Source organism: Terribacillus sp. 7520-G (assembly GCF_002271665.1).
Taxonomy (GTDB): domain Bacteria; phylum Bacillota; class Bacilli; order Bacillales; family Amphibacillaceae; genus Terribacillus.
In genome coordinates, this window is record NZ_NQFP01000010.1 from 56427 (window position 1) to 112588 (window position 56162).

53 protein-coding genes (1 of these 53 only partly in view) are annotated in these 56162 nt (G+C 46.0%); 15 read left to right on the top strand and 38 right to left on the bottom strand.

Annotation, left to right across the window (positions count from 1 at the left end; translation table 11 throughout):
• Both CHH53_RS04445 and CHH53_RS04450 read right to left on the bottom strand, forming a co-directional pair.
• Nucleotides 1-264 carry the 5' portion of a DnaJ family domain-containing protein gene (locus CHH53_RS04445; protein WP_095214919.1) on the bottom strand. It extends 108 nt beyond the left edge of the window, so the window shows 264 of its 372 coding nt (coding positions 1-264); its start codon is at nucleotides 262-264; its stop codon lies beyond the left edge, outside the window.
• A 71-nt stretch (nucleotides 265-335) separates the two neighbouring features.
• Nucleotides 336-1181 (bottom strand): CAP domain-containing protein, encoded by an 846-nt coding sequence (locus CHH53_RS04450; RefSeq protein ID WP_095214920.1) that lies wholly within the window; start codon nucleotides 1179-1181, stop codon nucleotides 336-338.
• A gap of 501 nt (nucleotides 1182-1682) precedes the next feature.
• Between CHH53_RS04450 and mreBH the strand changes: the two genes are divergently transcribed.
• Complete coding sequence (gene mreBH, locus CHH53_RS04455; RefSeq protein ID WP_095214921.1) at nucleotides 1683-2690, top strand: rod-share determining protein MreBH; 1008 nt, start codon at nucleotides 1683-1685, stop codon at nucleotides 2688-2690.
• Nucleotides 2691-2784: 94 nt separating this feature from the next.
• Here the strand turns inward: mreBH and CHH53_RS17875 are convergent, their stop codons facing one another.
• The 3 genes from CHH53_RS17875 to CHH53_RS04470 form a co-directional block, all read right to left on the bottom strand.
• Nucleotides 2785-2997, bottom strand: a complete 213-nt coding sequence (locus tag CHH53_RS17875) for a hypothetical protein (RefSeq protein ID WP_340082360.1) — start codon at nucleotides 2995-2997, stop codon at nucleotides 2785-2787.
• Between the two features lie 135 nt (nucleotides 2998-3132).
• Nucleotides 3133-3765 carry a uracil-DNA glycosylase gene (locus CHH53_RS04465; protein ID WP_095214922.1) on the bottom strand — a complete coding sequence of 211 codons (633 nt, stop codon included), beginning with the start codon at nucleotides 3763-3765 and terminating at the stop codon, nucleotides 3133-3135.
• Nucleotide 3766: 1 nt separating this feature from the next.
• A complete protein-coding gene (locus CHH53_RS04470) occupies nucleotides 3767-3985 on the bottom strand; it encodes a YdbC family protein (RefSeq protein WP_095214923.1) in 219 nt (72 codons plus the stop codon).
• A gap of 84 nt (nucleotides 3986-4069) precedes the next feature.
• Here CHH53_RS04470 and CHH53_RS04475 point away from each other — a divergent pair, with 84 nt between their 5' ends.
• The gene (locus tag CHH53_RS04475; protein ID WP_095214924.1) at nucleotides 4070-4306 is read left to right on the top strand and encodes a DUF2164 family protein; all 237 of its coding nucleotides are present in this window, start codon (nucleotides 4070-4072) and stop codon (nucleotides 4304-4306) included.
• Between the two features lie 12 nt (nucleotides 4307-4318).
• On the opposite strand, the gene chbG is transcribed toward CHH53_RS04475, so the two are convergent.
• Both chbG and CHH53_RS17285 read right to left on the bottom strand, forming a co-directional pair.
• A complete protein-coding gene (chbG, locus tag CHH53_RS04480; RefSeq protein ID WP_095214925.1) occupies nucleotides 4319-5047 on the bottom strand; it encodes a chitin disaccharide deacetylase in 729 nt (242 codons plus the stop codon).
• A gap of 212 nt (nucleotides 5048-5259) precedes the next feature.
• On the bottom strand, nucleotides 5260-5610 hold the full coding sequence (locus CHH53_RS17285; RefSeq protein ID WP_158221481.1) for an IDEAL domain-containing protein: 351 nt from the start codon (nucleotides 5608-5610) through the stop codon (nucleotides 5260-5262).
• Nucleotides 5611-5896: 286 nt separating this feature from the next.
• On the opposite strand from CHH53_RS17285, the gene corA reads away from it, so the two are divergent.
• Nucleotides 5897-6853, top strand: coding sequence for a magnesium/cobalt transporter CorA (gene corA / locus CHH53_RS04490; RefSeq protein WP_095214927.1), 957 nt, complete (start codon nucleotides 5897-5899; stop codon nucleotides 6851-6853).
• A gap of 32 nt (nucleotides 6854-6885) precedes the next feature.
• Here corA and CHH53_RS04495 read toward each other — a convergent pair whose 3' ends face one another.
• From CHH53_RS04495 to CHH53_RS04530, 8 genes are all read right to left on the bottom strand, one after another.
• The gene (locus CHH53_RS04495; RefSeq protein WP_095214928.1) at nucleotides 6886-7197 is read right to left on the bottom strand and encodes a carboxymuconolactone decarboxylase family protein; all 312 of its coding nucleotides are present in this window, start codon (nucleotides 7195-7197) and stop codon (nucleotides 6886-6888) included.
• 133 nt (nucleotides 7198-7330) lie between these two features.
• Nucleotides 7331-7867: a Rossmann-fold NAD(P)-binding domain-containing protein gene (locus CHH53_RS04500; RefSeq protein ID WP_095214929.1), complete on the bottom strand. Its 537-nt coding sequence runs from the start codon at nucleotides 7865-7867 to the stop codon at nucleotides 7331-7333.
• Between the two features lie 52 nt (nucleotides 7868-7919).
• The gene (locus tag CHH53_RS04505; protein WP_095214930.1) at nucleotides 7920-9575 is read right to left on the bottom strand and encodes an SLC13 family permease; all 1656 of its coding nucleotides are present in this window, start codon (nucleotides 9573-9575) and stop codon (nucleotides 7920-7922) included.
• A gap of 140 nt (nucleotides 9576-9715) precedes the next feature.
• A complete protein-coding gene (locus CHH53_RS04510; protein ID WP_095214931.1) occupies nucleotides 9716-10969 on the bottom strand; it encodes a metal-dependent hydrolase family protein in 1254 nt (417 codons plus the stop codon).
• Nucleotides 10970-10980: 11 nt separating this feature from the next.
• Nucleotides 10981-12159, bottom strand: a complete 1179-nt coding sequence (locus CHH53_RS04515) for a hypothetical protein (protein ID WP_095214932.1) — start codon at nucleotides 12157-12159, stop codon at nucleotides 10981-10983.
• Between the two features lie 12 nt (nucleotides 12160-12171).
• Nucleotides 12172-13353, bottom strand: coding sequence for a M20 metallopeptidase family protein (locus CHH53_RS04520; protein WP_095214933.1), 1182 nt, complete (start codon nucleotides 13351-13353; stop codon nucleotides 12172-12174).
• Between the two features lie 257 nt (nucleotides 13354-13610).
• On the bottom strand, nucleotides 13611-14783 hold the full coding sequence (locus tag CHH53_RS04525) for a M20 metallopeptidase family protein (protein WP_095214934.1): 1173 nt from the start codon (nucleotides 14781-14783) through the stop codon (nucleotides 13611-13613).
• Between the two features lie 211 nt (nucleotides 14784-14994).
• Complete coding sequence (locus CHH53_RS04530) at nucleotides 14995-15897, bottom strand: RluA family pseudouridine synthase (RefSeq protein ID WP_095214935.1); 903 nt, start codon at nucleotides 15895-15897, stop codon at nucleotides 14995-14997.
• A 180-nt stretch (nucleotides 15898-16077) separates the two neighbouring features.
• Between CHH53_RS04530 and CHH53_RS04535 the strand changes: the two genes are divergently transcribed.
• From CHH53_RS04535 to CHH53_RS04555, 5 genes are all read left to right on the top strand, one after another.
• A complete protein-coding gene (locus tag CHH53_RS04535; protein ID WP_095214936.1) occupies nucleotides 16078-17028 on the top strand; it encodes a LysR family transcriptional regulator in 951 nt (316 codons plus the stop codon).
• A gap of 220 nt (nucleotides 17029-17248) precedes the next feature.
• On the top strand, nucleotides 17249-18463 hold the full coding sequence (locus tag CHH53_RS04540; RefSeq protein WP_095214937.1) for a hypothetical protein: 1215 nt from the start codon (nucleotides 17249-17251) through the stop codon (nucleotides 18461-18463).
• An 18-nt stretch (nucleotides 18464-18481) separates the two neighbouring features.
• Nucleotides 18482-19834 carry a M20/M25/M40 family metallo-hydrolase gene (locus CHH53_RS04545; RefSeq protein ID WP_095214938.1) on the top strand — a complete coding sequence of 451 codons (1353 nt, stop codon included), beginning with the start codon at nucleotides 18482-18484 and terminating at the stop codon, nucleotides 19832-19834.
• A gap of 142 nt (nucleotides 19835-19976) precedes the next feature.
• Nucleotides 19977-21869 (top strand): rhamnogalacturonan lyase, encoded by a 1893-nt coding sequence (locus tag CHH53_RS04550; RefSeq protein WP_198946022.1) that lies wholly within the window; start codon nucleotides 19977-19979, stop codon nucleotides 21867-21869.
• Nucleotides 21870-21959: 90 nt separating this feature from the next.
• Nucleotides 21960-22454 carry a cupin domain-containing protein gene (locus CHH53_RS04555; protein WP_095214939.1) on the top strand — a complete coding sequence of 165 codons (495 nt, stop codon included), beginning with the start codon at nucleotides 21960-21962 and terminating at the stop codon, nucleotides 22452-22454.
• 41 nt (nucleotides 22455-22495) lie between these two features.
• On the opposite strand, the gene CHH53_RS04560 is transcribed toward CHH53_RS04555, so the two are convergent.
• From CHH53_RS04560 to CHH53_RS04580, 5 genes are all read right to left on the bottom strand, one after another.
• Nucleotides 22496-23956, bottom strand: a complete 1461-nt coding sequence (locus CHH53_RS04560; protein ID WP_095214940.1) for an aldehyde dehydrogenase family protein — start codon at nucleotides 23954-23956, stop codon at nucleotides 22496-22498.
• Between the two features lie 14 nt (nucleotides 23957-23970).
• A complete protein-coding gene (locus CHH53_RS17825; RefSeq protein ID WP_369819859.1) occupies nucleotides 23971-24837 on the bottom strand; it encodes a methyl-accepting chemotaxis protein in 867 nt (288 codons plus the stop codon).
• 282 nt (nucleotides 24838-25119) lie between these two features.
• Nucleotides 25120-25317, bottom strand: a complete 198-nt coding sequence (locus tag CHH53_RS04570; RefSeq protein WP_158221482.1) for a hypothetical protein — start codon at nucleotides 25315-25317, stop codon at nucleotides 25120-25122.
• Nucleotides 25318-25329: 12 nt separating this feature from the next.
• Complete coding sequence (locus CHH53_RS04575) at nucleotides 25330-25854, bottom strand: GNAT family N-acetyltransferase (RefSeq protein ID WP_095214942.1); 525 nt, start codon at nucleotides 25852-25854, stop codon at nucleotides 25330-25332.
• A 379-nt stretch (nucleotides 25855-26233) separates the two neighbouring features.
• Nucleotides 26234-26416, bottom strand: coding sequence for a hypothetical protein (locus CHH53_RS04580; protein ID WP_095214943.1), 183 nt, complete (start codon nucleotides 26414-26416; stop codon nucleotides 26234-26236).
• 137 nt (nucleotides 26417-26553) lie between these two features.
• Between CHH53_RS04580 and pabB the strand changes: the two genes are divergently transcribed.
• Nucleotides 26554-28287, top strand: coding sequence for an aminodeoxychorismate synthase component I (gene pabB / locus CHH53_RS04585; RefSeq protein WP_095214944.1), 1734 nt, complete (start codon nucleotides 26554-26556; stop codon nucleotides 28285-28287).
• Here pabB and CHH53_RS04590 read toward each other — a convergent pair.
• The 11 genes from CHH53_RS04590 to CHH53_RS04640 all read right to left on the bottom strand — a co-directional run bounded on the left by CHH53_RS04590 (nucleotide 28284) and on the right by CHH53_RS04640 (nucleotide 39522).
• Entirely contained in the window at nucleotides 28284-29030 is a 747-nt protein-coding gene (locus CHH53_RS04590) for a class I SAM-dependent methyltransferase (RefSeq protein WP_095214945.1), read from the bottom strand. The two genes, pabB and CHH53_RS04590, sit on opposite strands and share 4 nt — an antisense overlap.
• Nucleotides 29031-29177: 147 nt before the next feature.
• Entirely contained in the window at nucleotides 29178-29591 is a 414-nt protein-coding gene (locus CHH53_RS04595; RefSeq protein WP_158221483.1) for a helix-turn-helix domain-containing protein, read from the bottom strand.
• Nucleotides 29592-29675: 84 nt separating this feature from the next.
• The gene (locus tag CHH53_RS04600; RefSeq protein ID WP_095214947.1) at nucleotides 29676-30110 is read right to left on the bottom strand and encodes an NUDIX domain-containing protein; all 435 of its coding nucleotides are present in this window, start codon (nucleotides 30108-30110) and stop codon (nucleotides 29676-29678) included.
• A gap of 68 nt (nucleotides 30111-30178) precedes the next feature.
• Complete coding sequence (locus tag CHH53_RS04605) at nucleotides 30179-33310, bottom strand: alpha-mannosidase (protein WP_095214948.1); 3132 nt, start codon at nucleotides 33308-33310, stop codon at nucleotides 30179-30181.
• A gap of 12 nt (nucleotides 33311-33322) precedes the next feature.
• The gene (locus CHH53_RS04610; RefSeq protein WP_095214949.1) at nucleotides 33323-34147 is read right to left on the bottom strand and encodes a carbohydrate ABC transporter permease; all 825 of its coding nucleotides are present in this window, start codon (nucleotides 34145-34147) and stop codon (nucleotides 33323-33325) included.
• 16 nt (nucleotides 34148-34163) lie between these two features.
• The gene (locus CHH53_RS04615; RefSeq protein WP_095214950.1) at nucleotides 34164-35021 is read right to left on the bottom strand and encodes a carbohydrate ABC transporter permease; all 858 of its coding nucleotides are present in this window, start codon (nucleotides 35019-35021) and stop codon (nucleotides 34164-34166) included.
• 112 nt (nucleotides 35022-35133) lie between these two features.
• On the bottom strand, nucleotides 35134-36498 hold the full coding sequence (locus CHH53_RS04620; protein ID WP_095214951.1) for an extracellular solute-binding protein: 1365 nt from the start codon (nucleotides 36496-36498) through the stop codon (nucleotides 35134-35136).
• Between the two features lie 453 nt (nucleotides 36499-36951).
• Complete coding sequence (locus tag CHH53_RS04625; protein WP_095214952.1) at nucleotides 36952-37626, bottom strand: type 1 glutamine amidotransferase; 675 nt, start codon at nucleotides 37624-37626, stop codon at nucleotides 36952-36954.
• A 6-nt stretch (nucleotides 37627-37632) separates the two neighbouring features.
• Complete coding sequence (locus CHH53_RS04630) at nucleotides 37633-38082, bottom strand: GNAT family N-acetyltransferase (protein ID WP_095214953.1); 450 nt, start codon at nucleotides 38080-38082, stop codon at nucleotides 37633-37635.
• Between the two features lie 20 nt (nucleotides 38083-38102).
• Nucleotides 38103-38696: a YdeI/OmpD-associated family protein gene (locus tag CHH53_RS04635; protein ID WP_095214954.1), complete on the bottom strand. Its 594-nt coding sequence runs from the start codon at nucleotides 38694-38696 to the stop codon at nucleotides 38103-38105.
• A gap of 70 nt (nucleotides 38697-38766) precedes the next feature.
• Complete coding sequence (locus CHH53_RS04640; protein ID WP_369819860.1) at nucleotides 38767-39522, bottom strand: AAA family ATPase; 756 nt, start codon at nucleotides 39520-39522, stop codon at nucleotides 38767-38769.
• A gap of 44 nt (nucleotides 39523-39566) precedes the next feature.
• Between CHH53_RS04640 and CHH53_RS04645 the strand changes: the two genes are divergently transcribed.
• Nucleotides 39567-39968: a hypothetical protein gene (locus tag CHH53_RS04645; RefSeq protein WP_095214955.1), complete on the top strand. Its 402-nt coding sequence runs from the start codon at nucleotides 39567-39569 to the stop codon at nucleotides 39966-39968.
• Nucleotides 39969-40107: 139 nt separating this feature from the next.
• Entirely contained in the window at nucleotides 40108-40878 is a 771-nt protein-coding gene (locus CHH53_RS04650) for a class I SAM-dependent methyltransferase (protein ID WP_095214956.1), read from the top strand.
• 37 nt (nucleotides 40879-40915) lie between these two features.
• Here the strand turns inward: CHH53_RS04650 and CHH53_RS04655 are convergent, their stop codons facing one another.
• Together CHH53_RS04655 and CHH53_RS04660 are read right to left on the bottom strand one after the other, a co-directional pair.
• Nucleotides 40916-41551, bottom strand: a complete 636-nt coding sequence (locus tag CHH53_RS04655; protein ID WP_233134841.1) for an ABC transporter permease — start codon at nucleotides 41549-41551, stop codon at nucleotides 40916-40918.
• 236 nt (nucleotides 41552-41787) lie between these two features.
• Entirely contained in the window at nucleotides 41788-42342 is a 555-nt protein-coding gene (locus tag CHH53_RS04660) for a TetR/AcrR family transcriptional regulator (RefSeq protein WP_095214957.1), read from the bottom strand.
• A 400-nt stretch (nucleotides 42343-42742) separates the two neighbouring features.
• On the opposite strand from CHH53_RS04660, the gene CHH53_RS04665 reads away from it, so the two are divergent.
• Nucleotides 42743-44251 (top strand): glycine betaine uptake BCCT transporter, encoded by a 1509-nt coding sequence (locus tag CHH53_RS04665; RefSeq protein WP_095214958.1) that lies wholly within the window; start codon nucleotides 42743-42745, stop codon nucleotides 44249-44251.
• Nucleotides 44252-44359: 108 nt separating this feature from the next.
• Here CHH53_RS04665 and bglA read toward each other — a convergent pair whose 3' ends face one another.
• Complete coding sequence (bglA, locus tag CHH53_RS04670) at nucleotides 44360-45799, bottom strand: 6-phospho-beta-glucosidase BglA (RefSeq protein WP_095214959.1); 1440 nt, start codon at nucleotides 45797-45799, stop codon at nucleotides 44360-44362.
• A gap of 12 nt (nucleotides 45800-45811) precedes the next feature.
• Entirely contained in the window at nucleotides 45812-47713 is a 1902-nt protein-coding gene (locus tag CHH53_RS04675; RefSeq protein ID WP_095214960.1) for a beta-glucoside-specific PTS transporter subunit IIABC, read from the bottom strand.
• Between the two features lie 166 nt (nucleotides 47714-47879).
• Here CHH53_RS04675 and CHH53_RS04680 point away from each other — a divergent pair, with 166 nt between their 5' ends.
• Entirely contained in the window at nucleotides 47880-48587 is a 708-nt protein-coding gene (locus CHH53_RS04680) for a GntR family transcriptional regulator (RefSeq protein ID WP_095214961.1), read from the top strand.
• A gap of 189 nt (nucleotides 48588-48776) precedes the next feature.
• Here the strand turns inward: CHH53_RS04680 and fumC are convergent, their stop codons facing one another.
• A complete protein-coding gene (gene fumC, locus CHH53_RS04685) occupies nucleotides 48777-50165 on the bottom strand; it encodes a class II fumarate hydratase (protein ID WP_095214962.1) in 1389 nt (462 codons plus the stop codon).
• A gap of 124 nt (nucleotides 50166-50289) precedes the next feature.
• Between fumC and CHH53_RS04690 the strand changes: the two genes are divergently transcribed.
• Nucleotides 50290-51165: a LysR family transcriptional regulator gene (locus tag CHH53_RS04690; RefSeq protein ID WP_095214963.1), complete on the top strand. Its 876-nt coding sequence runs from the start codon at nucleotides 50290-50292 to the stop codon at nucleotides 51163-51165.
• Nucleotides 51166-51212: 47 nt separating this feature from the next.
• Here the strand turns inward: CHH53_RS04690 and CHH53_RS04695 are convergent, their stop codons facing one another.
• A complete protein-coding gene (locus tag CHH53_RS04695; RefSeq protein ID WP_143594464.1) occupies nucleotides 51213-52325 on the bottom strand; it encodes a hypothetical protein in 1113 nt (370 codons plus the stop codon).
• A 197-nt stretch (nucleotides 52326-52522) separates the two neighbouring features.
• On the bottom strand, nucleotides 52523-53773 hold the full coding sequence (sstT, locus tag CHH53_RS04700) for a serine/threonine transporter SstT (RefSeq protein WP_095214965.1): 1251 nt from the start codon (nucleotides 53771-53773) through the stop codon (nucleotides 52523-52525).
• Nucleotides 53774-54156: 383 nt separating this feature from the next.
• Between sstT and CHH53_RS04705 the strand changes: the two genes are divergently transcribed.
• Complete coding sequence (locus CHH53_RS04705) at nucleotides 54157-56124, top strand: methyl-accepting chemotaxis protein (protein ID WP_095214966.1); 1968 nt, start codon at nucleotides 54157-54159, stop codon at nucleotides 56122-56124.
• Nucleotides 56125-56162 lie beyond the last annotated feature (38 nt).

The window sequence follows — 56162 nt, forward strand, 5'->3', positions numbered from 1 at the left end:
CCGTTTCCGATAAGCCGCCCGCTCTGAATCATCCGTACAAACACGCAGTAAATCACGTAAGGCCACAATCTCTTTTTGCAGCTCCATTTCGGGCGGGACATAGCCGGCATTCTTCAGGATCTTATAGCTCATCCGCATATCCTCTGGTACGCCGGATAAATCCTCCAGTTCCAGAGGTTTCCCTGCACCGGGAAGGTTGCGGAATTCTCCACTTTCTTCCGCCTTCTTGATCCGTTCTTCGGCAAGCAGCGAAATCAGATCCATACAATCCCTCCCAAAAATCAAAAAAGCAACCGATTCCGCATCGGTTGCTTTTCATTATACAATAATCTGAATTATTTACCAATGAATTGCTGTGTCCAATAGTTACCGTTTTCCACGTACCCTACACCGATGTTTGTATAATCAGGGTTAAGGATGTTTTCACGGTGACCTTGGCTGTTCATCCAAGCTTCCACAACTTCTTCCGGAGTCTTTTGACCTTGGGCGATGTTTTCACCTGCAGTCTGATAGGAGATACCGAAAGATTTCATCATGTCGAATGGAGAACCGTAAGTCGGGCTGTTGTGGTCGAAGTAACCATTGTCAGCCATGTCCTGGGATTTAGCGCGTGCTACTTTGCTTAGCTCAGCATCTGCTTTCAATGGCTTGAGACCAGCTTTTTCACGCTCTTGGTTAGTCAAGTCCACTACTTGCTGTTCAAATGCGCTCAGCCCTTCTGCAGCTTGCTTGTCTTCTGTCTGCTTGCTGTCAGAAGCAGTTTCTTGTTTTTGTGCTGGAGCTTGTGCTTTTTGTTCAGTTGCTTGCTCTTCAGCTTTTTCTTCTTTTTGCGGAGCAGCTTTTTGCTCTTCTTTATTAGAAGCAGGTGCTTTTGCTTCCTCCTGCTTAGGTTGAGCTTGTACAGGAGTCTGTGCTGTTTCTTGTTGTGCTGGCTGTTGAACATTGTATTTCGCTAGCAAGCTATCAACATCGATGTGAATGTTATAAGCTGATAGATAATCATTCACCCATTTATTCAAATCTTCGATAGAAGAGAAAGATCCGCTTTTCACTACATGTGCTACGTGCACTTGAACTTCTTCTTTAGTTGGCTGTGCCGGTGCAGCGTTTGCTGTGCCTGCCAAAGCGCCTCCTGCCAGGATAGCTGTGGATAGTGTTGTTACTAATACTTTCTTGAACATGATGTTGCTCCTTTCGGGATGTATGTGTTTTCTTGATGCAGCAACATCATAGCATGCGTTTTTATGTAATATTGCAGCCTGGATTTTCCAATTGGCTCTCCTTCCCGAAGTCTCATGCTAAAAGTCGGTTCCTATGCGAAATCGCACCCGCTCATCTTGCTTTGAAACTAGCAATAAACAGCCACCCTGCTATATATTGGATGAAAATCAGGATTGACACCTTTTTTCCTTCCTAGTTTTTGTAACAATCCCTCATTATTTGTAATCTATCTGTAAATTGACTTTGCGTTTGTCTCTTCATATAATACTATCTTCCTAAACTTATTAGTTTAATCTGCCAAATTAGGATAAAGGTATCTCTTTAACACCTCTATACCAGGTGATAGAATGAACTATGTCGAAATTAGGAGCTTTTCGGCTCTTTGACGCATCCACCCCCATAAAGTAAATATCGGGGGAGAATGAATATAGTAGAAATATGTCATCATTGGAGGAAATATAATGTTTGCTAATCCTGAAATCGGAATAGACCTTGGCACTGCAAATATACTTGTGTATACAAAACAAAAAGGAATCGTATTGAATGAACCTTCCGTCGTAGCGATCGATTTGGAAACAAAAAATGTTGTGGCGGTTGGAGCCGAGGCAAAGGAAATGGTCGGTAAGACTCCCCAGAATATCGTACCGATCCGTCCATTGAAAGATGGCGTAATCGCTGACTATGACGTAACAGCTCAATTATTGAAAGAAATTCTGAAAAAAGTAAGCAAGGTGATGGGCGCTTCCCTTCGCAAGCCTACCATTGTTGTCTGCACACCGTCCGGCAGTACTTCCGTTGAAAGACGCGCCATACATAACGCAGTCAAATCCTATGGTGCCAAAAATGTTCATTTGATTGAAGAACCGATTGCCGCAGCTATTGGAGCGGACCTTCCTGTTGATGAGCCAGTGGCCAATGTGATCGTCGATATCGGCGGCGGTACAAGCGAAGTTGGCATCATCTCTTTCGGCGGCGTGGTATCCTGCCGTTCCGTGCGTATCGGCGGGGATTCCATGGATGAAGAAATTGTCCAATATATCCGCAAGCACTACAACATCTTGATCGGGGAAAGAACTGCAGAACAAATCAAGATGGAGATCGGTCATGCTTTGATCGAGCACGACGAGCTGATGATGGATGTCCGCGGCCGCGATATGGTAACTGGACTGCCTAAAACTGTCGGGATTTCCTCTAAGGAAGTACAGGTGGCACTGAAGGAATCATTGGAACAGATCCTGGAGACAATCCGCATGACATTGGAAGATTGCCCGCCGGAACTAAGCGGGGATATCGTTGACCATGGTGTCATCTTGACTGGAGGAGGAGCATTGCTCAAAGGCATGCAGCAGTGGCTTGCTTCTGAAATTTCCGTACCCGTGCACCTGGCTCCGAACCCATTGGAATCCGTTGCAATCGGTACAGGCCGTGCCTTGCAAATGATTACAAAACTGCAAAAAGCAGCAAAATAAAAACAGGCGTATCAGTCAGCTGATACGCCTGTTTTTTTTTATGGAAGGACAGCTTGAAAATGGAGAATTTTATCGCTTAAGCTGCTGTTTCTGATCATTGGAGCCAGACTGTACCAATCCAATGCCGATTCCGGCCGGGTCGTCCAAATAAGCAAGATAGAAAGAACCAGAACGACAATTGCCCTTCTGCTTTGGCCGCTTGGATAGCTTTATCCAAATCCTCCAATTCAATCTGAATTCTGGTTCCATGCGGAAAATCATGCGGTCCCTTACGGATGCCGCCATCGATTCCTCCATCCGTCTTCACCTCATGATAGCCCCAATTCGGCGTCCCGATCTTCCAGCGAAAACATTGGCGTAGAAACTTGCTGCTTTGTCAGGGTCTTGACTATTCAGCTCAAATCCAAGACTTTGCCACGGATGTTCTCCATGCTCCCTCTCCTTATCTATGCAAAAGCTCGCGAATCTTATATGCATGCTCCTCGATCACCGGCCGCAATCCTGGATTATAAAACACAGATGCAGGATGATATGTCGGGAATATACGATATATTTTCTCCGAAAAAATGAAGGAATCCTCCCCCAAGCTTTTTAATTGCTGAATGGGTTGTTCTACTAGCTTTCCGGCAGCTTCCGTTATTTTCTCTTTCGAACCGGTTACCCTTTCCCAGCCTATTTTCCCTAATGTCACAAGGATATCCGGCTCTGCATGAGCAATTTCATAATCGAGCACGGGCGCATGCGCAAGTATCTCGGCCTTAGTCGGTGTCCGATTATATTTCTTGGTGACCGTCTTTCCGCGGATCTGCTTTGTCTTATATTGATAAGGTCTGCTTCTGACTGAGCTGGAGATGAATACTTCTGACCTGTTGACCCCTGCCCGTTCCAAAAATAAATCAAGCTCCTTGCCAGCTCGCCCGCTGAATGGGACCAAATTATGTATTTCTGTCTCACCCGGAGCTTCCCCAACAAAGAAAAGGACAGGGTGCTTCGGCCCTCTTCCAGGCAAGAAACCCTCACAAGGATAGGGAGCCATCCTTTCTTTGGCTAGCCGAACCAATTCTTCCGGCAGCATGTCAATCAAGCCTCTGCAGCAGATCGCGCAATTCACTGACTTCTTCAGCTGACAAAGTGATTCCTTTCCCCATCTTTTCGTGATCCGGGGCCCAGTCCCTGATATCATACTTCGGCTCACGGCCATTCCAGCTAATCAGATTCAGCTCCTTCCGCCATCCCTTCGGAGATACAGATAATACCCCTATTTCCTTGACTATTTCATAAGATAATTCAGCCATACATACTCCCACCTTTTCCCTTTTCTAAAGTCTAGCAGAATTATTTGTTATAATGAAACGAAATATGCAATGGAGGGAAAACAGATGCAACAGCCGATTGAATTGAATGAAAGCCAGCGCAGCGAAATGATCCGTTCCTTGCAACATTATTTTGAGCAAGAAAAAGACGAGCAGCTAGGCGACCTGGCCGCAGGTCTGCTGCTCGAATTCATCGTCAGGGAACTGGGTCCCGTTTTTTATAATGCCGGAATCGAAGCATCCTATCAGTTTATGAATGAGAAGATGGAGGATTTATTCGGCTTACAGGTGAGGGAGCGTTGAGTGCTCCTCAGGCTAGCTCAAATCCGAAAATGTTGCCAGTTCTACTTCCTTACTTTGCTTAATCCACTCAACAGTTCTGGCGGATGTCAGCAGCTCCACTTCATCAAGACGCGGATAGCTATAGGAGGAACCTGTATAGATAGCTTTATCCAGATATCCAGGGTGACTCATTACTTCCAGCGTATTGGCATCATTGAAGATAGACAGCAGGGAGTCTTCATTAGCCAAAGCTTTCTCCAAAGAAAGTTCGAACTTCTCCGTAGAAATTTGTCCATTCGGGAGATCCATATTATGCCGTACTGGCAGGTTATATTTTTTTGCAAGCCATAAGAACACTTGATCAATATCTTTAAAAGTATTGATATGGTGATGACTATCCAGATGTGTAGGATTTAACCCGAATGACAGGAACCGCTTAATCTGCACTTCCCACTCAGCTGCCACTTCCTCTGGATCTATTGTATAGGAGCCCTGGTAGAATGCTTGATTCCGGAATGATCCATCACTATCGACAATGGTCTTATGCGTTGATATTAGCGGCTTTCCGCATGTCAGTACTAAATGGATACCGACACCCAACTCCTTTTGTTCAAGAGCTATTTCAGCTGCATGTTCAGCTCCTGGCATATTGACCATCAGCGTAGCCGATGTCAACACACCCTTTTTAAAGCAATCCAAGATTCCATAGTTTACAGCTCTTGAATAACCGAAGTCATCCGCATTTATAATCAGTTTTTTCATCTTCTTCCCTCCTATGTATGAGCAATATCAAGATATAGCATTACTTCTCCACATAAGAACCATTTCCCTCCCGCCATTCTTTAGCCGTCGTCGCAAAAAACAATGTTACTCACAGCATATCTGACATTTCTCCAAACCCTCCCACCATCCCTTTCCAATCATGACAATCTCGTCATTTAAAAATAAAAGACCGAGCGTTTCGCTCGGTCTTGTCAATTTGGGATATAGGCTGTATTGGACGCTGATTCCGATTCGTCCAGTTCCTTCAATTCTTCTGTCAGCTGCAAGAACCAGTCCTTGTCACCGGAAATAAGGGATAAATCGATCAGGTTCAAAATATGTGCCCTGCTCGGCTCTGCACTTGGCGGGAAATACTTGATTTTGCTCTGGAAAGTTTCGATCGTTTTGCCGATCGTATTTTTATGATCACTTTCTGTAACGTATACTTTCACCGTATTCAGTTTTGCATTCACCGCTTCCACGAAGCCGGTGAATAATTCATCATTTATCGAATGTCCTGTTACCCAGTCACCAACAGTTACAAAGCTTTGATAATCAGACATATCGTTGTCCTCCTTCAGCTTAACCGGCTGGCTAAGCAATGGTGATTGTTGTAGGTTGTTGAATACTATAAAAGATTCAATCCAAAAGCGCAATACTTTTGCATATAAAGTTTTAAAATATTCAGACAAATACTTCTTCAGCACTTTCACAGCAGTTACAAATATTGGCTGTCTATTCATTTTATACCCCGTGGCCCTTTTCTTTAATCCAAATTCCTGCAGCTGCCATTTTCTCTCTGTCTGCGAATACGTTATAATGTGGCTATATATTGCAGGAGGTTGTACCATGATACGCAGCATAGCGATGACACGTGACAAGAAAATACGAAAAGATCTGCCGTATCGTGAATTGAATGATCCGGATATAGAATGGTACTGGGTTGATTTCAGCGTACCGACAAAGTCTGAATCGGATAAACTTGGCGAGGTATTTCAATTTCATCCATTGGCAATCGAGGACTGCTTTCATTTCCTTCAGCGGCCGAAGCTTGATGAATATGATGGGTATCACTTCCTCGTCCTCCATGAACTGAATCATGAAACCTTTGTCTCGGATGAGTTGGACATTTTCTTGTCCGATCGCTATGTCGTCACTTTCCATCTGGAAGAATCGATGGCGGCAGATCATGTCTGGGAACAGGTTTCCAAAGAAGATCCATCTGCTCATTCCCCTTCCAATATTGTCTATCGATTGATTGATAAGCTTGTGGATGATTACTTCCCACCTCTTTATAAGATGGAGGATCGATTGAACGAAATCGAAGATGAGGAAAGTCATAAATCACCGCAGACTCTCATTAATGAAGTCTTTGATATTCGCAGCGATTTGCTCAGGGCACGCCGGACGATTGCACCTATGCGGGATTTGATTTATCGGTTGCTCAGCTTGCAGAAATTCGATTTCGTACAGGAGCAAAAAGCTTATTTCAATGATATTTATGATCATCTGCTGAAGCTTACGGAAATTGTCGACTCCAATCGGGAGCTGACATCGGATATGCGGGATAGTTACGAGTCCATCAACTCCAATCGAATGAATGCCATCATGATGACCTTGACTATCGTCTCGACCATTTTCATTCCGCTCACTTTCATCGCCGGCGTATATGGGATGAATTTCACGCATATGCCAGAGCTTGACTGGAAATATGGGTATCTCGCAGTGATTCTATTGATGGCTGCCATTGCATTGGGGATGCTATGGCGCTTTAAACGAAAAGGCTGGTTCAATATATTCAAATAAGAAAATGCGTGCAGAAAATCTGCACGCATTCCTTATTGGTCGTCCACTACTTCTTTTAACAGCGACATAGCTTTCAGCGAAGGAGGGAACCCATTCAATAATGCACAATGTTGGATTGTCTCCATTATCTCTTGGACCGAGATGCCGGATAGGAGAGCCACTTCGAATTGCTGCCGAAGTGCACGCTCATCTCCATTCGTAACGAAAACGGCGATGGTGAGCAATGCCCTTAACCTACCGTTCAGTCCGGTATATCCCTTCTCCCCACTGTCTGCAGCAAGGTTCTCTTCTTCCTTCATCAGCTTGGCCACCAACGCCCAACCTTGATCTTTCGCTTCCTTCATCGACGACCCTCCGCATAATCCTTCCGCAAAACTAGATCTATTTTCCTAGTTCTGCATTTTTATTATCGGTTGAATCCATCACTTATGAACCGTTTGGAAGAAAAAAATCAATTTGGGAAGTGCAGCATCAAAATCACGGCCTGGCACTCCATGGCTGGACAGTTCCGACGATATAGCGGGGCTGCCGCTGTTTGACTGCTTCCCTGACACCAGCTGCTATTTCCTGATTGGTTAGCCATCTGGAATTTTCTCCTCTTATCCGAAAACCAAGGATGACTTCATGATAATCGATATTCTCGGCAACTGCAGGAATATAGTTATGCTTGGAATCATGCGCTCCGCTTCCTTTTATATGGAAAAATGATATATGCTTCTGATGTTCTCCATAAAGATCGCACATGGCTTGTGTCGCTTCATTGCCGCTATTATGAATCCAGCCGATAATGATATCAGGACTCGGTATTTTTTTCAGCTCGTTTTGGAAACTTGCCGGCTGAAGATAATCCGCTTGTATCGTATGCAGATGCTCTGGATGGGCAGCTTGCCTGGATAATCGCAGGAGGCTCTCACTCGTTCGGGCAACCACAGTCACCTCATGGCCCTCCTCGTTCCAGTCGAGGACAGCTGCCTGCAGCATGCCCGTTCCCCCGATAACCAAATAATGCGTCATATTATCTCCTTTCGAGAGCCAAAAGCCTGCCCTTGGCAAACTCTGAACCCATTCATTTCCAAGACTCAGGATACACATTCAGGTCGAGTCCCCATAATGGTCCAACCAATGCAAAGACACCCAATATGAGAAGGATGAGGGTGAAGATATTCAGAATAAAACCTGTCTTCACCATTTCGGCAATCGTTATTTTTCCAGATGCGAATATGATAGCGTTCGGCGGTGTTCCCACTGGCAGCATGAAAGCACAGTTGGCTGCCATCGCTGCAGGCACCATGATCGCATAAGGATGAACATCCAAAGCCAAAGCCAATGATGCCATCACCGGCAGAATCATCGTGGCGGTTGCTGTATTGGATGTAATTTCTGTCAAGAACAATACCAATGTCGTCGAAATGATGATGATCAGGAAAATATTCAAGCCTTCCAAGACTGTGAGCTGATCGCCGATCCATTGAGAAAGTCCGGAACTAGTGAAGCCTGCTGCAATCGCAAGACCTCCGCCGAATAACAGCAGCACCCCCCATGGCAACTCTTTCGAAACGTCCCAATCGAGGATTCTTTGTCCTTTTTTATTTATACTAGGAATCAAGAATAATAACACCCCTGCCAACACCGCAATGAATGTATCGCTGATACCAGGTATGGCGATGATCTCCAGCACGGCATCCGCTTCCCAAAGGAATGTGCGGCTTACCCACATAAAAGCGGCAAAAGTGAATACAGCAAGCACTGCTTTTTCCTCGAAGGACATCTTACCAAGATCCCTTTTTTGTTTGAGGATCAGATCCTTTCCTCCTGGCAGCTCCTTCATTTTCACGCGGAAGACAACCTTGGTGAGGTAAATCCATGACGAAAACAAAAGAACGACTACAATCGGTACCGCAATCAGCATCCAGCCGCCAAAGGAGATTTCCACTCCGAACAAACTGCTTGCCATTGCCGCCAGGATGATGTTCGGAGGTGTTCCGATCAGTGTCCCCAAACCGCCGATCGTCCCCGCATAACCGATTGCGAAGACAAGTGATTTTTCGAATTTCCGATTATCCTCTCCGATTTCCTGTTTGCTTGCTTTGGCTGCTTGAGCGGCTTGATAAATGATTGCGCTGCCAATAGGAAGCATCATCATGACAGCTGCCGTGTTGGAGACCCACATCGAAAGGAAACCGGTCGCAATCATAAAACCAAGCACAATACGAGATGTACTCGTACCGACAACACTGATGATATTCAGTGCGATACGTTTATGCAGATTCCATTTCTCCATTGCCATTGCAATCAGGAAGCCTCCAAGGAAGAGGAACACGATTGGATCCCCATAGCTTGAGGCAGCGGTATCCCCATCCAGTCCTTGGGTAACGGGCAAAAGGATGAGCGGCAGCAAGGAAGTCGCTGGTATCGGAATTGCTTCCGTGATCCACCATGTCGCGACCCACAATGTAGTAGCCAATACCATGCGCCCTTCATAGCTTAAACCTTCGGGGTAATAAAACAAAATGACAGTGAGAAACAAGAGAGGACCTAAAAACAATCCTATCAACTGAGGACGCTTATACGTTCGAGGTGCTTTGTTCGCAGGGCCAGATTGTTCAGAGATTTGATTTCGCTCCGTATTTTTTGAAGTTGGTACGGCAAATGACAGTAATCGTTTTGTCTTGTCATGCGCATGCCATAAACCATTCCATACCGATGAGATACTGGATTTCATCCCGTCGCCTCCTTTGGTTAAGCGCTTACAAAACGCTGTAAGCAGATAAAGATAATTACATGATAAGCCTATTCGACCACAGGTCGTCCTGTCAAATGTTTGTACAAAAAAACAGCAGGCATTTGCCCGCTGTCATGTTGTCAGCTTGGAATTCGAGTCTCGACGGAAAGGTACTTCTTCAACTCCCCGCCTTGGATGACTGTATGAATATTATCCGCATTCGCAAGCGAAGCAATGTTTTCCAACGGATTATCCTTCACGATAATCAAGTCTGCCAATTTCCCTTCGGCTATCGTACCGATCCTCTCTTCCCAGCCCAAGCATTCCGCAGCGACCTTGGTGGATGCCAAAATGGACTCCATCGGACTCATGCCGATATCGCACATCAGCTCCAGTTCACGAAGATTCGTACCATGAGCCATCACTCCTGCATCAGTACCCATTGCAATTTTGACACCTGCTTCATATGCTTTCGCCACACTCCGCTGATGGATTTCCATGACTTCTTTTGCTTTATCGACCGCATAAGCAGGCATGCTTTCATTTGCTTCACTTGCTTCGACGACACTGACAGGAGCAAGCAATGTCGGGACGAGGTATGTCCCATGCTCGAGCATCAGCTCGATTGCTTCATCATCGAGGAAAATGCCATGCTCGATGGAGTGGATACCAGCCCGTACTGCTTGTTTCACTCCTTCAGCTCCCTGTGCATGTGCCATCACTTTCCGTCCTTTTCGGTAGGCAGCTTCTTCTACGATGATACGCAGCTCCTCCATGGAGAATTGCGTGAATTCCGGATGGTCGGTCGGACTCATGACACCGCCTGTCGCATGCACTTTAATGATATCGGCACCTGCCCGCAGCATTTCCCGAACCTTTTGCCGAACCTGCTCCGGTCCATCACAAATACCTGATGGAAAGCCAGGATAAGCTTTATTGGTCAGATCCATATCGGACACCATCCAATTATCTCCATGTCCTCCCGTAATCGTGAGCGGATTGACGCTGATTTGCATACGCGGTCCACTGATAAGACCTTTTTCGATGGCCTGTTTGACCCCCAAGTCTGCGTAGCCGGCATCCCTTACGGTTGTAATGCCGGCCTCAAGTGTTCTTTTCATATACGTCAAAGCTTCATAGAACCTCATGGAAAAAGGGGTGACCAGCGTTTCACGCATATCCTTTATCTCCATCATCATATGCACATGCGTATCGATCAAACCCGGCAAGATATAACTGCCTTGGGCGTCTATGACTTCCTTGGCATCGATCCCGATAAAATCAGAAGCTGACCCGAGTGCGGCGATACGATCATCTTTGATAGCAATGACGGCATCCTTTATCATTTCTCCTGTTCCATCGATGACGACACCGTTGCGTATAAGCTTGTCCATTTTCATCCCCCTTAAAGTGTTTGTATAAGAATGCTGGCTATGACCACCGATCCAATGGATACCGAAGCAAATCCGCCCATAAGCATCGGCGGAAGCAGCTGATTCATAATCATTGCCTCTTCTTCCTTATTCCTGCCGACACTTCTGCCAACTTCCTGAGTTATCAAATAGTCCCCGGGGAATCCATACATCGCTGTCAGCACGACTGGTATCCCTTTGTTATAGTCCCACTTGAACAGCTTCGAACCAAGGAACCCACCTAGCAGCAAACCAATGGTACCGATGATCAGAATCACCGAAACTGCTGGCAATACTGCCAGGATATCCGCTACGGTCACATCGACGAGTGATTCCATCACGACAAAGATCAATCCGATCATTGCGATACTGAAACCGTTGGAACGCTCCAAAGCTTTTTCCGGGAAAAAACCGATGGCAGATCCAAGGATTCCGATTGCCAAGCCGAATAGACTGTAGCTTATCCCAGTAAGCTCACCCAGCCAGACAGCCAAAGCAGAACCGATGAACAACAGGAATAAAACGAAGAAGTGACTATCCATCAGTTTTTCTGGAAATAAGCTTTTTCGTTTGGCTGGTTCCTCCTCATCCCTGTTTGCATCTTCTACCGTCGCAGCCACAAAGACCTTGTTTTCGTCCATGTCTTTGAGAAGCTTCATCCCATAGCGGCGCAGCATCCAAGAGCTTAATGGCATTCCGATCAACTGCTGCAAAGAGAGGATGATGGCAGGAATCGCAACCAAAGCTGTCAGACCCTGTGCCTGTAACCCTTCTGCTGTAACAAGATAGGCAATGATACCGCCCGTGAGCGGTCCTGCCCCAGCGACTGTAGTTTCATAATCAAAAAAGATCGGTACTGCAGCCAGCATCATGATACAGGAGATTGTGATTCCGATCAGTGTGATGATGACGGATTTATACTGCTGTTTCATGACCTTCAAAGGAATCAGCGTTCCCATATGCACGAGGATGGCCGGCTGCAGAACAGCCCCGATCACAGTAAAAGTGGAAGCTGCCAGTATATCTTTCGGCAGTACACCGATTTGCAACAGGGTAAAGAATACCACCACGACCACAAGCAAAGTTGGAATCTTTGCCCGGGAAATAATCGAAAAAACTTCTCCCAGGGCGATGATCGCCAAGATGATCAGCGTCGCCATTACAGCACTCATGAGAACTCCCTCCTATTCCAGCACCAAGTCTTCCGCAATGGCGAGGAACATATTGGCTCCATCGGCCAAGGCCGCTTCGTCGATGGTGAATTTCGGATGATGATGCGGTGCCGGTGACTGGTTATCGGGGGAACAAGCGCCAACGAAAACAAAGCAGCCTGGAACATCATTGGAAAAGGCAGAGAAATCCTCGCCTCCCATGATGGCTTGCCCTTCAACTGCTGCCTCGTCGCCCAATTTTCTCCGGATGGCGTCAAATGCAATAGCAGTTGCTTTCGAATCATTGATGACAGAATCATAGCCATACGTGTAGTTCAATTCGTACTGGCAGCCATTCGCTGCGGAAACGCCTTTGATGATCTGCTCGATCGCTTCGACTGCCCGTTTCCGTACATCCTGGCTGAAGGAACGGACAGATGCCCCGATCTTCACTTCTTCAGGGATGACATTGACTGCATCTCCTGCTTGTAAGGTCGTGACAGATACAACCAATTCATCCTTCGGGCTGGTGATACGCGAAACGACTGTCTGCAGGCTGGTGATGATCTGCGCACTCGTAACGACCGGATCGATCGTATTCTCCGGCTGCGAGGAGTGACCGCCTTTTCCTTTGATCGTGACATGGAACATGTCCGAATTGGAAGTAGCCGCTCCCGGTGTAATCGTCAGCTGGCCCAATGGTGTAAGAGAAGAAAGATGCAAACCGAATACATAATCCAATCCTTCCGTCACGCCAGCTGCAACCATTTCCCTGGCTCCTCCCGGAAGCAGCTCTTCTGCGTGCTGGAAGAAAAAGCGGATCTCGCCATGGATTTTCTCCTGCTGTGCACTTAATGCTTTGGCGACACCAAGCAAAATAGCTGTATGTCCGTCATGCCCACAAGCATGCATGACACCTTCATTTTCGGATGCAAAAGGAAGAGCGGTTTCTTCCTGGATCGGCAAGGCATCGATATCAGCCCGGAATCCGATTGTCTTTCCTGGTTGCGCCCCCTTGAGGACAGCCATCACGCTTGTTTCTGTTGGTCTTGTCACTTCCAAATTAGGGAAAGTGCTTAATGTTTCATAAAGGAAGGCAGCTGTCTTATGCTCCTGGAACGACAATTCAGGATGCTGGTGCAGATACCTCCTCCAGCTGACTATTTCTTCCATCTGTTCATTGGACAATTCAATTTCGGTCTGTTTCGTTAGCATATGATCTCCCCTTCGTATATTGAATAATTAAATATTTCAGAAAATTATATGCTCACTATGATAGCACTCCTGCTTTTCCCTTAAAACCCCATAAACTAATATTCATTCAACAATCCTAATAAACAAGCAGATGGAAACCAGTTATAAAATGTTTTTATGTCAGGAACAGATGACAAAAAATCCATGAACTGCAAGAGCATCTGACAGCATTCCTCTCTAGAAATCCGCAAAAAAAAGAGGAGTGCAATGACTCCTCTTTAAAAAACAAGCTCCTCCGCGATACCAAGAAAGTATTGGACACCATCCTGCATCGCATCTTCCTCGATACGGAATTGCGGATGATGATGGGGAGCCGGGGATGGATTATCTTTTTCCTTTGCACCAACAAAGACAAAGCAGCCAGGGACGGCATTGGCAAAGGCAGCAAAGTCCTCTCCCCCCATGATTGCACTGCCATGAAGCACAGCGTCCTCTCCAAGTTTTCGCTTAAGGGCACGTTCTGCTATGGCAGTAGCATCCTCGTCGTTGATGACCGAATCATAACCGTATGTAATATCCAGTTCATATTCAGCCCCGTTAGCTTCGGTTATGCCTTTCACCATGCGCTCCAATGCATCCATCGCATTTTTCCGTACATCTTGCGTAAGCGAACGCACGGATGCTCCAATACGCACTTCATTCGGTATGACATTGACCGCCTCACCTGCATGCAGTGTCGTAACGGAAACAACCAGCTCTTCTTTCGGACTGGTCATCCGGGAAACTATCGTTTGCAAGTTGGTAATGATCTGAGCACTGATGACAACTGGATCCACTGTCTTATCAGGCTGTGAGGAGTGCCCGCCTTTTCCCTTTATCGTTAATTGAAACTGATCGGAATTGGATGTAGCCGGTCCATAAATGACACCAACCTTGCCTTGCGGGAGCTGGGATGCCACATGCAGTCCGAATACCATATCCACGCCATCAGTGACGCCAGCTTCCACCATTTCCTTAGCACCGCCTGGGAACAATTCTTCTGCGTGCTGGAAATAAAAGCGTATTTCCCCGCTCAGTTCTTCCTGCTTGGCACTCAGGATTTCTGCTACAGTCAGCAGGATTGCGGTATGGGCATCATGGCCGCACGCGTGCATCACACCATCAACCTTTGAAGCGAAGGGCAAGTCTGTTTCCTCCTGTATCGGCAGTGCATCCATATCTGCACGGAAACCAATCACTTTACCAGGTTTCGCCCCCTTCAGCTTCGCCATGACACTTGTCTTCGTCGGTCTGCTCAGTTCCAGATTGCCGAATGACGCCAGTTTATCGTAGACAAATTGAGATGTACGCTCCTCCTGGAACGAAAGCTCCGGATTGGCATGCAAATGTCTCCTCCACTCTATTAAGTGCTGTTTGTTGCTTTCATTGACTATCAAGTCCTTCTTGCTCATCATGATCCTCCCTTTATTACTCTCTTTTTTATTTAACTCAAGTGAATTATTTAATTGTATAAATTATATAAGCAAGCTACAAGAGACAAAGGATCGAGTACTGCCGCCCAGATTTTTCCCATTAATTTCCTCGATGATTCCTTGCGATTCTCCCCCCTCACCTAAAAATGGAATGGAAAAAAGCAGAGCAATGTTTGCTCTGCTTTTCGAATTATCTTGATTTAGATGTGAATAGCTTCGGAATATCCGATACGAATCTAAGCGGCATACCATTGACTGGATGTTCAAAATTCAGCTTGCGTGCATGGAGGCAAAGTCGTTTTATCGTACGATCCTGCGCGCCATACTTCTTGTCTCCCGCTATCGGATGCCCGATATCCTGCATATGGACACGAATCTGGTTTTTGCGTCCTGTTTCCAGGCTTATCTCCATCAATGTAAAATCCTTGTTCCCCTGAAGCACCTGATAATGGGTCACTGCCTTCTGACCGTCGTTTTCAAATTTGCTGGAATACATCTTATGCGTACTCGTTTCCTTCAGCCAGGAAGTAATGGTTCCTTCCGATTTGGAGACATCTCCTTCCACGAGTGCAACATAAGCTCGTTCCTTCGTCGTTTTCCACGATTCCTGCATTCTTTGTTTGATTTTCTCCGATCGGGCGAACACCATCACACCGGATGTATCGCGGTCCAGCCGATGGACGACAAAAATCTTATTATCACTATGCTGTGCCTTTACATAATCAGATAATTGGCGGTAGGCTGTATTCGTTTTTTCATTATCGGAAGCGATTGACAGCAGGCCTGATGCTTTCTCGATAACGATGATCGCATCATCTTCATACATGATCGTGATGCCTTGAAGCGGAGCTGCTTCCGTTACCATATCTGTCCTGATCGTCACTTCCTGACCTGGCTTCAGCTTGTCGTTGAATTGCGTGGAAACTCGTCCATTGATTGATACCTGGCCGCGAGCCAAGATGGATTTGACTGAGTTACGGCTCTTGCCGACCACCTTCAATAAGAAAGGCAATAATTCTTCTGCTTCTGACACTTTATATACTTTCGGCTTCTGAGGTCGGAACCCTCTGGAGCGCGGACGTTTATTTTTCATGATTGGATCCTTTCTGTACCATTCGTCATGGCGTCATTCGTGCATCCTTTCATCTTAATTGTTCTCGATTGGAAATACAAGCTCTGTTCTTCTAGATAAAGGAATTTCTCAAAGATTCCTATACATTTTGTGTAAAAAAATATAAGATGGACAAGTATAGAACGGCAGGAGTGAAGGAACATGAATATTGACGGTCTGGAGTCGTTTTTGGCAGTAGTCTCCAATAAAAGTATATCCAAGGCATCAAAAGCCTTACACATTACACAGCCTACATTGAGTACACGAATACGGAAATTGGAAGAGGAACTCGACTTTGTCTTATTGAATCGAAGCTGGGATGGCATCGAGCTGACGGAAGAAGGATACTTTTTCCTTCCCTATGCCATTGAACTGCTGGGGGAGCTGCAAGATGCGTCATTTGCACTCACGGGGGATAACAAATTAAGTTATCAGCTGCTCAGCAAAATCAATGCCGGGAAAAATGAATTCAGGATTGGAATAAATATATGGTTGGCACCGGTATTCAACCATATCATCATCCCCTACATGCGGGAACACTTTCCGCATATTCCGTTCAAATTCATAACGAGACCGACGAATGTATTGAAGAAACTATTGGAATATGGCAGCATTCAGTTTTCCGTCCATTATGAGAATATGGCAAAGGCTCCTTTTCACTGTGAACCGCTGCTTCAGGATGAATTTGTCATCTTTTGTCATAAGGACGATGTACCGGTACTGGATGGCAAGCTTTCAAATGCCAGCAAGCTGGATAAGAAATTGATTGTCTTCGAGCATGCGGCATTGACGAATAATCTTGAAAAAATCAGTTCACTTTTAGGGTTATTACAGGCCAAGGATTATCAAATGGTTGATGATGTGCAGAACATGCTTTCTTTTATCGAAAGCGGCTATGGATACACAGCACTTCCGCGCTCCATCCTATACCACATAAGCGAGCAAAGAATGCCCAACATCACCATCCTCCCCATAAAAGATCTGGATCTCACAGCTTCGATAGCACTTGAGTATAAGGATAACAGCCGATTCCAGGATGCCATCGGAGGCTTGAAGAATGAACTCAAGCATTTCGTCCAAGTCATGTACAAAGAAAAAGAGCTAAGCGAATGACTCGCTTAGCTCTTTGTTTTGGACTGTCCTTAGTGATACACCGCGGCATTATTGCATGCAAAATCCCCGTACATCTCTTCGCTTCTCCAATGAATGAGCTTTTATAATACCTCAAGCGCTAATGGATTTTTTTGTTTTTAATTGATGGTATGTTGACAATTTTCTGAATATGGTTTAATTTTTACTAATATTCTTACATAGAAACTGGAGGAGGATGTACATGTGGAGTGAGATCGGTAGCAACCCCGTCATGATCACCTTATTATTGATCGCTGTATTAGGTTTAGGAGAGCTCATCTCCATTTGGACGAAAGCACGCATCCCGATGCTGCTGGCTGCTTTGCTGCTTTACGTTGCACTCCTGTGGATGGGCATCATCCCGAATGGTCTTATGTCTGATTCCATCATCACCGCATTTGGATCACTTATTGTCGCTCCATTCATCGTCCACCTTGGTACACTTGTTCCTTTCTCTTTGATCAAAGGGCAGCTCAAGCCCATCCTGATTGCCTTGATTGGTTCTCTCACTGCTGTGGCACTCGTACTAGCCATTGTTCCATTATTTTTTGATTACGAAACGGCAGTGGCGGGAGCCGGTCCTGTGGTCGGCGGTATCGTGGCTTATCTTGTCACAAGCGAAAAGCTTACCGAATTAGGATTATCCAGCCTTGTCATCATTCCGGCGCTTGTGCTGAGCATCCACAAGCTATTCGGTATCCCGCTTGCCTCCTATTTCCTGAAAAAGCACGCCATCATCGTGAAACAGCAGGTACAGACACGTCTGCAAAGCGGTGCTGCGCTGGAAAAAGAAGAAGCTGCCGAAGCACAGCCCAATAACGTAGTCAAAGCTCAGAATGCACGAAAACTGCTCCTGCCGGAGAAATACCAGACATCCCTGATTTTCATCCTGCAGCTTTATTTGGGCAGCGGTATCGCCGTCATCCTTGATGCCCTGACCGGCATCAACTACACCATCTTCTGTCTGATCATCGGGGTCATCGGCGCCTATATCGGCTTCTATCCAGCGAAAACGATGGAGAAAGCCAATGCAACCGGATTTGCCATGATTGCGGTGATCTTCATCGTCATCTCTTCCATGGATGATGTGACACCAGCTGCCCTGGCTAGCTATATCCCGGAAATCCTGTTGATCTGTGTGCTTGGTACAGCAGGTGTGACGATCGGTGGATTATTAGCTTCCAAATTGTTCGGCGTCGGCAAATACCTTGGCATGCCCGTCGCATTGACGGCACTTTTCGGCTTCCCTGCGGATTATATCCTGTGCGAGGAAATCAGCCGGGAAGTCGGGGAGACAGAAGAAGAACGGGAAGCAATCATGAATGAGATTGTCACACCGATGCTCATGGGCGGATTTACAACCGTGACTACTTGTTCGATTCTGATTGCCACCGTATTGATTGGCACACTTAATTAAGATATAAAGGAGAATTCGATGGACACGATTGCACTAAAGGACTATATCCAAACAAATAAACAGGATTTCCTTGATAAGCTTTTCATCCTGCTCAGACAGCGCAGCATCAGCACACAGAACGACGGAATCGAGGAATGCGCGGAGCTTTTGAAGAGCATGATGCAGGAGCTGGGAATCGAGACAAAAATCATCCCTACCGCCGGGCATCCCGTCGTCTATGGGGAAATGATCAAAGACTCCAGCGCATTCACTTTGCTCATTTACGGCCATTATGATGTACAGCCGCCAGAGCCTTATGAAGCCTGGGACTCTCCGCCATTCGAACCGGAAATCCGCAACGGCAGAATCTATGCCCGAGGTGTCGGCGATAATAAGGGACAGCTGATGGCCCAGCTCTTTGGCGTGAAAAGTTATCTGGATACAGTCGGCGAACTGCCGATCAATATCAAATTCGTCTTTGAAGGAGAAGAAGAAAAAGGTAGTACGAATCTAGCCGCATTTGTGGAGGAACACAAAGATTTGCTCAAGGCCGATCTCGTCTACACTTCCGATGGCCCTTCCCATAACAGCTCTTCCCCCCTCGTACTGCTTGGGGTGCGCGGTATGCTGTCGATTCAATTTGATGCCAAAGGAGCTGATCGGGATAACCATTCCGGCAACACAGGGAATATCGTTCCTAATCCTGCCTGGAAACTGATCGAACTTATGCACACCATGCGCGATGCGGACGGACATGTAAAAATAGAAGGGTTCTATGATGCGATTCGCCCGTTTACAGCCTATGAGGAGCAGCTGCTCACAAAGCTTCCTTATGACCGACAGACCTTGGGCGAAAAGATCGGCTATCCAGCTCTGTCCCTTGACGGACCATCCTACTATCGGAAGATGACGGGCGAACCCACTTTCAATATCTTTGGAATGGAAAGCGGCTATACAGGAGAAGGAACAAAAACGATCATTCCTTCGACAGCCAGACTAAAAATGGATATTCGTCTTGTCGTCGATCAAGATCCCCAAGATATTTTCAATAAAATCAAAAAGCACGTCCAGATCCATGCACCGGATGTAGAAGTCACTTATCTGGGCAGTATGCAGCCATCCCGTACCAAAGCTGAACTTCCAATCGTTCAAAAGGTCGTCAGCGCTGTAGAGGCCGCTTACGAAACAGATCCACTCATCCAGCCGAGCATGGGCGGTTCCCTGCCGGATTATGTGTGGACAGGAATTTTGGGCTTGCCGTCCGTCATTGTTCCCTATGCGAACTTCGATCAGCATAATCATTCCCCCAACGAGAATCTGGATGTGGATTATTTCCTGAACGGTATCCTATGTACAGCCCATGTGATTCACACATTGGGAACCTCTAAATAGCCATGTAACTGATGAAGCCATGCCCATTCCGGCATGGCTTTCAAAATATTTACAACCATATTTGAGAATGCCCAGCCCTGTCTAATAAGAATCAACCTCTCCCTTGCATTAAAATGAAAGCGCTTTAATAAAAAGGAGAGGAATGGTTATCTTGAAAAAATGTCTGCTATTGCTGCTCGTCCTGCTTCTGACATTCGCAATCCCCTTCTCTGCCGATGCCAAGAAACTGCCTAAAAGGCAAATGGAATACTTGGAACGTGGCGCTGTTGCCGTCCAAACAGAGGATGGTATCTTCTTAAGCTGGAGATTCCTTGGGAATGATACGAAAAAAACCTCCTTCCACATTTATCGTGACGGTAAGAAAATAACTCGGAAACCTGTGAAACACAGCACGAATTTCCTCGACAAAGACGGTTCTGCAAATAGTGTCTATCGTGTAGAAGCAATCGGAAAAGGCGCAGATCAGGATAATATCAAGGTATGGCGAGACAATCAGCTGCATATCCCCCTCCAAAAGCCAGCTGATGGCAAAACTCCAGATGGCAAGTCTTATACTTACAATGCCAATGACGCCAGTGTCGGCGACTTGGATGGTGACGGCGAATGGGAAATCATCCTGAAATGGGATCCATCAAACGCACAAGATAACTCCCGATCCGGGTACACAGGCAATGTATTGATAGATGCTTATGAATTGGATGGAACCCATAAATGGCGGATCGACCTCGGCCGCAATATCCGGGCAGGCGCTCATTATACGCAAATGCTGGTCTATGACTTCGACGGTAACGGAAAATCCGAACTCGTAGTCAAAACAGCTGATGGCACGACAGATTCGAAAGGAAACATCATTGGGGATAAGGACGCCGATCATCGGAATGCATCAGGCTATATCCTCGAAGGACCGGAATACCTGACCGTATTCGAAGGCAGCACCGGAGAAATCAAGGAAACCATCGATTATGAGCCTGCCCGAGGCAATATTTGCGATTGGGGCGACTGCTACGGAAACCGGGGCGACCGTTTCCTTGCCGGGGTCGCATACCTGGATGGCAAAACACCTAGCATCATCGAAGCAAGGGGCTATTATGAAAAAACAGTAATTGCCGCTTATACCTTTAAAGATGGCAAATTGAATAAGCAATGGATGTTCGATAGCGAGACACCGGGGAACGAAGCTTATGCACAGCAGGGGAATCATAATTTGAGTATCGGAGATGTGGATGAAGATGGCAAGGATGAAATCATCTATGGCGCCATGGCCCTCGATGATGATGGAACCGGACTATACTCAACCGGACTTGGTCATGGCGATGCCATGCATCTCAGTGATTTGGATCCTGCCCGGCCAGGCCTGGAAGTATTCCAAGTTCATGAATCGTATCCGAATGAAGCCGGTATCGAATTTCGAGATGCCCGTACAGGAGAACTGATCTGGGGCATCCCGACAAATATAGATGTAGGACGCGGGCTTGCGGCTGACATCGATCCTCGCTATCCCGGGGCCGAAATGTGGGCAATCGACGGCGCATGGAACAGTCCGACAGGCGGTCTTTATACTGCCTCCGGGGAGAAAATATCCACCAATATCCCTCCTGCCAACTTTGCTATCTGGTGGGACGGCGACTTGACTCGCGAAATCCTGGATCATACTTTCGATGAAAGCATCCAGACTGGCATTGGCTTGATCGGAAAATGGAACCCGGAAACAGAAAAACTGGATACGCTGCTGAATGCCGAAGGAACTTACTCCAATAATGGAACAAAAGGGAACCCCACACTGCAAGCGGATTTGATCGGCGACTGGCGGGAGGAAGCCATCTGGCGCACAGAAGACAGCAGCGCTCTTATCCTTTATACAACAACAGACATAACCGAAGAAAAACTCCCTACCTTGATGCACGATCCGGTATACCGCTTAGGCGTTGCTTGGCAGAATGTCGCTTATAACCAGCCGCCACACACAAGCTATTTCTTGGGAAATGATATGGAACAGCCCGAGATGCCGCGGATTGACGTGATAAAGGCTAAATGATTCAGAGTGAAGCAATTTGCTTTTCCGGCAAGAACGTACAATAGGCATCGGCATAGGATAATGTATATCAGCATCAAAGGAGAAGAAAAGATGTATTATAAAGATCCACGCTATCCTTATCATCCAGCTTCAGGGCCCTGGCGCAATCCACAGTGGCCGCAACATGACTACAATCAGCAGCCAGCCCATGATTACGGGAATTCCCCATATGTCGTCGATATCGAACAAGCAACAGAGCAAAACCACTTTTTCCGTACAGCACTGTGGACAGGAAAACACCTTCAATTGACATTGATGAGCATCCGTCCTGGAGAAGATATCGGATTGGAAAGACATCCGGATATTGATCAGTTCCTCCGTATCGAATCCGGTCACGGACTAGTACAGATGGGTGTCAGGAAAGAAAACTTAGATCATCAGCAATACGTCCAGGATGATTTTGCCATTTTCGTTCCAGCCGGCACATGGCATAACATAATCAATACCGGTCATACACCTTTGAAGTTATATACTATCTATGCACCGCCAGAGCATCCATATGGGACTGTCCATCGAACCAAACAGGAAGCCTTGGCTGATGAATGACAGAAGACCCACAGCCTTCCATGCTGTGGGTCTTTTGCTCTTTAGCTGTAAGGATATTGTCTGCGATCATGCTGGATGCTGATCCATTTTGTTGTTGTGAACGCATCAAGGCTCCAGTCACCATTCAGACGACCAAGACCGGAATTCTTCACGCCGCCGAATGCGACAGTTGGTTCGTCATTGATGGTCCCATCATTGATGTGGATCATGCCTGTATCCATTTGCTTCGCCAGTTCTGCGCCGCGCTCCACATCTTTCGTGTGGATTGCACCGCTCAAGCCATAATCACTGTTATTGGCATAAGCCAGCACTTCTTCATCATTTTTGACTTTCATGATGGAGACGACTGGTGCGAATAATTCTTCATTCGCCAGTGTCATATCCGGCGTCACATCCCCGAACACGACCGGCTCGACCACATTTCCTTCCACTTTCCCTTTGATGAGCGGCGTGGCACCTTCTTCGATACCTTTTTCAATCAACGCAACGGTCGTTTTCACCTGCTGTTCATTGATAAGCGGTCCGATGATTGTGCTTGGATCTTTTGGATCGCCGCAGGTAAGCGTGGAAACCTTCGCCAAGTATTTCTCCACAAACTCCTCATACACATCTTCATGCACAATCAGTCGGTTGGCAGACATACAAATCTGACCTTGGTGAGTGAATCGGCTGAAAACGGCCGCACTTACCGCAAGCTCCATATCCGCGTCTTCCAAAACGACCAAGGCACTGTTGCCGCCAAGCTCCAAATGCGCCTCTTTCAGATTCTTACCGGCTACCATGCCGATATGCTTACCGACTTTAGTGGAACCCGTGAAGGAAACCGCACGCGGAATCGGATGCTCAACGAAGTTATCCCCGATTTCACTGATTTCCGTCACGATGACATTCAAAAGACCCTTCGGCAGTCCAGCTTCTTCAAATAGCTTTGCAATCATTGTACCGCCAGTGATCGGCGTATGCTCATGCGGCTTCAGCACGACTCCATTACCAGCTGCCAATGCAGTCGCAACGGATTTCATCGATAGGAAGAATGGGAAGTTGAACGGGCTGATGACACCTACCACACCTACTGGCACGCGATAGACACGATTCTCCTTGCCATCGATCGGAGACGGCAGAATCTGACCGTTCATGCGGAATGGGAATGTAGATGCTTCCTTGATGATATTTGTCACAAGACCGATTTCAAATTCAGCTTTTAGTCTGGTGCCGCCGATTTCTTCCACGATAGTCTCCACAAACGCTTCATGGTTGGCTTCAAGATACGCAACCGCTTTTTCGAAGACAGCACGCTGTGCCACCGGGTTGGTATTCGCCCATTCCTTCTGAACGCGTGCAGACGCTTCATACGCTTCATTCAAATCAGCCAAATTCGCAGCTTGGTAAGTCGCGATGAGTTCCCCGTTATACGGATTGCGATTCTCCATCTTCACGCTGCTTTGACCTTCCCGCCATTCTCCGTTGATATACTGACTATTCAAATGCTTGAAATTTTCCATGTCGGTCACCTCTATTAGTCTTTGATCGTGATATTCTCTTTTGCTAGTTGTGCCAGAGTTTGCACATTGGCATTTATTTCTTCCATCGTTGCTGTCAGCTCTTCAATGGCAGCAGATTGTGTATCCGATTCTGCATTGGCTTCCTGAATGGAATTACTCAGTTTGCCGATAACAGCCTTTATTTTTTCTGTGATTTGATGAATTTCGGTAACCTGTTCCTTGGAACCAGCTGCCATTTTTCGAATTTCGTCCGCCACCACACTGAAGCCGCGCCCATGTTCCCCTGCGCGAGCCGATTCGATCGCAGCATTCAGCCCAAGTAGATTGCTTTGATCTGCAATCCCTTTTACAACATTGGATACTTCCTCGATTGTATCCACGCTTTCCGTTACTTCCGAGGCCTTCTTGGATATGTAAGACATGCCTTCTGCCAAACCGGAAATCGATTGTGCCATATCCTGGATCGTTGCCGTAACGTCACCAATGACCCCAGAAAGATTGGAAGCAATAGTGGATAACTGATTGGCACTTTCAATGCTCAGCCCTACACCGACACCGCCAATGACATTCCCTGCTTCATCGTGCAGCGGAATTGCCCTGGCAATGATACTGACACCGAAAAGCTCCTCTGGCACTACTGCATACTGATTCTTATTCTGACGGATAGCTGCTGTTACGATATCCCCTTCCATCAATGGGTCCCCCGGTGTCACATTCAGCGAGAAGGTTTTAGCCGGAAAATTGATGATCAGCTTTTCTGTATTATAAATACCGATTGTGACATCATCATTGATTAAATCCTGGAGAAAAGGCCCTGCCTTTACAAAGGCCTCCAGCATCGGATGCAATGCCTGTTCTGTTTCCTGTACTTGCATGCTCATCAGATCAAGCCCCTATTCATAAAATTTCATTCCATTACTATATATCGGCAATTTCCCATATTTGTGAAGATTTTCAGGATAAATGAAATTCCCGCAATATTCCCGATTTGGTATTATGGTATGAAAAATCAACCAGAGCCAAATCATCAAACTAAATCTTAAGACCTAAATCCAAACAGGAAACACCAGGTAATATTTTCCTGCACATCTTCAGCACAGCAGAATGACATATCCACTGAAGTTATAAATAGGTAAAACAAAAAAAGCCTCAGCAGGCTTCTTTCATCTTCCGGTATGTCCTCTTTTTTTGCGTTCCTTCACAATACGCCAATACCCCATCTGGAACAATACTATCCCAATTACGATGATCACTATCCCTATGATGATGGCAAGCATGTCATCAACTCGCCAGAATATAATCAATAGAATACCGATCGCTTCCAACAATAGGCCGGCTATAAGCAGCCATTTATTCATCATTAACCCTCCCCTTTACATGAGGTCCCGAGGGTTAATGATAGCAAGAGTTTGATGATCCTGCCACTTTCCATTGATTTTGACGTTTTGCTTGGCGATACCTTCCTTATGGAACCCTGCCTTCAGCAATACCTTGATCGAGCCGAGATTATGCGGCATGACACCTGCCTCCAACCGATGGAATTCCAATTCGTCAAAAGCAATATCCACTACCTTGCGGACAGCCTCTGTCATATAACCTTTACCGTTCTGTTCCTTATCCAAAAAATAACCGATCCAGCAGCTTTGCAGATTCCCGCGCACCACTTCAGACAGCATGACAATACCGATGATTTTATTGTCCAAAAGAATCACATAATGATAGCCAGTATCCTCGCCGGCTGATGCAATTGCCCGATTGATACGCTCGCTTTGCCCGGCCAATGTGTAGAAATTCCCTTCACGCTTACCTGTATAAAGCTGAAAGAATTCTTTATTACGCAATTCCAGCGATAAGAGCTCCGCTGCATCCTTTTCTTCGACTAACCGTACTTCAATCATGCCCGCCACCTCCTGACACCTCATCCCAATCTTCTCCTGCCCCTTGAAACCCGAATGTGCAATAAAGTATCTAGCTCGATAATTCTGATTCGCCACCACGAGATAAAGCCGATGCATGGCCTTGTCGAAACAATGCTTGTTCACCATGCTGAATCAAAGCGGCAGCTACACCTTTCCCTTGTCATTCCGGACATGTCGCCACATAGGCCAGTAAAGGAACATTTTGGTACAGCGTCACCATCGTGACACCGATTATTCCTTCCTTGTATTCGAATGAAAAAGAACAAGAAGGAATGAATACAATATACTTCCCTTCCATCACTCTATTAATATAATGCCATCAGTGGCGTTGAATCGTTTCATTGTGCTTATCTCCCCATCAATACTCTTTTTTCCGTCCGAAGCGAAGCACATAAGCAGCCAGCGACAGCACAATCGCTGCACAAATCAACAGATCCGGTATCCACAGGACATATCCATCCAGATTTGACCGGATTCCAATCAAATAGATAACCGTAAATACCCAAAAACCGATTTCCTTCAGTACTTGGATTGTCCGCACCTTGCAACTCCTCCCGTGATCTTATATGTCTGATACGGAAAGTAAATGGAAATAGTTTCAAAAATCACACTGTTTAAAATCACTATTCCGGCATTTAGCTATATGAGATACTAGAAAGGCAAAAAAGGGGGAGTTTCATGTACGCTTATTTCAATTTTGCTGATGCAGACGGGCAGACACAGCATCGCCGATTCACGGGACAGCATGCATTGCTGACTGCTCACACGATGGAAGAAGTCATACCCTGCCTTGAGCAGGTGCAAGCATATACAAAAAAAGGATTTTATGCAGCCGGCTATCTATCCTACGAAGCTGCAGGAGCATTCGATCCAAACTATGTCACTGCAGAAGGGGCAAATCTGCCGCTGCTGCAATTCGGCATCTATAAAAATCATTGTAAAGAACAGCCAGCAGCAATTGGCACAGCACCAGAAAAACTGAATTGGGAGCCAGCCATCCGAAAAAAAGAGTATGAGCAGGCTATCCGGACGATCAAAGAGGAGATTGCTTCCGGAAACACCTATCAAACAAATTATACGATGCGTCTGCGCACACATTATGCCGATGATCCCGCCGCCCTTTTCCGCCAGATGCAGCAAGCGCAGCGTGCAGATTACACTGCCTATCTTGATTGGGAAGATACAGCAGTATTGTCTGCTTCTCCAGAGTTATTTTTCCGCTGGGACGGGAAACGCATCATCACGAAGCCAATGAAAGGCACAACCAAACGCGGGGATACATACGAGCAGGATCTTAAACAGCGGGAAACCCTCGCAGCATCCGCGAAGGATCGTGCTGAAAATGTCATGATCGTCGACCTTTTGCGAAATGATATCAGCCGGGTCGCCAAGCTGGGGACTGTCCAGGTCCCAGCTTTGTATACAGTCGAGAAATACCCGACCGTCTACCAGATGACCTCGACCGTCGAAGCGGAAACCGTCCCGGGCACAACGATCATTGACATCATGCGCGCACTTTTTCCATGCGGATCGATCACAGGTGCTCCCAAAGCTAGTACGATGCAAATCATCTCCAATCTTGAGCCGGAACCACGGGAAGTCTACTGCGGTGCCATCGGCTATATCGAGCCAAATGGCGAAGCTGTCTTTAATGTACCCATCCGTACGGCGATAGTCGATAAAACGAAACAGCAGGCTACGTACAGCGTCGGAGGAGGCATCACCTGGGACTCCACTGCCAATGGGGAGTACGAAGAAGCAATCGCCAAATCATCCGTGCTGCAGGAACAGCTTCCTGAGTTTGAACTGCTTGAAACAATAGCGTATGAAGATGGTGCTTACGTGCTGGAGGATGAGCACCTGCAGCGACTAATGCAATCTGCCGATTATTTCAGCATTCCAATCGAGGAAGCAGATATCTGTGATCTCCTGCGTCAGCATCAAGCAGCGTATCCGGGACAATCCCATCGATTACGCCTTTTAGCTGATCAACGCGGAAAGCTTGCGCTTTTTCATAGTGAGCTGCCAGCTCCAATGAAAGGTAAGCAAAAATTCGCACTTGCTGACACACCTATCGACAAGACAAATCGATATTATTACCATAAGACGACTTATCGCCAAATATACGACGACTACAAGCTCAAGGAACCGGATATTTTTGATACGCTGCTTTGGAATGAAGCAGGCGAGCTGACAGAATTCACGATCGGCAATCTAGTCATGGAGCAGGATGGTGAACTGCTGACACCTCCAGTATCAAGCGGCTTGCTGCCAGGCACATTGCGGGAAGTTTTAGTGAAAAAAGGTACGATAAAAGAAACCATCTTGACGAAAGCCTACCTCCAAACCGCCTCCCGTATATGGCTGATCAATAGTGTTCGCGGCTGGGTGGAAATGGAGCCCGTCCATTAAGGACGGGCTGTTTTTCTCGCCTTCAAAATCAAAAAAGACGGCCGGCGCAGCTCATGCTCTATCCGCGGAAGCTTGGCAATGGCAGCTCCATCCGGAACTGGTTCGATTACTTCTTCCAGGCTGAAACCGTTCCGGATAAGCCCATTGCACAAAGCCGCAAACGATCGATGGTAATAAATCACTCCATCCACATACCATTTGGTCTCGCGTCTGTCTTGCTCGTGGTAGTTATCAACGGCGAAATGGAGCCAGTTCCCTTCTGTATCCGTGATCCATTTCTTCCCTTCCTTTCTGGCAGTGACAATTGGATGCTCAGTGGAGAATAATAGGACAGCCCCTTCTTTCAAGGCCGCATGGATGGATCGGATGACTGCTTCATAGTCTGCAACGTAATGCATCACAAGCGAACTGACCGCAACATCATAGCTTCCGCTGGCAAACACTGCATCCTCCAACGCTGTTTGAACGTATTCTATTGCAGGATGGGCATTTCTGTTTTTTGCTTCCCGCAGCATATTACCGGATGGATCAATCGCTGTCACACGTAATGCTCCCTGTTCGGCACAATACCTTGCCAAATCCCCCATGCCACAGCCAATATCCAAGACACGCTTGCCCTCTAAATCAGGCAGCATCCGTTTGATTTCCGGCTGCTCCAGCAGTTCATTGTAATTCACCGGATTTTCCCGGAGAGCCTTGTAATTTTCAAAAAATAACTCGTTGTCATAAATATTCTGCTTCATGATAACGCCTCCTAATCTATAATCGAATACAATTCCATTTTGGCATCAATTTAATAAAATACTAGACATATAATTCTGATTTTTGTATCATTTAGATTGAGGCGTATCTTCTTTAAGATAATAAAAAAGATCACCATCGTGACCTTTTCATGATTTATCCTTCAGCTTTTCCATCTCTTTTTTCATCTGTTTCTTCAGCTGCTTGAACAGCTTTTCCCGCTCTTTCTTCACTGCTTTTTTCACTGCATGCGAGATGAGCTTCTCCAGTTCCTCAGAGGTCATGACCAGTTTTTTTGTGTCCGGCTCATACTCTTTGGTCTTGCTTTGCCCAGTCAGCTGCTGGATTGCATCAGCAAATGACAGTTTTTCTCCAAGTAATCTCTTTAATTCCTCCAAAGTGGCAATGTCTTGTTCCGTATATATCCGTTGTCCTTTCTCATTTCGTTCAAATGGATAATGGGCACCTTCCAATGCGATAGCCCATCTTCTAAGCGTCGAGGTCGTTACATCCAATGAAGCAGCCAGATCCTTTGCCATGTACTGTGTTTCTTGCCCGGACAAATACATTCCCCCTTGCCGTATGTATACTGGAAACACTTTCCTAAAGTATACTATAGGAATGGCAGAATCCAAAGCCCGGATAGTCTAAAATGACTCGATCCACTGCCGGAGTGCGCAAGCCTGATGCTGGTGAAACAAATGATTCACTGCTTCCTCCGGTTTCAGCCAGATCAATTCATGGTCTTCCTCCGCTGGTTCCATCTCTTTTAAACCAATCGAGCAGCTATAAAAACTTGCTACATTCTGTATGTATCGAGCATCCCTGGACTGGAAAAATTGTGTCCCGGTACATAGAAATGATGGCTTGTTTATCAAATAGCCTGTTTCCTCCAAAACCTCCCTTCGCAGGGTTTCCACTTCATCCTCGCCATGCTCCATTCCTCCCCCAGGCAGGAAAAGCAGTTGATCATATGTCAGCCTTATCACTCCTATTCTTTTGGATTTGTCGTGGATTATCCCATAGACCGCCCGCCTTTCTTTATATTCCTGGCCGGGCTCTTTGCTACCGAATACATGCATCGTCTACCTCCTTATCATTGGTAAACATTAGTATACAAGAAAAAAGAAAAGCCCATGAGGGACTTTTCTCAGGATTGGGATAGACGAATCGTCTTTATCTCATATGGAGTGAAGGATAACTCTATCGTTCCTTCCTGCGGGCTTTTATCTATAACTCTTTCCCGCAGATCACATTCCTGCCAGCTCGTATACGCAAAGACAGGCTGGATCGTCACCTCCTGTGTCCCCCCTGTGTATTCATGCAGACGGATGACGATATCGTCATTATCTTCTGCTTTTTTCATTGCATCCAGCTGCACATGAGGATTATCAATGACAAATAGCTTATCTGTGTTTTTCTCTTTACCTCCGCAGCATACTCGGAACGGCTGATTGAGCTTCCAGGCTTCCTGTACCGTATTTGCTTCCACCCATCCTTTTTCATGCGGGTAAAGGGAGTACGTAAAGAAATGACGGCCCTGATCTTGCTCGATATCCGGTGCGATCGCGGACTTAATCAAAGACAATCGAATCGTATGATCTTTGATATCGTGTCCATACTTGCAATCATTCAGCAGGCTGACGCCATAATTACGCTCGGAGAAATCCACCCATTGATGGGCAACCGATTCGAATCTGGCTGCATCCCAGGAAGTATTCCAATGCGTCGGCCGCTTGACGTTGCCATATTGGATATCATATGTTGCTTCCGTAGCACGGATACGAACCGGAAAGGCTACTTTCAATAATTGCTGACGTTCATGCCAATCCACTTCTGTCTTAAAATCGATCACTTTCCGCTTGCGGTAAAAAATGATGTCCTGATGAATCGTCGAACTGCCATAATACCAGTTTGCTTCGATGACAAGCTGCAGCGGTCCTGCTTCCTTCAGAGTGAGATCAAGAAGATTCGTAATCTCCCTCTTTTTCTCCTGATAGAACAAATCAATATCCCAAGCATCATAATCCAGCGGCTTATCCTCAAAAACCTGGAACACATTCACCGTCTCTGCCTGTGCTACTACCTGCCGTTTCGCCTTTTTATCATATAGGGATTCGATTTGTCCAACTTCATTGAATTTCACTTCATAAAATGGAGTCACAAGCTCCCGACCCTTCCATTCGAACCACCCTCCCCCTGGTTCGGTGTCTGCCTTTTCCGTATTCAGATAGATTTGTTTACATCCCGTCCCTGGAACATCCGGTACATCGACCAGCCAGCCGTCCTTGCCCTTTTGGGCCAGTAAAACCTCACCGTCTTCATCCTCCCATACACCTTCATCCTCTGTCTTTATCTTGACGATGCCATCCAAATTCCAGGATGAGGAATTGACGATACTCCATGCTTGCTTCTTATCTGCAGCCAGGCTGTCTGCCGCTTCTTTTTGTAAGATTTGCAGTTTTGCACGGGCTTCCTCATATTCCTTCTTGCTGTCTTCATATACTTCCCGAATGGAAGAACCCGGAATTATATCGTGAAATTGATTCCGCAGTACGGTCCTCCACACCTCTTCCAGGGTATCGGATGGATAATTCAGAAAATCATTTGCCTGTATTGCTTTCCATACTTGGATGAATTCCGTTTCACGCAGCTCCAATTCCATTTTGCGATTCATTTTTTTATTGTAAGCCTGACTTGTATACGTACCGCGGTGATACTCCAAGTATAGCTCCCCATCCCAAACCGGCATGAATTCCGATGTATGCCGGGTTTGATGATGCAGCGATTCAAAGTAACTTTTCACATCGCCTGTTTTGACATTGGGGAGTCCTGGTATACGATCGAGTCTCCGTCTCATCTCGAGCATCGTGCGGTTTACGCCGCCCCCGCCGTCTCCGTATCCATAGGAAAGGAGGAGCTCCTTCGTCAGTGCTTTGTTTTTATAGTTATCCCACGTACCAGTTACGGTATCCGGCAGGATTTGACCATTATAAGTAGCGAACCAGGTATTTTCCCTTGGAGAAGGATCCGGTGTCGTGATGAATTGGGTCAGTACTTCACTTCCATCCAATCCCCGCCAAGTGAATGTATCATTCGGCATCCTATTGAATTGGTTCCAGCTGATTTTTGATGTCAGAAAAGTATTGATTCCGGCTTTGGTAAGGATTTGAGGCAATGCCCAGGAGTAACCGAACACATCCGGCAGCCACAGATAATGCACATCTTTTCCGAATTCTTCCTGGATGAACTTTGCTCCCTGCAGGATCTGACGCACCAAGGATTCACCAGAAGGCAAATTGCAATCGGCCTCCAGCCACATTGCTCCATCCACTTCCCATTGCCCTTCAGCGATTCTCTCTTTGATCTGGGCATACAATTCCGGAAAGTCTTGTTTTACATAGCTATAGAGCTGTGGCTGTGTTTGCAGGAATTTATAGTCTGGGTATCTCTCCATCAGACGCAAAGCCGTGGAGAAGGAGCGCCCCGCCTTCTCCCTTGTATGTTTAAGACGCCACAGCCAAGCCACATCGATATGGGTATGGCCGATACAGCGAATAGTCACCGGGGAAGAACTGTCCATGGCATCCAGCCGGTCCTGAAGATGGTCATTTGCCTCATAGACAGACTGATAGAACGCATCGCTGCCCGGTGAGCTCCAGTCTATCAATCGGATGGTATGGTCCAGCAGTGATAGAAGCTGTACCCGCTCCGCGGCATTCTCGTCCAGTATTCGTATCGTTTCTAAAATGGCAAAGGACGTATAATAGAAATCATCGGTTCGTTCATCGAAAACCGCTAGTTCAGCCTGCTTCAACTGATGCTCTTGATCTATCCTTTTACCGCCTCCTTCCAAGCCAGACCACAAACGAAATGCCAGATAGATAGGCTTACCATGCCAGTCATCCTCGAAAAATAATTCCTGGTGATTGGAATCCACCGCTTGATACATCACTTTGTTCACATAGCATTGCGATTCAAAACCCGAATTCCCTCCGCCGCCTGTCTTGCCGAAATCAAATAATCCAACAACCTGCTTACCCGCCCATTCTTTGGGAAGATGGATTTCTTTTGCCAGCCAAACATAACGATCCCGGCCCTTCCAATGGTCACCTATATGAAGCTTCTCCTCGAAGACTTCCAGTGCCGGAACTTCCGGTGCAACCCTTTTCTCTTCATCCTCCAGCGCGAGAAAATGCTGCAGATCAAGTCGATCCCAATAACGATATTTCTCTAGTTCCTCTATTCTTCTTTCGAGCTGTCGTTCTTTCAAATTGAACATACTGACACTCCTTTATCCCTTGGAGGCTCCGCCGAGGCTGAAGCCCTTGGACATATATTTTTGTGCAAAGATATAAAGAATGATGGATGGCATTGTATACAGCATCGAGAACGCGGCCAATTTGCCATACTCGATAATTCCGTAATTACCGAAGAATTGATACAGCGTCACGGATGCCGGAAGTTTTTCCTGAGTCTGCAGCAAAATATACGGAACGAAGAAGTTCCCCCAGCTGCCAGTGAAGGTAAAGATGGCAATCGTGAAAATCCCTGGCAGCATCAATGGTCCAACCACTTTCCGCATGCTTGTCAAAACAGATGCCCCATCCACCCATGCGGATTCCTCCAGTTCGACCGGCACTGCATCCATGAAATTCTTCATCATCCAGATTGCATAGGGCAGCCCTGAGGCGGCAAGGAAAATCGTCGTGAAAATGATCGAATCCTGGATGTTCAAGAAAAGGAACAGCTGATAGACAGGCACCATGACAGCAGTGATCGGCAAAGACGTCATAAATAATATGGTCAAAAGGAAGGAGCGCTTATAACGCAGCCGATAGCGGGAAAGCGGGTAGGCAGCCAATCCGGCAACAATCACGACTATCGTTGCCTGCCCAAGTGAAATGAACAAGCCAATCGCAAAAGAGCGGATATTACCCGGATCCGAAAGAATGGCGGTAAAGTTATCCAATGTCCATTTCCCCGGCAGCTTGATGGCTTGTGTCGCCTGCTGGTCAAAAGAGGCGAAAACAAGCCATAAAAAAGGCAGCAAGAAGCAGATGGCCAAAAAGACCAGCGCCAGATAGTGGATCACTAATTCTTTTTTCGATATCTTCATTCTGCATCCCTCCTCCTCATAGTTTCACTTTCATAAAACGCATGTACAGCAGACTGGCAATCGTCCCGATGACGAGTAATACGAGGGATATAGCCGTGCCGTATCCGAACTGATAGTTAACGAATGCTTGATTGTACATGAAGATAGGGAGTATCTGCGTAGCGTTGCCGGGTCCTCCGCCCGTCATCGTATAAATCAGCGTGAATACACCTAATGTCTGCAAAGTCACAAGCATCATATTGGTCACAATCGACCCTTTGACGATCGGGAGCGTCACACGGAAAAATATCTGCCAGCGTGAAGCGCCATCCATCACTGCAGCTTCTTGTACTGATTTTGGAACATCATCCAGTGCCGCTTGGAAGACCATCATCGAAAAAGCCGTTCCATGCCAGATATTGGCGATGATGACACTAACCATCGGGAAGGTGAACAACCAGGTGATTGGTTCAAACCCGATTCCCTGCAGGATTGCATTGAATGTACCTGCATCACTCAGGAAAGTCACCCAGCAAAAAGCAACGACAATTTCAGGCGTCACCCAGCCGGCAATCACAATGACACCGATGAAGCGTCTAAAACTGCGTCGTTTTTCTTTCATCAGCAATGCGATGATCAATCCCAATACAACCTGTCCGATTACAGCTGAGAAAAGCAAGAAGACAAGCGTCCGGAATACACTGATCCGAAATTCGGGATCCTGGAACATATGGGCGAAATTTTGAAATCCGATGAACTGAATATTGGCTGCATCCGTTCCGGTCAATGACAAATTCGTAAAAGCAAAGCCGAAAGTCAATAACATCGGCGTAATGAAAAACAACAATAGAAGAATCCAAGATGGAGACAAAAAAAGTATCGCTTTCCTATGCATACATATTCGTCACCTTTCTTCTGCCCGATCAGAAGGAGCTGGTAAAAGATAGTCAAAGTCAAAACGTGACACTTGACCAATTGAATCCAGCACCTCTTGATCGGATGGTTTCCTATTCAGCTACCTTCGTATTTTCCTTGCCTACCACTCGTTCCACGCCGGCTTTATATTGTTCCACTGCAGCTTCAGGAGATAATTTGCCAGTGGCAACTGCTTCCACTACTGTCTGCAGCTGCGTGGAAACTGCCGGATATTTATCATTGGCTGGTCTGAACTGCGCATTTTCAAGAAAGGCTTGCGCTTCCTTGGCGTATGGTCGATTCACATATTCTTCCACTTCAACTGCATCTATACGGGTATTCAAGTTACCATCCGTCAACGATCGATTGATGCTGTTATCTTTCTCCATCAGGAATTGAATGAATTCCCATGCTTCCTCCTTCATATCTGCTTTGGATGGAATTGCCCAAGCCCAGCCTCCGCTCATCGTGATCGTTCCAGGATCTTGCCCTTCTTGAGTGGGCATCGGAGCGAAGCCAATCTTCTCTTCTACATTTTCAATTGGCGCAGCTCCGTTCTCTGCCCAGTTCCGGGCATTCCAGCTGCCGTCCAGTGCTATTGCCAGTTTCTTTTGCGGGAATAGCTGCTGAAACGCCACATTTCCGGATTGACCGCTCATGACGACAGAGAAATCTGGCCCAATCTTTTCTTTGTTGTATACCTGTTCAATGAAGCGGAATGAATCCAGCAATCCCGGACTATCCACGACCCATTTCTTATCAGATTCGTCATAAAGTGTATCGCCGGTGCCATACAGCAGCATCTCCAGCGTCTGCATGGAAACCGCTTCTCCGTTTGCCTTGCCTACTTGCATGAACAGGGGCGTCACGCCATCGGTCTTTTCTTTGATCGTTATGGCCGCTTCCAGTACATCCTCCCAAGTTTTCGGTTCCCAAGGGACTGGAAGTCCAGCCTCCTGGAATAGCTCCTTGCTGTACCAAAGTCCACGTGAGTCGGAAGTCGATGGCACGCCATACACCTTACCGTCTTCCGCCGTAACACCTGATTTCAGATTTTCAATGATATTATCCCACTCGTCCCAGCCGGCAATCCGGTCATCCAAGGGCTCCAAATATCCGGCATTCGCATCGGAGTTCAGCATGAAAGTATCCTCTGACACTACGTCCGGAGCCGTTTCTTCCGACTTCATCTGAAGTGCAACCTTTGAAAAGTAATCCCCCTCGCTTGCCGTAATAGGCGCTATCTTCACGTCGATATCAGGATGTTCCTTTTCAAATTCCTCGACGACTCCCGACTCAAAAAACTTCTTAAGTGAATCCACTGAGCCAGGAGATCGATATACGACTGTGAGTTCTTTCTTTCCACTTTCCGGGTCACTGCTGCCGGAGCATGCTGTCATCATGACAAGAACAAGCATTAGCATGAATAACCCCCAGCTCTTCACCCTTTGTTGCATTCGAAATTCCCCCTTTTGGTTTCCGACCATTTTTTGTAAGCGCATACATTTGAAAGTAAAACAAATAAAGATGTGTAACAGTGCTCATAACAGATTATATGTATGGGAAATTGACTTATACCGAATTTAACTTGACAAATTCTATTAAAAAAGCTGTCAGCCTCATAGGCAAACAGCATTCTAGTTATATAAAGAACTTAATCGCGATGCTTTATTGGGAACAGTCATATGGGAAGTGCACCCTACAATTCAATAGATGGCGACCTGCCTTTTCTGTTGAATTCTTCTCAATCCTTCCATCGTATTTTTATTCATAAATCGATCAATGCTCTCAAACATCTGATACAGGAAATACATCAAGCTCAAGATTATCCTTGCATACCATACTGTATCTGCAAAGTCTGCTTCAAATGATCGATTTTCTTACAGCTGCAATCCATCTGGTTTTACACCCTATTCCTCAGCATCCAGCAGATAATCAAGCAGCTGGTACAGTACTGCTGCATTCCCTGCCGGAATTTCCGCTGCTTTCATTTCCCCCTCGCTTTGGACAAACGCCCCATCATCAAGATAATCCTTATCATGAGTGATCAATTTTTCCATACTGTCTTTTGTCGTTTCAAAATGAAGTTGCAATCCAATGACATTATCTCGGTATAGGAAGCCTTGATTCTCACAGACTTCATTTGTGAAAAGTCTTACGGCACCATCCGGTAAGGTGAATTGCTCACCGTGCCAATGGAAAACCATCATTTCATCCGGAATAAAAGAAAATTGCTTTGTTACTGTTTGAATCGGGTGCCAGCCTGCTTCCTTATGCTCACCCTGGAAAACAGTGCCCCCAAGCGCTTTCGCAATTTGCTGTGCACCAAGACAGATACCGAATACAGGCTTTTGGCGCTCGATAAGCTGTGAAATCAGTCCACGCTCTGCCAATATCCAGTCTTCGGGATCATTGGCACTCATCGGTCCCCCAAGGACGATGAGCATGGTAATATCCTTTGCGTCAGGAAATACAGCTGCTTCATAGAGAGGATGGATGCGGAAGCGATGCCCGCGTCTTTCTCCCCAATCATATATGGCAGCAAGGTCCTCAAACGGCACATGCTGCAAAACATCGATAATCATACTCCATCACCCTCTCTGCAGGCTGAGTGCATAATGATAGAACTGTTCGTCACGCTCGTAACCTTTCCTTTCATACAAGCGCTGTGCTTTGTCATTATCAGGAGCCGTACTGAGCGCAATGCTGCCTGCCCCGGTTTCCCTTGCAAACGCCTCGGCAGTATCAAGCAATTTTTCTCCGACACCTTGTTTCCTGGCACCTTCAGCCACATACAAATCATTCAAAATCCAGGCTTTTTTCATACCTATCGATGAGAAAGTGGGATAAAGCTGCATGAAGCCAATGCAATCATCCCCTTCTTTTGCGAGGAAAATGACAGAATCCCCTCGCTTCAGCCTTTCTGCTATGTACGCCTCCGCCCCATCTAAATCATGGTCTTGTTGATAGAACCGACGATATCGATTGAATAAATCTGCAGCTTGCTTTACGTCTTGCAATGTCGCTTTCATGATATCCATATCTTCACCTCAGGATCCTTCTATTTATCATTCAATCCCTTGCCATCAAGAATGTGCTTTACATACTTTTCCACCCTTGACTGTCGGGTTTTGGCTTGTTTAGCCTGGGAAAAATATAGGATGTACGCCCTTTGCCGTCCTGGGGTCAACGCTTCAAAAGCAGCCTTCAATGCAGGGATTTCCTGGAATTTATCGTGTAGCTCTTCAGGAATTATGTAATCTGTTTCCTTCTTGAATGCTACTTCCAAACCCGCTTTTTCAACTTCGACGGCCTGATGGATATAGTCTTTGAGGATAGCTTCCTTGTCCGTGATTTCCTGAACATTGGTGAAACGGATTTGGCGTGCCGCCTGTACATTCTCCGTTTGCTGAATCAGGATCCCATGTGTATCTTTCAACAAGGCGCCCTTGTGAAACAAAAGCGCACAATACTCTTTGAATCCATGGATCAATACAATATTTTTCCCTTCGAAAGTGTAACACGGATGCTTCCACTTGAACTCTTCTGTCAGCTCACAGTCTCGTACAATATTTCTCAGAGCGATATATTCTTCCTTCCACTGATCAGCCTTGCTTAAGAACTCGTCAACCTTGGGATGCATGTCATTTTTCATTTCAGGAAATTACTCCTCCCTTGTAATAAATTAATCATATTCAGATGTAATCAACGAAAGCCTCTTCTCATCACTTCTGGAATAAATGATGCAGCAGTCTGTCCCTGTCTTCGAAAAACTGTTTCATGACACTATAATGCTGTGTCTCTTCAAGCTGGACTTCTTCCATCCCTCCAGCATCCAGCTGGAGAATCTTTGCATCCGGATAAGCCATCAGCAGCGGGGCATGTGTCGAGATGATGAATTGTGAGCCTCTTTCCACCAGCTCATCAATCCGAGCGAGCATCGACAGCTGACGAATCGGGGATAAAGCTGCCTCCGGCTCATCGAGAATATATAATCCATTTCCGGCGAAACGCTCCATGAAAGCTGCAAAAAAGGCCTCTCCATGGGATTGTTCGTGCAAAGAAGTCCCGCCATAGGAATCAATGATCTTCCGTCCAAATCCTCCTTGATCCAGTTCTTCGATATGCGTCGCTACATTATAGAAAGTCTCAGCCCGGAAGAAATAGCCATCTCGCGGACGGTTCCCGCCGCGGACAACTCGTACCAGTTCATGCAAATCGGAATGCGACTCGTAGCTGGAAAAGGAGAAGTTCTTCGATCCTCCTTCAGGATTGAAACCGAGCGCCACCGCAAGCGCTTCTAATAAAGTCGACTTACCCATCCCATTTTCCCCGATGATATACGTAACATTCGGGTGAAAGGAAATATGCCCTAAATTTTGAATGACCGGCAGCGAAAATGGGAAATGATGAGGGAGTGATGAAGATTCTTCGATAAGGCTCATCTGCCTCACATATTGATTTGCTGCAGTTAATTTCACATTATCATTCCTATCTTGATATGTCAGCTTGAGGAGGATTAATCATGCAGGAATATATTCTGCTAGTGATACTGCTTGTCCTGTTTTTAGCAGTCATCATTTTCACTCGGTATTTGAACAAACCAGTGAAAAGTCTATTTTCCATTTATTATCTGGCACTCGGAACTCTGTTCATTGTCGTCAAGGAGCGCATTGACAACGCCGAAGAAGGAGCAGCGATGACCCCCAATGCCAATTGGATCGTGAATAACGAATGGGTTGCGGATACTCGGCATCTACTGTTCGTCCCAATGATCGGGTTATTGATATACCTGCTTTACAAAGGCTATCAGGATCCAAAGGGGCCGTGGAAACGCACCAACATCCTGGGCGTCACAATTCCATTAGCTGCCCTTCTGGCCGTGTTTTATTTTCTATTTACGTATGTATATGGCTATCATGGTTGAGCGCGCTTGAGTGTGCTGTAAATCAATGAATGAATTACCAGTTTTCTGATAAGCAGCACGCACTTCCAATATCACAGCAGGAGATGAGATTACCCTTATGGAAATAATATACTATATATATAACAGAGGATGATAGGGTATGGATTTCAAAGCACCACAAAATAAATATTCTTACACGTCCAGGGAAGCAGCTCCGGTATGGATGGATCTTGTGAGGAATATATTGGAGATTCAGCAAATCAACCAAGCACTCGATATCGGCTGCGGCGGCGGGATTTATACGAAAGCCCTTGCTGCAATGGGTATACCGTCTGTGACTGGAGTAGATTCATCAGAAATCATGCTCGAGGCCGCTGCCGAGAATTGCCACGGTCGGCAAGGGATTCAATTCCACAAGGGCGATGCGCAAGAAACTGGGTTGGAAGCAGCGAATTACGATCTCACCCTGGAGCGCGCCTTGATTCATCACTTACAGGAGCTCAAGCCTTGTTTCTCCGAAGCGTATCGCTTACTCCGTCCCGGGGGCATCTTGCTCATCCAGGATCGAACACCCGAAGACTGCCTGCTGCCTGGCAGTCCAGAGCACATCAGAGGATACTTCTTCTCCTGTTTTCCAAGACTTGCAGAAACGGAGATCAGCAGAAGACATACCTCCCCTCAAGTCATGCTAAATCTAGAAGATTGCGGCTTTCAGGACTTAGAGAAGCATACATTATGGGAAGTTCGTCACGTACATGAATCGAAAGATAAACTACTGGCAGACATTCGCGCCAGAGCGGGGAGAAGCATCCTTCACGCTTTAGAGGATGACGAACTGGAAAAGCTGATTCTGTATATGGATGATTGTATCACACAGGAAAGGGATATTGTGGAAATGGATAGGTGGACGATTTGGAAGGCTGTTAAATGAAAGAAGCCAAGCTCTTGTATGCTTGGCTTCTTTCCACTTACATAACTTTGGATAATCCGATTGTTTTTTCAATGATGATCAGCGCAATGACAGACAAGGCAATGAAAATCACGGCAATGGCATTGACGCTCGGATCAAAGGTTTGGTCGATATATCCGAAGGTCCGAACCGGAATGGTGATCGTTTCCGGTGTACTGACGAACAGACTCACAGAGATTTCACCGAATGACGTGACTGCTGCAAATACGGCTCCGGCGATGATCCCCGGTCTGATCAATGGCAGCGTCACACGATAAAATGTCTGCCATGGCGTCGAACCAAGATTCATGGAAGCAAGCTCCAGTCTGCTGTCCAGGTTCGTGATGCTGACAGAAACAGTCCGGACCACATATGGAAAACAGATGACGATGTGACCGATGATGAGGCCTAGTGTGGATCCGAATAATCCCAAAGAGGAGAACAGGTACAATAACGCAACTCCCAACACGACTTGCGGAATCATCAAAGGCGACATGATGAAGGACTGGATCAATCCTTTACCTGGGAAAGACAATCGTGCCAATGTATAAGATGACATCGTCCCGAGCAGCACAGTCAGCGGCGTCACGATGACCATGACAAGCGTACTGGACCATAGCGACTGCATCCACTGCTCGCTTTGGAATAAGCGCACGGAAAAGAGGAACACTCCATATGGAATATTCCTCTACTTTTCGTTTTTGGCGCTTCGATGTTATAAGATTGTACTGTAATAAAGATATCAATGTATACAAGGCAGATTGCATTATCTATTTCCTAGCTTCCGTTCTTGATAAAGCTTTTTCAGCTTTGTCACTCTGCCTCAAACTATCTGACTAAATGCATGAAATAATCCTGTGTATAACGGTCTATCTAATTAGAATGAAAATATCACGATGTATGCTGAAATAGTATCTTTGCCATCGCAATGGAATACTCTGCTGCTTTATCTGCACCAATCAAGGTAGTCATAGAAGTTGTCCCTTCAAGAAGCAGCGTCAGCTGGTTGGCCAGGTCCTGTGGGTTATTATCCCAATTTTCCTGTGCCAGCTGCTGAAAATATTGCAGCAACTTTGTTTTATGCTCCCTGGCGATGTTTTCGATTTCTTTGTCTATACCTGTATAATCTTCTATCGCTCTCAAAAACATATCCCCTTTATAGGAATGTTCCTTCAGCCAGCGGCAGTGCGCTTCCACAGCAAGAATAAAAGGAGAACTCGAACCTCTTTCTATATAAGAATCCAGATAAGACCAATAGCGTTCTTCCCTTCTCTTGAGTACTTCTTCCACCAATTTATTTTTGGAAGGAAAATGGTTATACAGCGTCATTGTAGCGACATTTGCCTCCCTGATGATTTGCTTAAGGCCTACACCGCGAAATCCATGTTCATAAAACAATCGTTCTGCCACTTGTAGTAACATATCTTTTTTTGTAGATCGACTCATTTGATCAACTGCTCCTTTAATTAGATAGACCTAAAATACAAATTACAACCTACGGTAATTACAAGTCAAACAATTTTCTTCTATCTTTCCTAAAATTTCTTCACTCTCATCATCGCTATTCGAATTCACAGGATGACAAGTGATAATACCGGGCTTTCTGGCTCATTTATTATATAGCAAAAAATAATTTATTAAAGGTCTTATGTGATATGGATAAGCTCAATCGGTTGATTGGAAGAGAATCTTATGTTAAATATAGAAAGGTCGTTCTATATAGTTCCGTTAAGCTTCTGTATTTTATATTGCAAGTGTTTTAAAAAGATATGATTAGCATCACTCATTTAAATCCACAAGCTATGCAGCAGTTGTCAGCGGAAATTTTGAAAGGGGAATAAATTTTATGAATAAAGTAGGCAATGTTTTTTGGATATCATTAATCATTTGCGCTATTTTTGTTCTATGGGGTGTATTAGCACCAGAAAATATGGATTATATCACTACCGAGACACAATCCTTTTTGACCTCGAAGTTTGGTTGGTTCTATATTCTTTCAGTAGCTATCTTCCTGATCTTTTCCATATATTTGATTTTCAGTCGTTTTGGTTCTTTGAGATTGGGAAAAGAAGGGGATAAACCCGAATTTAAACGCATTACATGGTTTGCCATGCTATTCAGTGCCGGAATGGGTATCGGACTCGTTTTCTGGGGTACTGCCGAGCCGCTGGCCCACTATGCCGCACCGCCCAATGCAGACCCGGAGAGTATCGAAGCGGCTAAGAATGCACTGCGGTATTCTGTATTCCACTGGGGATTGCAGACTTGGGGCGTATACACCGTCATTGGTTTGGCCATCGCTTACTTCAAGTTCCGCAAAGGGGCCCCTGGACTTATCAGCTCCACTTTCCAGCCATTGATCGGGGACAGAACAAATGGGTGGATCGGTAAACTGATTGATATCATTGCTGTATTCGCCACCATCTTCGGTGTGGCTACATCGCTCGGATTGGGTGCTTCCCAAATCGCCGGTGGATTGTCATTCATCTCCGATATAAAGAATAATTTCAGCACGCAGTTCATCATTATCATCATTGTCACCATTCTATTTATGGCATCTGCTTGGTCCGGCCTTGGCAAAGGAATCAAATGGCTGAGCAACGCTAATATCATATTGGCAGTATTATTGCTTTTGCTGACTTTATTCCTTGGACCAACGCAGTTCATCCTTAACACGTTCATCTCGACAATGGGATCGTACGTGCAATCCCTGCCTTCACTTAGTTTCCAGACAGGCTCATTTAATGATGATTTCAATGGCTGGGTCCAAAGCTGGACCATATTCTATTGGGCATGGTTCATTGCATGGTCACCTTTCGTAGGTACGTTCATTGCGCGTGTATCCAAAGGACGGACGATCCGTGAATTTGTAATAGGTGTCTTGTTCATTCCGTCCATCTTCTGCGCGTTTTGGTTTGTAGTCTTTGGCGGTACTGGTTTGTTCCAAGAAATTCATGGAATCAATACAGGCCTTACTGATCTTGCACAGGAACAATCATTATTTGGTGTATTCGAAGGATTGCCGATGTCCACCCTGCTCTCCGTCGTTGCCTTGTTCCTGATCGGCACGTTCTTCATTACATCTGCCGACTCCGCGACATTCGTACTGGGTATGCAAACTGCTGGAGGAAGTCTCAATCCATCAAATAAAATCAAGTTGACCTGGGGAATCATCCAAGCAGCAATTGCTTCTGTATTGCTGGCAACCGGCGGGCTTAACGCACTGCAGACAGCATCCATTGTTGCTGCGTTTCCTTTCGCCTTCATCCTCCTGTTCATGGTTTGGTCACTCTTGAAGGCCATGAACGAGGATTGGAAGAAGGAAAAAGGTAAACCTAAATCAAACAATAAATAGCAAAAAATCCGTCTTCAGCTTATGGGACTTCATTTTCAAAGTCCCTCATGCAGTAATGAAAATAGACCTCTGGGAAGGTATCTCCACCTCCAGAGGTCTATTTATTTTTTACAGCTCTTCCCCATTCGATGCAATCACTTGCTTATACCAATCAAACGAATCCTTTTTCGATCGTTTCATCGAGCCATTTCCTTCATTATCTCGATCGACATAAATCATGCCATAGCGTTTCTTCATTTCGCCGGTAGTGAAGGATACTATATCGATGATCCCCCAAGGGGTGTAGCCGAGCAGGTCGACGCCATCATAGGCTACAGCTTTTTTGAGCTCCTCGATATGGGAGCGCAGATAATCGATGCGCTGCGGATCATGGATGGAACCATCTGCTTCGACGGTATCGACTGCGCCGAAGCCGTTTTCGACGATGAACAGCGGGATCTGATAGCGATCATAGAAGCGGTTCAATGTATAGCGCAAACCGGTCGGATCGATCGACCAGCCCCAATCGCTCGCTTTGATATATGGGTTCTCCACACTATATGCCAACCCGCCGTTGGTGATATTGGTATTATGCTCGACTTGTTTATCACTTTTGACGGTTGTACTCATGTAATAGCTGAAACCAAGATAATCGACGGTTCCATTGCGAAGGATTTCTTCATCCCCATCCTCAAATACAATGTTATACCCTTCTCTTTCGAATTCCTTCCATACATAGGCAGGATAATAGCCGCGTACCTGTACATCCGGGAAGAAGTAGCGTTCCCGCATCAGCTCTTCTGCAAGCATCACATCTGCAGGATTGGAGGAATACGGATAAATGGGGACATGGGATACCATGGCACCAATTTGGAATTCTGGATTGATTTCCTTACCTTTCGTTACAGCCAGTGCACTGGCAAGCAGCTCATGATGACCGGCCTGATACATCACTTCGCGTGCATTCTCGCCATCGTTGACTGTCACTCCGGAATTCGTCCAAAGGAATAACGGATTATCGGTATCCATCTTGTTATTGATTTCGTTGAACGTCATCCAGTATTTGACCTTGTCTTTATATCGATTGAAGCAGACTTCGGCGAATCGGACAAAATGATGAACTGCTTCCCGGCTGCGGAAACCGCCGTATTCGCGTGCCAAATGCAGCGGCATTTCAAAGTGGGACAAAGTGATGACCGGCTCGATGCCATGCTTCAACAATTCATCGAAAAGATCATCATAAAACTTCAGCCCCGCTTCGTTCGGCTCTGCTTCATCGCCTTTCGGGAAAATACGGGTCCAGCCGATGGACGTGCGCAAGCATTTGAGACCCATCTCCGCAAACAGCGCCACATCCTCCTTATAACGATTATAGAAATCGATTGCTTCATGGTTGGGATAAAATTTATCCGGTTCGACCGTTTCCGTTAATTCACGCGGCACACCATGCGCTCCAGCCGTCAGAACATCAATGACGCTCGGCCCTTTGCCATCCTGGTTCCAGCCGCCCTCAAATTGGTGGGCAGCAAGTGCGCCGCCCCATAAGAAATCCTTTGGTAATGTCTTCATCCCTATCTCCTCCTATTTCACGATCGTCAGCAAGTCATCGCCTTGAGTCGCTGTCTCTGTTTCATCGATGATGATTTCTGTATAATTTGCCGGATTGGTCACAATGATCGGCGTGATCGTCTGTACACCAGCAGCTTCAATTGCACCAGCGTCAAACTCGCTCAGCACATCCCCTTGTTTCACGCTGTCGCCCTCCTTCACATGCAGGGTGAATGGCTCCCCATTAAGCTTCACTGTATCAAGCCCTACATGGATCAATACTTCCGCCCCGGCCTTGGAGCGTAATCCGATGGCATGCTTTGTCGGGGCGAGCATGACAATATTTCCGTCAAATGGCGCATACACCTTATTATCGGTTGGCGCAATTGCCAAGCCCTTCCCCATTGCACCTGAACGGAATACTTCATCCGGCACTTCTTCCAATGCAAGCAACTTACCTGTCAGCGGCGCATGGATCACTTCTTCATTGTTTGCAGCTGCAGAAGCTTCTGCTTCAGCAACTCCCTGACCTGCTTCCGCACTGCTGTCTGCTTGTTCAGCAGTATCTTCGCCGAAACCGAAAATTTGGATCAGGATGATCGGCAAGACGATGGCAATGACAACCCCGATCAGAATACCCCAGATACTCATCGGGAAATCTTCATTGATACCATTGACGATCGTCAATGGACCTGGCAAGCCTGCATATGCGAAATAGTATGGGTGGAAGAAGCTTGCAACAATGGCACCCACAGCACCCGAGATACAGCCGAAGATGAACGGCTTCTTGAATCGCAGGGTCACTCCGTAAATCGCAGGCTCCGTGATGCCGAACAAACCAGTCGTCCCGGCAGAAATACCGATTCTTTTCACTTCTTTGCTCTTCGCTTTCAAGATGACACCGATGACGGCCCCAACTTGAGCTATGACGGCAATCGTTTGATATGCTTGGAATGAATCGCGACCGTACAGGTCATAGTTGGCCAATGCAAGCGGTGTGATCCCCCAGTGTACACCGAAGATTACGATGACCTGCCAAAAGGCACCGATGATTGCTCCGGCAAGCCAAGGAACATACTCTGCCAAGAAATTGTATCCGCTTGCAATTCCATTTGCACCTAATGTCGTGATCGGTCCGATCACGACCAATGTCAGCGGAACCATGACCAAGATACTTATCAATGGAACAATGATTGGACGCACAACTTCATTTATGGATTTGTTCAAGAAGCGTTCCAAGTAAGAGAGAATCCAAACAAGGAATAGCGGCGGCAAGACAGACGATGTATATGTTGTCTCTGTAAGCGGCAAGCCTAAGAAATTCGCACTGCCTCCGTTTGCAATGCTATCAGCCATGGCTGTCCATTCCGGACTTACCAGTGCCGCAACTGCAGCGACAGCAATATACGTATTTGTCTTGAAATGCTTGGATGCCGTAATTGCTATGAAGATAGGCAGAAACGTAAATGGCGCCCAGGATATGAAATCCAAAACTCCAAAAGTGCTTGTTTCTTCAAAATTCGGAAACGCCAATTTCAGCAGGATAAGAGCACCTTGCAATATACCAGCTGCGGCCAGTATATAAACAAATGGGGCAAATACAGCCGACATGGTGGCAATGATCCTATTCAGGATCGAACCTTTGGGCTTATTTTCATCATTTTCGGATGTATCCAGATTCACAAGCTTGGCAAATTCATCATATACCTCGCCAACATGCTGCCCGATGACAACCTGGAACTGACCGCTGTTTTCCACTACTGTTATGACACCCGGCAGGCTGCTTACCTCTTGTTTAGCAGAAGGCTTGGAGCGTTTCAGCACGATGCGCAATCGTGTCGCACAACGGGTAGCGTTCACGATATTCTCTTCCCCGCCGACAGCTGCCAAAATATCCTCGGCAAGCTTTGGATAATCCCTCACTTTTTCAGCCACTTGAAACACCTCTTTTTCATTTAGTATACGCTTACATTATAATTATACCGGTATAATTTATCAAGTCCAAACTAATAAAATTAACAGAGTATGATAAAATGTAGGGTTTTCGCTGACGCCTCACTGTGCTAAAATCACCCTATCTTATCAAATAAGGACTGTTTCCATGCTTAAATATCAGCAAATCGCAAATGAAATCCAACAAGATATCGAAAAGAACGATCTGCCGCAGGGCACCAAGCTGCCTGTACTCGAAACGTTCATGTCGCAATACAAAACAAGTAAAAGCACTGTCATCAAGGCACTCAGCCTGCTTGAACGAAAGGGACTTGTCTACCAAGTCCGCGGCAGCGGCATTTTTGTGCGCCGCCGCAGCCGAAAAGGCTACATAAGTTTCTCCAATCATGGCTTCAGTGATGAACTGAGTGAATTCGATATCACTGCGAAAGTATTGGAACTCGACATCCGTAAACCGATGGAGGAAGTCGCCTTCAACCTGAAAATCGAGCCGGAAGATGACGTTTATTATGTAAAACGGATTCGCTATATCAATGGCCAGACACTTTGTCTCGAAGAATCCTACTATAATAAGCAGATCGTCACCTATCTCAATAACGAAATTGCCTCCGGCTCCATCTTCGACTACATCAGCAATGCCTTGGGGGCTAAAATCGGTTTTTCCGATTTATATTTGCACATCCAAAAACTGAAGGAAGAAGAGGCACAGCATCTTGGACTGCAAAAAGGAGATCCGAAACTGTTTGTCGAGACGATTTTCTATTTGAATAATGGCCTGCCCTTCGACTTCTCGCGAATCTCCTATAATTACGAGCAGTCACAGTTCTTTTTCCAGTCAACTGGGTATTCGCTGTGAAGACAGGCCTTGATGGCAGCTTTCAAATTGGAAGGATGGGAGCATATACAGCAGCACATCCAACGCCTTGGCAACAGCTATAGCCCAGGACCTTGGGAGGGACTGAAAAGGAGACTGCGCATAACCTAACGCCATTCCCATAAAAAAAGCAACCAAGCACGTTAAAAGCTTGGTTGCTTCTTTCTTGGATCAAATATTCGGCTTCACCATTTCCTCGGGCTTCACCATTTCATCAAACTGCGCTTCTGTCAGCAATTCGAGTTTGACAGCAGCCTCTTTGAGCGTCAAACCTTCCTTATGTGCAAGCTTAGCAATCTTCGCGGCATTTTCGTAGCCGATATGCGGATTCAGTGCCGTCACCAGCATTAGGGAATTCGCGACATTATCCTGGATTGTTTTTTCATTCGGTTCGATTCCCGCTGCACAATTATCATGGAAGGACACCATACTGTCACTTAGCAGTTGCACAGATTGCAGGAAGTTGTAAATGATCACCGGCTTGAATACATTCAGTTCAAAATTACCCTGGCTTGCAGCAAATCCGATTGTTGCATCATTCCCCATGACTTGGGCTGCCACCATCGTCACCGCTTCACATTGAGTAGGGTTTACTTTCCCAGGCATGATCGAGCTGCCTGGCTCATTTGCAGGAATGATGATCTCGCCAATACCACAGCGCGGTCCGCTTGCCAGCCAGCGTACATCATTGGCAATCTTCATCAAGTCGGCAGCAAGTGCCTTCAATGCCCCATGGGCATAGGCCATTTCATCATGGCTGGTCAAGGCATGGAACTTATTCGGCGAGCTGGTGAATGCTTGTCCGGTGAACTTGGTTATTTCCTCGGCCACTGTTTCACCAAATTGCGGATGTGCATTGATACCTGTGCCCACTGCAGTACCGCCAATGGCCAAAGCACGCAGCTTCTCCGTAGCTTCCGAGATCATTTCCCTGGAACGGTCCAGCATATGCACCCAGCCGCTTATCTCCTGGCCCAGCGTCAATGGCGTCGCATCCTGGAGATGTGTGCGTCCGATCTTCACGATGCCATTGTACTTCTCCGCTTTTTCATGCAGGGTGTGACGCAGCTGATCCAATGCAGGAAGCAGCTGTTCATAAACTGCCAGCACTCCTGCAACATGCATGGCTGTCGGGAATGTATCATTCGAGCTCTGACTGCGGTTGACATCATCATTTGGATGTATCACGGCCGAAGAACCTTTTTCCTTCAGCAAAGCATTTGCAAGATTTGCCACGACTTCGTTCATGTTCATATTACTTTGCGTACCGCTTCCTGTCTGCCATACGACAAGCGGAAAATTATCATCATATTTGCCAGTAAGGATGTCATCACAAACGGCTGCGATCGCCTCTGCTTTTTCACTGTCCAAATTACCAAGGCGCTGATTGGCTGCTGCCGTACTGCGCTTCAATATAGCGAAAGCCTTCACGACGCGCTCCGGCATTTTTTCCAAACCTATCTTGAAATTCTCCTTGCTTCGCTGTGTCTGTGCGCCCCAGAATTTATCAGCGGGTACTTTCACTTCACCTAAAGTATCTCTTTCGATTCTATAATCCATTGTAATCCTCCTTACACCTATTTCTAGCATCATAAAAATCGTATCACGCTCATTGCATAATGTATAATGCATAATAAATATATTTTTAATTACTATATGTAATATAGGAATGGAGGATCGATTCATGGAATGGGAACAACTCGAATATTTTCAGACGCTTGCACGCGAACAGCATGTTACAAGGGCCGCTCAAATTTTATCCATTACCCAGCCAGCCCTCTCGCGCTCGATTGCTCGTCTGGAAAGCCAGATCGGTACGCCGCTGTTTGATCGCCAAGGCCGGACAATCAAATTGAATAAGTATGGAGAATTATTATTGAAGCGTGTGGATATCATTTTAAAAGAATTCGAGGAGGGAAAAAACGAGATCCAATCGCTGCTCGATCCAGATAAAGGAGAAATATCGCTCGGCTTTCTGCACACACTAGGTACGGCGATAGTGCCGAAAATCATTGGGGCATTTAAAGAGAAGTATCCACAGGTCCGCTTTCATTTAAAGCAAAACCACTCCAACTGGCTGCTGGATAATCTCCAGTCAGGTGATTTGGATCTTTGCTTGCTCTCTTCCTTCCCATTGGAATCCAACCTTGCTTGGACACCGCTATGGCAAGAAGAATTGTATCTGTTCTTTCCAAAGAATCATCCATTGGCAAACCAAGAATCGATCACCTTGGAAGAAGTGGCAGAAGAACCTTTTATCCTGATGGAGGAAGGCTATGCTCTTCGGGTCACCATCGATTCCATCTTTGACCAAGTCGGTATCCAGCCTAATATCATGTTTGAAGGGGAAGAAGTGACAACGATAGCCGGGTTCGTCGGGGCTGGCATGGGAATCTCCATCCTGCCAGACGTCAAAAGCCTGGATCAAATGAAGATTGCAAAGGTGCGAATCAGCTCACCGAAATGCGAACGGACCATTGGGATCGCCAGTATGGAAGGGAAGTTTTTATCGCCTATTGCGGAGAAATTCATGCAGCATATCGTGGATCATTTTCGTTGAAACAAAAAAAGAAGAAGCATGTGCTTCTTCTTTCGGTCAATTGGCAGCTATTCGCTCCACACATATCTATAAGGCGTAATTTCTTCCTCTTTTCCCGGTACATATAAGGAGATTGTCGGTCCGCTGACCGAGCCCTCGGAAGGAGGGTAAATCTCTCCGTCTCTTGTCACATACTGCAGATTCTCAGGAAGCGCCCAATCTCGCACCCCTTTATACATAATTGCGTTATGTTTCTCGCCTGTCCGCTCGACGACTTCCTGTACCGGAATATATTGCATCATGTCCAGCACGTACTTCAGGTCATTTTCCGGTATATATGGATACTGATCATCATCCCATTCCTGTTTGTCGACAACCACACTATCGCCGCCGTCATTATTATAGATTAAATAATTATGCCGATGGACTTTGTCCTCATCATATCCGTTCACAAACGCATAAATACTTGTCATCGTTCCATCTTCATCAAATTCTATTTCCAGATTGTCCGTCATCAAATAAGGCTCCATCCCCACTTTGTCATCTGCAGCGTCGATGATACCTTGAATCCCCACTTCATAGAAATTATCGCTGCCAAGCTTCGCCTTTTCCTCCGAAGCCATGCGTTCCAATCTCCAGCTGAGTGCGCCGTGGAAATCCGTTGCATTGTAATAGACTTTATAGGCCCCTGCTACCGTGATGAGTAAAAACACAGCTAATGCCAACAGCCATAGCCCGGGTATCTTTGGCTTTTCTTTCAGCGGTGAAATATTCAGATTCCGAGAAACCGGGATCTGCATATTATCCTTCATATGAAAAACAAAGCCCTTCTTATACGTCCGGATATACTTCAAATTTGCTAATGGAAATTCCTTTTCGCCAATTACCAGATGCTCATCCGTCAGCTTTATGGATTGATTTGATTCAAACAAGCATTTCTGTTGCAACTGTTTGCGATATATCCAAATGATCCGGCATAGAAGTATCAGGATAACGATGACGCATAAAGACAGCAAGGGAAGATTTGCCCGCAGCTGGCCAATATATGTAATGGTATCTATCAACCGCCAAGACAGCCAGTAAAACAATAGCAGCAAAATAGTATAGATACTATCGAAAAATAGATTCTTCCATACAAGTGACGAGTACATCTTCTTAGTGTGATTCCTTTGTTTTGGCAAGTTATGACTCCTCTTACAAGAAATATTATATTACTTAGAAATCATACCATTTCAACAGTAGTTTAAGAAGGAAAAATCAAGATGCACCCTCTTCGCGTTCCATACAAAAGCCGGAATTCCTTGCTATTTTCAGGAAAACCATTGCTGCCTCTTCCTACACTAAAAAACTGCATCTTATAAGATGCAGTTTTTTAGATTCAAGCTGTTTCATTTTTAATATTTATCTTGATTGGTTCTCCTGCTTTTCTTCTTTCTTTGAAATCAGCAGCAGCCGTGAACAGCACATCAGTGGAAGAATTAAGTGCTGTTTCTGCCGAATCTTGCACGACCCCTATGATAAATCCTACTCCAACCACTTGCATGGCAACGTCCGCCGGAATACCGAACAAGCTGCTTGCGAGCGGGATCAAAAGCAAGGAACCGCCTGCGACACCGGATGCACCGCATGCACTGACTGCCGCCAAAACACTGAGCAGAATCGCCGAAATGATGTCAACCTCGATATGCATTGTATGGACAGCAGCGAGTGTCAGTACGGTGATCGTAACTGCCGCTCCGCCCATATTGATTGTCGCACCCAGCGGGATGGATACGGAGTAGCTATCCTTATTTAAACCAAGCCTTTCGCTAAGCTTCATATTCACTGGTATATTCGCTGCGGAACTGCGAGTGAAGAATGCTGTCACACCACTCTCTTTCAAGCAAGTGAACACAAGCGGATATGGATTCTGCCTGATCAATACATAGACAATAAGAGGGTTGACAACAAGCGCCACGAAGAACATACATCCGAGCAGCACTGCCAATAGTTTTCCGTAACTTGCTAAAGATGATAGACCATTATCGGATATGGATGTGAATACAAGCCCCATGATTCCAAGCGGCGCAAGCTTGATCACCCATGTAACCACCTTGGACACGGCATCCGAGAAGTTAGAAATGACAGACTTGGTTGTATCGGAGGTGTTCCGAAGCGCCAAGCCGAATAGGATTGCCCAAGCCAGGATACCGATATAATTTGCATTCACGATTGCATTGACCGGGTTATCCACCATGTTCATCAACAATGTCTGCAGTACTTCACCGATTCCTCCCGGAGGTGCCGCCGCATCCTCAGGACTATCGGCAAGTGACAAGCTGATTGGAAAAATGAAACTGGCAGCTACTGCTACGACCGCAGCTGCAAAAGTCCCGATAAGATAAAGGACAACGACCGACTTCATGTTCGTCTGCTTGCCTTTTTGATGCCGGGCGATGGCAGCCATGACCAAGAACAGCACAAGCACTGGCGCAATCGCTTTTAAAGCACCTACGAATAATGTACCTAAAATGGTAACGGGCTGTGCAGCATCCGGAACAGCAACCCCAAGAATAACACCAATAATAAGACCAAGAATGATTTGCTGCACCAAGCTTAGCCGATTCCACAATTTTAAAGCATTTCTCATGAAAATCCCCTCACTATCTTATGCTGTACCAAGGGAGAAGTAAGTTCAGTCCACCCTAACAGGACAACTGTCTTTATAATAAGAACAATTATAGTGGTATTTAAATGGGATTACAAGATGCTTTGCTCATCTTTCATATATTGTCAGTCTGCTGACTCTATCCTGCTTTTAAAAGGACTGCTTATTTAAGCATTTGAATCCCGATTTATCAGCTTGTTTCTTTAGCAGGACAGTATAAATGTTCCATAAATCAATAGATATCCACTCTACTTTTACTTAGTTTATTTAAAAAAAGTAAACTTTCCCTGCTTATTACCGAAATTAAAATGGAGGGATTAAGCTGCTAAATCGAGGAAAGCAAACAGAGAGAAGGAATTCAAATAATGAAGAGCATCACACTCAGCATCAAAAACAAACTTATCATTGCTTTTATTGCAATACTCATCATCCCGAGTATACTCGTTGGGACGCTGTCTTATATAAGCGCAAAAAACGAACTTTCGGATCAGCTTATCGGAAGTGCAAGTGAAAACGTCAAAATTTTAAATGGAATCATCGATGATACCATTCAGCCCAAAATACATGACACACAATTCTTTGCCGCCAATATAAATCAGTCGATGTATGATGGCATGGAAAGCCCTGAAATAAGAACGAAGCTGGATCAATTCATCGAATTACATCCAGAACTTGAAAGTGTATATGTCGGTACCGCCGACGGACTCATGATTCAGTCCCCGAATAACGATAGAGATGATGACTACGATCCGAGAGAGCGACCATGGTATAAGGAAGCGATGGAAAATAAGGGGAATGTCATCATTACCGAACCCTATGAATCCAGCTCGACAAAGAACACAGTGGTGACCATTGCAGCGACCACAACGGATAATTCCGGTGTCGTGGCCATGAATGTCGATTTGAAACAGCTGCAGGAGACTGTCAGCGGAATCAATATTGGTAAAAATGGGTTTGCAGTAGTGCTGGATAAAAACCAGAATGTCATCATCCACCCAAATGAAGCGTCTGGGACCAAAGCAGAAGGTTCTTATTATGACAAGCAATATAAGAGCGATTCAGGCGGATTCGAATACGAAAAAGATGGCGAGGCGCGCGAATTAGTCTTTATGACGAATGAAACGACTGGCTGGAAAGTATCCGGGATCATGTCACGGACCGAGATTGCCGATGCCACGGCTCCTATCCTTATCACCGGAATCGTTGTTATCGTCATATCCCTGCTGATCGGGGCTTTGATCATTTTCTCTGTCATCCGCTCGATCATCAAACCTTTGAATATATTGAAAAATACTGCTGAAAAAGTCAGTGAAGGAGATCTTACAGAAAAAGTCGACGTAAAATCAAAAGATGAGCTAGGACTTGTTTCCAATGCCTTCAATAAGATGATCGACAGCCTCGGTAATTTAATCAGAAAAGTAGAAGATGAATCCGGTCATGTAGCTGCATCTTCAGAGGAATTATTGGCAAGTGCGGAACAGACTGCCTCCGCGACCGAGCAGGTAGCTGCAGGGGTACAGGAAATTACGAACGGCGCCGAAGTACAAAAGAAAAATGTGGAAGATACCGCCCAAGCCTTGAACGAAATCGCAGCCGGCATCAATAAAGTGGCGGAAAGTGTGCAATCCGTAACCGATCTCACTGCTGAGGCAGCTGATCAAGCCAAAGACGGCGGAGAATCCGTCAGCAAAACCGTCCAGCAAATGAACACCATTTACAAATCCGTGAAAGAATCGAATAAAAACATCCATTCTTTGCAAGAGCGTTCAAAAGAGATCGGCAGTATCGTGAATGTCATCGTCGGCATCGCCGATCAAACGAATCTTCTGGCATTGAATGCTGCAATCGAAGCCGCTAGTGCCGGCGAACATGGCAAAGGCTTTGCCGTTGTCGCCAACGAGGTAAGGAAATTAGCCGAACAATCCCAAGCGTCAGCCACACAAATCGAAAAACTTATCCAGTCCATCCAGGAAGATACACGTGTATCCGTCAAAGTGATGGAATCTGCGACGCAGAGTGTGGAGAGCGGCATTGCTGCATCCAATGAAACAACAGAAAAATTCGAAAAAATCATCCAAAGCGTCTATGATATCTCACCTAAAATGGAAGACGTGGCAGCCATCTCCGAACAAATAGCTGCGAGCATTCAGGAAGTGGCAGCACGCGCAAATGAACTATCATCCATCGCCAAAGAAAGCGCATCTGCTTCCGAAACGATGGCAAATTCCACCGAAGAGCAATTGGCTTCCATGGAAGAAATCGCCGCAGCTGCGAACGCCTTGTCATCACTGGCAGAAGAACTGCAAGCTTCCTTGCGGATATTTAATTTATAGGAATCGGGGCTGGGACATAACCAATTCCCCAGTGCTTC

What these genes read in the sequence shown, in the direction of transcription:
- CHH53_RS04450 (WP_095214920.1), bottom strand. Translation starts at nt 1,181, where the DNA reads ATGTTCAAGAAAGTATTAGTAACAACACTATCCACAGCTATCCTGGCA.
- mreBH (WP_095214921.1), top strand. Translation starts at nt 1,683, where the DNA reads ATGTTTGCTAATCCTGAAATCGGAATAGACCTTGGCACTGCAAATATA.
- CHH53_RS04465 (WP_095214922.1), bottom strand. Translation starts at nt 3,765, where the DNA reads ATGCTGCCGGAAGAATTGGTTCGGCTAGCCAAAGAAAGGATGGCTCCC.
- CHH53_RS04470 (WP_095214923.1), bottom strand. Translation starts at nt 3,985, where the DNA reads ATGGCTGAATTATCTTATGAAATAGTCAAGGAAATAGGGGTATTATCT.
- CHH53_RS04475 (WP_095214924.1), top strand. Translation starts at nt 4,070, where the DNA reads ATGCAACAGCCGATTGAATTGAATGAAAGCCAGCGCAGCGAAATGATC.
- chbG (WP_095214925.1), bottom strand. Translation starts at nt 5,047, where the DNA reads ATGAAAAAACTGATTATAAATGCGGATGACTTCGGTTATTCAAGAGCT.
- CHH53_RS17285 (WP_158221481.1), bottom strand. Translation starts at nt 5,610, where the DNA reads ATGTCTGATTATCAAAGCTTTGTAACTGTTGGTGACTGGGTAACAGGA.
- corA (WP_095214927.1), top strand. Translation starts at nt 5,897, where the DNA reads ATGATACGCAGCATAGCGATGACACGTGACAAGAAAATACGAAAAGAT.
- CHH53_RS04495 (WP_095214928.1), bottom strand. Translation starts at nt 7,197, where the DNA reads ATGAAGGAAGCGAAAGATCAAGGTTGGGCGTTGGTGGCCAAGCTGATG.
- CHH53_RS04500 (WP_095214929.1), bottom strand. Translation starts at nt 7,867, where the DNA reads ATGACGCATTATTTGGTTATCGGGGGAACGGGCATGCTGCAGGCAGCT.
- CHH53_RS04505 (WP_095214930.1), bottom strand. Translation starts at nt 9,575, where the DNA reads ATGAAATCCAGTATCTCATCGGTATGGAATGGTTTATGGCATGCGCAT.
- CHH53_RS04510 (WP_095214931.1), bottom strand. Translation starts at nt 10,969, where the DNA reads ATGGACAAGCTTATACGCAACGGTGTCGTCATCGATGGAACAGGAGAA.
- CHH53_RS04515 (WP_095214932.1), bottom strand. Translation starts at nt 12,159, where the DNA reads ATGAGTGCTGTAATGGCGACGCTGATCATCTTGGCGATCATCGCCCTG.
- CHH53_RS04520 (WP_095214933.1), bottom strand. Translation starts at nt 13,353, where the DNA reads ATGCTAACGAAACAGACCGAAATTGAATTGTCCAATGAACAGATGGAA.
- CHH53_RS04525 (WP_095214934.1), bottom strand. Translation starts at nt 14,783, where the DNA reads ATGAGCAAGAAGGACTTGATAGTCAATGAAAGCAACAAACAGCACTTA.
- CHH53_RS04530 (WP_095214935.1), bottom strand. Translation starts at nt 15,897, where the DNA reads ATGAAAAATAAACGTCCGCGCTCCAGAGGGTTCCGACCTCAGAAGCCG.
- CHH53_RS04535 (WP_095214936.1), top strand. Translation starts at nt 16,078, where the DNA reads ATGAATATTGACGGTCTGGAGTCGTTTTTGGCAGTAGTCTCCAATAAA.
- CHH53_RS04540 (WP_095214937.1), top strand. Translation starts at nt 17,249, where the DNA reads ATGTGGAGTGAGATCGGTAGCAACCCCGTCATGATCACCTTATTATTG.
- CHH53_RS04545 (WP_095214938.1), top strand. Translation starts at nt 18,482, where the DNA reads ATGGACACGATTGCACTAAAGGACTATATCCAAACAAATAAACAGGAT.
- CHH53_RS04550 (WP_198946022.1), top strand. Translation starts at nt 19,977, where the DNA reads ATGGTTATCTTGAAAAAATGTCTGCTATTGCTGCTCGTCCTGCTTCTG.
- CHH53_RS04555 (WP_095214939.1), top strand. Translation starts at nt 21,960, where the DNA reads ATGTATTATAAAGATCCACGCTATCCTTATCATCCAGCTTCAGGGCCC.
- CHH53_RS04560 (WP_095214940.1), bottom strand. Translation starts at nt 23,956, where the DNA reads ATGGAAAATTTCAAGCATTTGAATAGTCAGTATATCAACGGAGAATGG.
- CHH53_RS17825 (WP_369819859.1), bottom strand. Translation starts at nt 24,837, where the DNA reads ATGAGCATGCAAGTACAGGAAACAGAACAGGCATTGCATCCGATGCTG.
- CHH53_RS04570 (WP_158221482.1), bottom strand. Translation starts at nt 25,317, where the DNA reads ATGATGAATAAATGGCTGCTTATAGCCGGCCTATTGTTGGAAGCGATC.
- CHH53_RS04575 (WP_095214942.1), bottom strand. Translation starts at nt 25,854, where the DNA reads ATGATTGAAGTACGGTTAGTCGAAGAAAAGGATGCAGCGGAGCTCTTA.
- pabB (WP_095214944.1), top strand. Translation starts at nt 26,554, where the DNA reads ATGTACGCTTATTTCAATTTTGCTGATGCAGACGGGCAGACACAGCAT.
- CHH53_RS04590 (WP_095214945.1), bottom strand. Translation starts at nt 29,030, where the DNA reads ATGAAGCAGAATATTTATGACAACGAGTTATTTTTTGAAAATTACAAG.
- CHH53_RS04600 (WP_095214947.1), bottom strand. Translation starts at nt 30,110, where the DNA reads ATGCATGTATTCGGTAGCAAAGAGCCCGGCCAGGAATATAAAGAAAGG.
- CHH53_RS04605 (WP_095214948.1), bottom strand. Translation starts at nt 33,310, where the DNA reads ATGTTCAATTTGAAAGAACGACAGCTCGAAAGAAGAATAGAGGAACTA.
- CHH53_RS04610 (WP_095214949.1), bottom strand. Translation starts at nt 34,147, where the DNA reads ATGAAGATATCGAAAAAAGAATTAGTGATCCACTATCTGGCGCTGGTC.
- CHH53_RS04615 (WP_095214950.1), bottom strand. Translation starts at nt 35,021, where the DNA reads ATGCATAGGAAAGCGATACTTTTTTTGTCTCCATCTTGGATTCTTCTA.
- CHH53_RS04620 (WP_095214951.1), bottom strand. Translation starts at nt 36,498, where the DNA reads ATGCAACAAAGGGTGAAGAGCTGGGGGTTATTCATGCTAATGCTTGTT.
- CHH53_RS04625 (WP_095214952.1), bottom strand. Translation starts at nt 37,626, where the DNA reads ATGATTATCGATGTTTTGCAGCATGTGCCGTTTGAGGACCTTGCTGCC.
- CHH53_RS04630 (WP_095214953.1), bottom strand. Translation starts at nt 38,082, where the DNA reads ATGGATATCATGAAAGCGACATTGCAAGACGTAAAGCAAGCTGCAGAT.
- CHH53_RS04635 (WP_095214954.1), bottom strand. Translation starts at nt 38,696, where the DNA reads ATGAAAAATGACATGCATCCCAAGGTTGACGAGTTCTTAAGCAAGGCT.
- CHH53_RS04645 (WP_095214955.1), top strand. Translation starts at nt 39,567, where the DNA reads ATGCAGGAATATATTCTGCTAGTGATACTGCTTGTCCTGTTTTTAGCA.
- CHH53_RS04650 (WP_095214956.1), top strand. Translation starts at nt 40,108, where the DNA reads ATGGATTTCAAAGCACCACAAAATAAATATTCTTACACGTCCAGGGAA.
- CHH53_RS04660 (WP_095214957.1), bottom strand. Translation starts at nt 42,342, where the DNA reads ATGAGTCGATCTACAAAAAAAGATATGTTACTACAAGTGGCAGAACGA.
- CHH53_RS04665 (WP_095214958.1), top strand. Translation starts at nt 42,743, where the DNA reads ATGAATAAAGTAGGCAATGTTTTTTGGATATCATTAATCATTTGCGCT.
- bglA (WP_095214959.1), bottom strand. Translation starts at nt 45,799, where the DNA reads ATGAAGACATTACCAAAGGATTTCTTATGGGGCGGCGCACTTGCTGCC.
- CHH53_RS04680 (WP_095214961.1), top strand. Translation starts at nt 47,880, where the DNA reads ATGCTTAAATATCAGCAAATCGCAAATGAAATCCAACAAGATATCGAA.
- fumC (WP_095214962.1), bottom strand. Translation starts at nt 50,165, where the DNA reads ATGGATTATAGAATCGAAAGAGATACTTTAGGTGAAGTGAAAGTACCC.
- CHH53_RS04690 (WP_095214963.1), top strand. Translation starts at nt 50,290, where the DNA reads ATGGAATGGGAACAACTCGAATATTTTCAGACGCTTGCACGCGAACAG.
- sstT (WP_095214965.1), bottom strand. Translation starts at nt 53,773, where the DNA reads ATGAGAAATGCTTTAAAATTGTGGAATCGGCTAAGCTTGGTGCAGCAA.
- CHH53_RS04705 (WP_095214966.1), top strand. Translation starts at nt 54,157, where the DNA reads ATGAAGAGCATCACACTCAGCATCAAAAACAAACTTATCATTGCTTTT.